The organism is Collimonas sp. OK607 (assembly GCF_900111995.1).
Classification (GTDB): domain Bacteria; phylum Pseudomonadota; class Gammaproteobacteria; order Burkholderiales; family Burkholderiaceae_D; genus Collimonas.
Genome location: NZ_FOKF01000030.1, coordinates 1 through 57,671, shown reverse-complemented (window position 1 = coordinate 57,671; position 57,671 = coordinate 1). Strand labels below are relative to the sequence as shown.

Genomic DNA, 57,671 nt, shown 5'->3' with positions numbered 1-57,671 from the left:
CCCTGGCTGGTAAGACCCCGGCGGTAATCGACGGCCTCACCGGCGATCAACGCTTGTACCTGGGCTGGGCGCAAGTATGGCGCGGCAAGGTGCGCGATGCGCAGGCTATCGTGTATGTAAAAACCGATCCGCACTCGCCGCCACGCTTCCGCGGCAACGGCACACTGAGCAACCAGCCCGGCTTCTACAGTGCATTTGACGTCAAGCCGGGCGACAAGATGTATCTGTCGCCGGAGCAACGCGTTCTTATGTGGTAACAGCAGCACGCATCGCTATAACCGAAAAGCCACCGACATAGTCGGTGGCTTTTTTATTGGACCGTAGGGTGGGCAAGGTTTATTGCCCACGCCGTGCCGCTCCGAAGTCCGCGTGGGCACAACTGCGTGCCCACCCTACTCCAGATAATTGTGCCGGATTCGTTCAACATCGATATCGAGCACCTGACGCAGGTATTGATCCATGCCCCCATACTCTTCATCGATCAACGCAAGCGACGCCTCCATGTAAGGCGCCTCAACGGTCAACAGCGGCGCGATCAGCTCCGGCGCCAGTTCCGCCTTGAAGAGCTTGGCCAACACCTGCGCATTGGCGGTGGCGTTGTACCGGTTCGACTCCAGATAGTTGTCGATGATGGCAGCGCGATCGACACCCAGCGCGGCCATCAGCAAGGCACTGGCAAACCCGGTACGGTCCTTGCCGGCGGTACAGTGATACAGCATGGTGTTGTTCTGCTCCGCGAGTTTCAGGAAGCGCCTGAACTGCGGTTGATAGCGCACCGGGAAGGTGCGATAGAAATCGATCATGAACTGCCGGCCGTTTTCCGGACTACCGCTCTGCAGTAAAGTCAGCATTACCTCCTGTGACAAATTGCCGACCATGACCGGCTCCGCAATCCAGTTGAACGACGAGGCGAATGCCGTCTCTGCCGAATGCTTCTCTGCCTCCGTGCGGAAATCGAGCACGACATCCAGCCGGTAACTCTTGAGCTTGTCGATATCCGCGGCAGACGCCATCCCGGGATTGGCGCCGCGCAGTAATCTTCCCGGCACGATCCGGCGTCCGCCGGCAGCCAGGTAACCGCCCAGATCGCGAATATTCCGGATTGCCTCAAAACTGATATGGCGATCGTCTTGCATGCCCTGCGCTTGCGCATCTGAAGAACTCAGCATGGGCCCGATTTTTCGCTAATGTGCATTGAGATGTCCGGCATTTCAGTTCCTTTTGTAAATTTGACGATGCGCGTCTGCTCCTGATTTTATGTCAGATTCAACTGCGAATTCAGCCCCGCGATCACAGTCAGATGCTACTGCATGGATATTTGAGCAAGTAAATACGTAGTAACACTGATGAAAAAACGCCAACTACTGTCAAAATCACTTCTTCTTTTGTTTTCATACGGCAATAAATCTATAATACGCATGGTTGCAACGCCGTATCGCTGACTTGATGCTCAGCTCGGTGTTGTAACGCCTGATCAACATAAGAAAGTGGCACATGCGACTCCAACGTCATCTTTTATCTTCCGTACTGTCCTTCGCAATCCCTTTGATAATCGGCATCTGCAGCCCGTTCTCAGCCAGTTTTGCGGAATCCGGCGTCACCGACCAGAAAATCGTGCTCGGACAGTCGGCCGCATTCTCCGGCCCCGCCGCACAGTTGGGGATTCAGATGAACGCCGGCGCCAAAGCGTATTTCGACTCTGTCAATGAACAAGGCGGCGTCTATGGACGGCGTATTGAAATCATCAAGGCCGACGACAAATACGAAGCCGACCTGGCCGCAGCCAATACCAAGCGCCTGATTGAAAAGGACGATGTGTTTGCCTTGTTCGGCTATGTCGGCACACCGACCAGCAATGCCGCCTTGCCGATTTTCACACAAGCGGGCGTACCGTTCTTTGCACCGGTCACCGGCGCTCAGTCGCTGCGCGATCCGCTGAATCGCCAGGTCTTCAATATCCGCGCCGGCTACTTCGATGAAACCGAGCATCTCGTGGAAAAGCTGGTTAACGTCGGCATCAAGAATATTGCCGTGTTCTACCAGAACGACGCCTATGGCCGCGCCGGACTGGAAGGCGTGCAGCGTGCCTTGAAGAAGATGAATGTGGAACTGGTCGAGTCCGCCACGGTGGAACGTAACAGTAGCGACGTCAAGCTGGCCGTCAGCAAGATCTTGCCGAAACGCCCTGCCGCGATCATTCAGATCAGCGCCTATACATCGTGCGCCGCTTACATTAAAGAAATGCGGAAAGCCGGCTATACCGGCCAGTTCTACAATGTATCGTTCGTCGGTAGCCAGGCATTGTCCGATGCGCTCGGCAAGGATGGCGAAGGCGTCGTCATTTCGCAGGTAGTGCCGTTTCCCTGGAGTTCATCAATCCCGGTGGTTGCCGAATATACCAAACTGATGGAAAAAAACGGTGTCAAAGAACCTAATTTCTCCAGCCTGGAGGGGTTCATAGCGGCTAAGGTATTCGTCGAAGGTTTGAAACGCGCGGGCAAGGATCTGACGCGCGCAAAACTGGTCAAGGCGCTGGAAACGATCAACGTGAAGAACTACAACGGCGGCGGTTTCGATGTCAATTTCACCGGCAGCAATCACAGCGGCTCGAAATTTGTCGAGATGACCATGATTACCAAGGATAAGAAATTCTTGAATTGACGGTTCGGATCAAACCGGCGTCAATACCGCCTGCCCCGAAAAATGCAACATGGCATTCTGCAGAAACAGGCGGATCGTCTCGGCCACCGATTCGGGCGACCATCCACCCACATGCGGCGTCAGAACCGCATTCGGCAAATCCAGTAATTCAGCCGGCGGCAACGGCTCACTCTCGTAGACATCAAGGCCGGCGCCGGCTACCCGGCCATCGCGCAATGCTTGCGCCAGTGCCGCGGTATCAATCACGCTGCCACGCGCAATATTGACAACAAAGCCCTGCGGCCCCAAAGCGTCCAGCACCGGACGATTGATCATGTGGCGGGTGGTTGCACCACCAGGTGTGGCAACGATCAGGAAATCGGCCCATTGCGCCAACTCCAGCGGCGAAGCGAAATACGCGAACGGCACATCATCGCGCGCAGAACGATTGTGATAGCCGATCGTCATGTCAAAACCCGCGGCGCGGCGCGCAATCTGCTTGCCGATGGTGCCGAGTCCGATAATTCCGAGACGCTTGCCGGATACACTCGGCGGCAAAGGCAAGGCGTCGCGCCAGATGCCTTGACGCAGGGCAACGCCCAGTTGCGGAATGCCGCGTACCGTCGCCAGCAACAAACCCATGGCGTGATCGGCTACACAGGCGTCGTTGGTGCCGGCGCCGTTGGATACAGTAATGCCGCGCTCACGCGCTGCCGCAACATCGATATTCTCGAAACCCGCGCCCAGCGCGCAAACCAGTTCCAGTTTCGGCAAGGCTGCGATTTCCTCGGCGCGCAGTCCGACTGAGCCATTCGTCAGTACGGTCCGTATCACGTCCGCGTGGCTGGCGATGGCGGCACGGCGCTGTTCGGCGGTGGGAGCAAACACGACCTGGAAATCTTGCGAGATGCGTTGCAAATTTTGGTCGGACAAATGATTGAGAACAAGAAGAGTGGGAAGCATGGGGATATAGGCGCAAATAGGCGCAAGAGTGTTTAAGTCAATTCGCGCCAGCGGCGCATTGCCAGCCATGATAGCCGCGAACCAACAGCCCTGCTTGAGCCGAAGTTGCTCGACACCACTTCACTCAACGAGTTAATGCTAATTAACAATCTTTAACAATGATTAATATCATTTCCATCATAAAATTCGGGTTATCTGACAGTGTCTCTCAGAGTGGCTAAATATTCCCACAAAGAAATTTATAGCATCGATAACTAAATAAAAATCCTGTACTCGTCATTGCTCCCGCAATCGCTGCGGGCAGTGACGTTCCCTGCACTTTCGGGGCGTCCGGCCAGGGGTGCCCGGCTCGGGGCGCCCGGCTTCGGGAGCCTCCAGCCGAATCGGCATTGGTAACAAAAACGAAGAGCAAAGTGCCTGTCGAGATGCATCTCGACAGAGCGAAAGTTAACTCGACTAGTCGAGGGTACAAATTGAAAGTCCTCTCTATCTTTGGTACCCGCCCGGAAGCGGTCATCGCCGCCGCGGTTGCGCGACTATACGACGACGATGCAGCCTGGGCGGGAGATCCATCGAAGAATTTGGCGTGGAAAATTTTGATCCGATAGAAACAATGCACCTAGCAGCAAAGATCTTTCAGTAAGCCAGGCAGCCGATCTCATTTCAAGAGGTAGTCTATGTGTTACTCACCTCACGCTCTTTGCAAGACAGCTACGCGTGGCTGGTGCGCCAGCGCATATGTTCGTCGGTCATTTCTTTTATTTTTTCCTCTTGTCGCCGTAACCACAGAGGCGCGATCAGCGCCTCTCGGATTCGACGCCCGCGCGATAGAACTTGATTTGATGACGGCAATCCTGGGATGCATCATATTTTTGCTGGTCATCTACACGATTCGGCATTACCTGTTCACCCTTAACCGCCTGTTTGGACGGCAACGCCAGCCCTATCTGGATATCGAACAAGCGTCGTGGCCGCAAGTAGTTGTGTGCGTTGCCGCCCACAATGAAGAGCGGGTAATTGCAGATGCATTGAATGCCTTGCTCGAGGTCGACTATCCTCGCGACAAGCTGGTCATCATGCCGATGAACGATCGCTCTACAGACGGCACGCGCGGAATCATCGATCGCATCGCCGCTGCCCACCCCGATCGTTTCATGCTGTTCCATCGCAGCGCAGGACGCCCCGGAAAAGCCGCCGCCTTGCGCGACGCAACGGAGAAAATCCAGGCCGAAATCATCATTGTCTTTGATGCCGATTACCTACCCGCGCGCGGCTTGATAAAACAACTCGTCGCACCGTTTTTCGACCCTGAAGTCGGCGCCATCATGGGTCGCGTGGTGCCCATCAATGCCGGCGCCAATCTGCTGACCCGCTTGCTGGATCTGGAACGTGCCGGCGGCTATCAGGTTGACCAGGCCGCCCGCATGAATCTGGGCCTGGTGCCACAGTATGGCGGCACCGTCGGTGGCGTCAGGCGCTGCGCGCTGGAGGAAATCGGCGGCTGGAACATCGACATGCTGGCAGAGGACACCGACGTCACCTTTCGCCTGTTGCAAAACGGCTGGAAAACAGTCTATCAAAACCGTTCGGAATGTTATGAAGAAGTCCCTGAGGTCTGGCCGGTCCGGATCAGGCAAATCAGCAGGTGGTCGCGCGGCCACAATCAGGTAATGGGCTGCAACCTGACGGGGCTGCTTAAAAACAACCGGATCAGCTTGCGTGAAAGAATCGACGGCGCGCTCCTGCTGTGCGTATTCATCATGCCGCCATTGTTGCTCGTCGGCTGGACATTGACCGTCATCCAGTTTTTCATGACGTCGCACCAATGGCTGTTCGGCTGGCTGGCGTTGAGCGGCATGGTCGCTTACGGTGCATTTGGCACCAACGCCGCTTTTTTCGAAATAGCGGCCGCCACTTACCTGGATGGCAATCGCAATCGTATCCGCCTGTTGCCGTTGAATATATTCGGATTCCTGGTCAGTCTGTTTTCCATCACGCGTGCTGCGATCAGCCAAATTCTGGATTTAATACGGAAACGTGAACTGATATGGCACAAAACAGAACGATTCCGGGTGGCGTCGGCAGCCCTCATCCACGAATCAATCCCGGTGGCCGAAAGCGCCGAGATAAATTCTCCTGTCAAAGTCAGCGCAAAGAGTTCCTGATCATGGCTTTCCCGACGCTACTGCTAATCTGCGTGATCCTGATCGTTTTCGTGCCATATATTCCTGCTGTAAACGAATGGCTGCGCCCTACCGACATCGCTCCGCTGCCGGTGCGCCGGAATGAAATAAATAATTTACGCTATCTCGCGGACAGCTTCCGCTCACGCATTACCACCATGCCAGGTGTCAAATTGCCGGACTTGCAGGACTTGCCAACCGAACGGACCTACAGTATCGGCAACAATATCTGCATCGTGCATCAACGTCTCGGCGATGACGCCGACGCCACCTATCATCCCGAGACCTTGGAGACACTTCGAAAAAACAACGGCATCGTGATTCTCGTACACGATGCGCGTTTACCGCCCGGCAGCCATAACCAGGCCGATCTGTTTGCCGTCGGCGATCTGACGGTTGGCGCCGGAGCAAGCCTGCGCGCCTGCTCTGCGCAGGGCGTCATCTATCTCGGCGCAAATACGGTGGTCCATCGCTGGATAGATGCCCGCTGCATTCGGGTCGGCAACAACGCATCGATTGACGGCCGCATTACCGCAACCAAGGAAATAAACTTTGCCGACGGCAGTCGATTTGTGCGCGCAGGAGCGCCGAGCATGTACTTCGGTGCTTCTGGTGCTTCCGGCGACACCGCTGAGGCCGCGCCTTCAGCACCAGCGATGCGTACGCGCCATGTCCTGGACGACGGCGCCAGGCCTTCCCCGGATGCCAGCCGTAATGGCGACTTTGTAGTGCGAGGAGCATACACAATTCTCTCCGGAACAACGGTATTCGGCAACATCAAGACCTATGGCGACTTGCACCTGGAACCGCGATCCCGCGTTGCCGGCAGCATTATTTCCAACAAAGACATCGTGCTGGAAAAGGGCTGCTCAGTGCGCGGCCCGGTCATCAGTCAAAACGATATCGTGATCGGCCCCGATTGCCGCATTGGCACTCCCGACGCGGCTACCACCATGATCTGCCGTACATTGACCATCGCCGCCGGTTGCATCGTGCATGGCGTGATCACCACACAAGACGGTGCAACGGTGACACCTGGGGAGATACCTGATGCGGCTTGATACAGGGAAGGCAAGGCAGGCGCTGGCGGCAATATTCTGCGTACTCACCGGTACTTTGAGTGTCGGCTATCCCACGCTGGCTACAGCAACAGCTGCGGACCTAGCTCAGCCCACGCAGAGTGCAATCCTGTTTGCCGATTTCATTTTGCCGAATGGTGCTATCACCGTTTTCCCCAAAGGCGATTATGTCGAGCCTTATTTTGCGCTCAAAGCGCTGCTGGCCGCGCATCGTCTGGGCGTCGATGTGACAGATGCGACATCGTCCTTTGCCCATTGGCTGCTGCCATTCCAACAGGCGAACGGCCCCTTCCCGCGGATCTGCCGCAGCGGCGCGAATGACTGGGTCGCCTGCGGGCCAGCCGATGCCGACGATTCCCTCGATGCATTATGGTGCCTGCTGGCGGCGGAAGTTCTGTCAAGAGACAAGGTGCTGGCCGCCAGTTGCGCCCGCTCTCTCGACCACCTGTCAACTCTTTGGCATCCTGCCCAACAAACTTTTCACGCTCTGTCCGGCCGCAGCGCTGCCTATTTTGCCGACAATGTCGAAGTAATAGGCGCACTGAACTACCTGCGTCGTGATCGCTCGGCGGCAGCGCGCTTTGCAGTTCAGCTGGCGGCCCTGCCGAGTAGCGCCAGCATGTTGCAGGGATTGCAGCGCAACTATGGCTACGATCCAGATGGCGCCCTTGAACCGCAACGCGCCAGCGTCCCGCCCACACCCTACGGTTTCTATCCCAATGCCGTGGCGCCGGTTTATCTGTGGCTGTATGGCCTGCGCGCCGGAACCGGCGGGGAACGTTACTGGCACGTATGGATGGAACGTTATAGTCAGAAATGGCTGGCCGGCGAGAGCGACCATTTCCCGTGGGGACTGATCGCCTGGGCCGCTTACCAAACCGGCGATCTGGCAACGGCACGCACCTGGCTAGAAAATTCCGACGCCTGGCGCGCCGGCGGCCGCTGGAACGTTGTCGAGGAAGGTGTTCGCATCGGTTTGACGAATGTGCTGAGGCCCGCACCAAATTCACCGCCGCCGTCCCTGAAATCCAAGGAAATGAAGCCGCCACCATGAGCGCCTTACATCAACGCAAGCTGTCCAGGATAGGCTTGACGCTGTTGGCGGCAGCGATCATTGGCGCTGCCGCAACCTGGATGGTTCGCATCAATCAGATTAGTCCGGCGCAATGGCAAAGCGATGCAATTGCCTTGATCTTGCCGGACACGTTATCTGATGCAAACCGGCTTTTTGCAGCGGCGTGGCTGGATGGCGCCGCAGAAGAAGGGATTCGCCTGGAAACAATTACGGCGTCGGAATTTTCACGGCGCGGACTGCAAGGCGAGCGTCCATTTGCGGGCGTGATTTTACCGGACACCATTCATCGCCAGATCAGCACGGCTTTTGTTAACCAGATAAGCCAGTTCGTAGAAAATGGCGGGGCCTTGATGCTGGTCGGCGATGCCGGCATATTGGACGAAAACGGCTACTATGCCGAGCCGGCGTCGCGCTTCTCCAAGCTAGCAGGGACAGACTACGCGATGTACCAGTCGCAACACGAAAAGATGTCGTTCAACCCGATCATCTCCGGCAGCGCGCAGGTGATGGAAACACTGTACCTGCCGCCTGGCCGCTGGATCGAGACCGGCGGCCAGGCGGTCCTGTCGGGTTACGGCGAGGATACCTTGCGTTATCCGGTCCTGCGCACCGCCAGTTCTTATGCCGGCACAGTGCGCATGCAAGCGGCAGGAAAAACCGTGATTGCCGGTGAACACGCTGTCGGCAAAGGACAGGTTCTTTTCGTCAATCTACCGCTGGGCTATCTGAAGCTACGTACAGACGGCATATTGATGCATGGCTTCTTGCATTATTTTGCACACCGTATCATGGGGCAGCCACAATTGTCTGCAGCGCCGGAAGGAATCGGCGGCCTGGTCTTGAATTGGCACTGCGACGCCAAGATCTGCATACCGGCAATGAATCAGCTGCTCAAGGCCGGCGTATTTACGCGCGGCCCGTTCAGCATCCATGTCACTGCCGGGCCGGATCAGCGCGAATTCGGCGACGGCCTTGGCGTCGACCTGAACAACAACAAGGCATTCCAGGAAATACTGCGCACTTTGGCGGACAAGGGCAATGAAATCGGCAGTCACGGCGGCTGGATACACGACTGGTTTGGCAAACACCTGTCCGGCAGCAATGAACAGCAAATGACCCCTTACCTTGAACAAAATGCCGATGCCATCAAGCGTTTGATCGGACACGACCAAACCGAATATTCCGCGCCTACGGGAAATCAGCCGGTCTGGGTAACCGATTGGCTGGAGGCACAAAATGTGCGGGCCTACTATTTCACCGGCAATATAGGGCAAGGGCCGACCCACACCTATCGCGAAGGCCGCCGGGACCAGCACATCTGGTCATTCCCGGTACAGACCTACGGCCACATCAGTACCATCGAAGAGGCCTACACGGAGCATATCCCGGAAAGTGAAATCAGCAGCTGGTTGACCTCGCTGGTGCGATTTACAGAGAATACCGGGCAGATCAGAATGATTTATTTCCATCCGCCGGGAGCGGTCCTGTATCCCGATGCGATCAACCAGTTGATGCTGGCCGCCGACAAAGCTGAAAAAAAAGGCGTATTTCGCTGGCGCACCATGACATATCTTGCTAACTTCATGACTCGCAGGGAACAGACTGTATGGAATATTTCCAGTGACAACAATGCGGTAGTAATCGATGCTGCCAATACCGCCTCATTGAATCAGTTAACCTGGTTATTTTCTGCATCGCAGTATGCTGAGCCGCGGGTAACCAGAGGCAACGCAAAAATAGAACGCCGTGGCGACAGTTGGGCTGTGATCGCCGGCGACGTACAACAACTTCGCATTTCAACACCGTTGATGAAGAAGGCCCAGCATTGAATACTGCAACTAGTAACGCTGATATCCGGATATCAGCTCGCCACAGGACACTGAGGGCGAAAACGGCGCTGACGGCATTAGGGCTGTCTTTTGGCGCCGTCGCCTATTCTTCCCACGCGGCGACTGGCATCGATGCAGCCATACCATCGTCTGGCTTCCAGCATCCTCGCTTGTTGTCACTGTATGCGGCACCGGCCGAACCAGCCCCGACTGCCGGCAACGCACCGGCTATAGCGCCAGCAACTCTGGGGACTGGCTCACCAGCAGCGGTAGCGGCACCGGTCACCCCCGCTCCCCTGGCCGTTGCACTCGACCAAAATCCCGGTGCCGGGGCATCGGCCGACATCCTCGCAGGCAAAGAGTCGGAATTGGGTCCCGAGCGTGGCGCGCTGGAACTGGTCGGCGGCGACGGCAACATGACGCACGGTTACGGCCATGCCCGTTTGGTAGCGTTGCGCGGCATGATGGTCACGTCCGCAGGTGTAGTGCAGGGAGAATTGACGCAGCAATCCCGCTTCGGATATACCGGAAACTACGGGAACGTCTCGCTTACCCACGATTTCTCCGAAGACTATTACAGTACCGTCGCCGTCGGTACCGGGAACAGTCCCTTGTTTCCAAGCTGGCGTGTCGATACAACCGGTTATCGGAAATTCGGCAGCGAACGGCAGTATGTCGCCGGTATCGGCGCCTACTATGCCAAGGGTAATGAAAGCGCACGCTCCGACCACGGGTTGCTGTTCACCGGCATCGGGTACTTTACGGAATTGGTGATAGAGGGCGGCATACGTTTGAACTGGGCAAACCCAGGCACGATACTGGGCCCCAGCCAATACATAGCCGCGACTTTCGGCAATGACGACCACCGCGCAATCATAGTCCGCTATGAACATGCCAAGGAAACCTACAAGGTATTGCCAGGCGGCCCGGAACTGGTTAATTTCAAGAGCAACACCGCTAGTATCCAATGGCGACAGAGAATCACCCGCGACAGTTTGTTACTAGCGATGCTGGAGTATTACCAAAGCCCGCTCTATGATCGTCTCTCACTTACTCTCGGCTGGCGCTGGAGTTTCAGATGAAACCGAGGAAAAACGCCGCAACCGGATTGCCGGCGGAAGCGCACAGCCACATCGGCGTCAATCCCCGTTTTTCCGGCTTCAGTGGCCAATTGATACAGACTCACCGTGCCTTGCGACGATTGTCTTTCCCGCGCAGCCGATGGGCCGATGTGTTGCTGGTGCCGACTATTATTTTCTTTTGCACCCTGCTCGCATGGCCTTTGATTGCCGAATTGTGGGCGGGAATCATAAGATTCTGGGGCGATGGTCTTGGCGGTGAAATATTGCTTAAAACGGATAAGACATCTTTTCCCGGGATTCAATCTATCCCCTACGCCTACGTTCAAGCGGCCCTTCCGAATCCTTTGCAGTGGTGGGGCGGCATGTTGATTGCAATCACAATCCTGCTTGGCACCAAGTTGCTGCCGGTCCGCATGCTGCCGATGTCTTATGCGTTGCGGGTGCTGGCCATGATCCAGTTGTCCAGCCAATTCTATTTTTACTTCTGGGCGGCAGAGTTTCCGTACCAGTCGGCAACCTCCATTTCCGCTTTATCGCAGGCGTCGTTGGTGCTGATTTTGCTCACGCCATGGATATATGGATTGCTTTACAACATTTTCGATTTCGGCATTCCGCGCAAGATCCTGCTATCGCTGATGGCGGTGATTTACCTGATTGTGTTGACGCCCTTTCAATACACGTTCGCGGCTTGGGTAATGCTACGGTATTCGCTGCTCTGGCATCCAGTCATCTACCTGCTTGGATCAAGCTTGATCCAGTTCGGCGCATTGGTCGGCTTCTATTCCTGGGCCATGAGCTGGAAGCGGCGCGAATAGTATTTCACTTCGGTATTTCACTTCAATGCTTCACTTCGATCCGTCGCTACGGCACATTCGCCCTGGGCCTGTGCAGGGAAAATACCGCCGCGGCGAAGCCAAGCTTATACTGTGCGCAATCGAATAACGTTTATCAACCAGGATATCAATAGTGAAAAAAACCGGAATGGCAAAGAGCGACGCCAAAAAATTGATGGGAAAGATGGCAGCCCCAGGCGCTTCCGCTTTTGGCGGCAGTGACACAACAGTGGTCGACCGCCGCGAGCAGCGTAAGCGCGACCAGGCAGCGGGACTGGTGCCGTTTGCGGTCAAACTGAACGGCGACCTGGTGCAACAGTTGCAAACCCTGGCAAAAGAGCGTGAGCTAGATCTCAATCAATTGGTGGCCGAGCTGCTGACCAAGGGCCTCGCAGGCTAATGGTGTAAGAACAATGCGTATAGATGCGCACATCGGGGGTGCGCATCTTGAGCAGGAGTCGAAACAACCGAAACGATAGCTGCTTTCCTGTTCTTCGTTATATATCGTAAAATATATCGAAATAAAACCCCATCCCCTCAAGCTAAACAAAGCCACCCCATGCCACCATTCTTCAACCGCATAGTGCTGGCACTCGCCATGCTGAGCGCCGCCACGCCTGCACTGGCCCAAGATCCAATCAAGGTATTTGCCGCCGGCAGCCTGACCGGCCCGCTAACCGTGCTGGCAAAACAGTTCAGCGCCAGCACCGGAGAATCGGTTGAGACAGTATTCGGTCCTTCCGGCCTGTTGCTGGAGCGCTTAGAACAAGGCGAACGGGCAGATGTTTTTGCCTCGGCGAACATGGCGCATCCGCAACAGCTGGCACGCGAAGGCAAGGCGATTCCAGCGTTAGTGTTTGCGCGCAATAGCGTGTGCGTCGTGGCGCGGCCGGAGCTGGGATTAAGCACGCAAAACCTTCTGAACAAACTGCTGGATCCGAGCGTCAAGTTCGGCACCTCGACGCCCCAGGCAGATCCCGGCGGCGACTACGCCTGGCAGTTTTTTGCCAAAGCCGGCGCAATCCGGCCAGGCGCTAAAGAATTGCTCGAAGCCAAAGCACAACAACTGGTCGGCGGCCGCCACAGTCCGGCAATCCCGGCGGGCCGCGACGCCGTAAAGTATTTTCTTGAACAAAAACAAGTTGATGCCTTTATCGGTTATTGCAGCTCGCGTCAAACCGTTGCCGACACCACGCTCACTAAAGTTGTGCCGCCTGCAGAGCTCGCCATTGCGGCCGATTTCGGCCTGACCGTGCTGAACAAACCGGCGGGATCGCATGATGCCGCCTATCGTTTTGCTCTGTTCCTGCTTAGTCCTGAGGCACAGAAAACCCTCGCAGCTTACGGCTTTTCCCCGCTCTAGCCTTCGCTCGCAGCCAGCTAGAAAATAGCCGAAAATCAGCCCGACGCCGGTTGTCGATTAAAATACCGATCCAGCAGGAGTTGCCTGGCCATCAAGATTTAATCTTATGGCACGGTATTTCTCCTGCTTCCCGATACGGTAAATTGATGAACACTCCAACAGCAAACGAAGAAGGCGTCGGTACGGCAAACGGGCAAGCGATCGCCAAGGAAGCGATTGACGCGGCGGAAAAGCATCTGCGCGATATCCTTTCCATGGCAATCCGGCACGCGCCGCCGCATGCTGCCGTGGTTGTATCGGACACACGCTGCGAGCTCGCTATCGCGCTTACCGAAGCCTACCGGCGCTGCCTGCCGGATGCGACATTCATCGACTTCGATGCAGTCACGCCGGATGCCGTGCTCGCCGCTTTTGCGGGGCTTGAGGCGAACGACCTGGTTGTGCTGATTCAATCGACCAACTTTCGCCTGGAGGCGTTCCGCATCCGGGTCGAACTGTTCAAACGTGCGCTCAAGGTGATAGAACATCCGCATCTTTCGCGCATGCCGGGGGCGCAAGCGCTCTACTACATCGAGTCGCTGGCGTATGACCCCGGCTACTACCGCGGCGTCGGCTATGCGCTGAAAGCGCGGATTGACAACGCCCGTGCGGGCGTCGTCGACAGCGGCGGCGAGCGCCTGGTGTTTGCGTCTCCGTTCGAACCGGCCAAACTGAACATTGGCGACTACAGCGAGATGAACAACGTCGGCGGCCAGTTTCCCATCGGTGAAGTGTTCACCGAAGCGCAAGACCTGGAAGCGGTGAACGGACGCGTACGTATCTTTGTTTTTGGCGACACCTCATTCCGGGTCAACCAGCCGGCGCATCCCATCACCTTGGTGATTACCAAAGGCCGCGTCACCGACGTGCTGGATTCCACTCCCGATTTCGACCAGGTACTAGCCAAGATCCGCGCCGACGAAGGTGAAGTATGGCTACGGGAGCTGGGTTTCGGCATGAATCGCGCGTTTTCGCGGGACCGGATGGTCAGCGATATCGGCACCTACGAACGCATGTGCGGCATCCACCTGTCGCTCGGCGCCAAACACGGCGTCTACAACAAGGCCAATATCAAGCGCGCTAGCGCCAGATATCACATCGATGTTTTTGCGGTAACCGAAGCGGTCTACCTGGATGACGAACTGGTCTATCGCAACGGCGCCTGGCAGATCTGAACCAAGGCCAGGCGCGGCCGTCTGGCAAACCGGTTAGTACCGCCTACGACGGCATGTACAGAGGATAGAGAATATTTTCTTCGCGCGTGATGCGGTCGACCAGCACCTTGCCGAGGTTATCGAATTCAGCTTTGAACGACGAGCGCGCATCCGGCGACGCCAGCCAATCCTTGCCTTGATATTTGTCGAAAAAATCAAAGGCGATGCGGCCTATTCCATCCATTTCTTTTTTATATGAGCGATAGACTTCGAGCAGATTCTGCTCCTCCGCCAGACTGCGCCGCATATACGAATACAACTTGACGCCCTCGGTCAGCAGATGGCCGTACATCGCCATGCGCATTTCGCGCAATGAGGTTGGCACAGCATCCCAGGTGCCGGCGCTCATCTTGTTCGCCACCGAGGAATACATCAACAGCAGGGCCGCATGATCGCCCTTAAGCTGGGGAATCAGCTTTTCGTCGTATTGAATCTGATTGTTAACGCTTTTCGCCGGCTGCAGCAGTTCTGCGCGCTCCATTAGCGGCACGGCTCTTTTGGGCGGCGGCTGGGGGCTGACTGAATTTCTAACAACTTCGCGCGCCTCCTCGTCTTGCTTGCTGGTTGCGGGTTTGTTGAAAATCGATTTCAGCCACATTTTTACTCTCCCCAGTTCCCATGTAAAAGATGCATTTGCCGTTTTTTATAATTGCCTACCCATAACAATAGTACATTAAATTCCACGCGGAAATAAATTTCTCAAATGTAATTTTTTTAATACTTTTCACGGCTTGACTGTCCAAACCAGACAGTTGCATCCGGCCTGGACAGTCGGCTACAAGACCGTCATCAGGAAGAACGTTGCTGCAAAGCGATCAGGAGGCTGTCCCACAGTTGGTGCCGCTCGTCGATGGCACGGATACCGGCCTCCAGCACCTCGCGCATCTGGGCTGGATCGTTACCGCTAATCTCATCGATCATGCGCTGCGCGGCGGGGCCGTGATCGCCTGAGTCGACCTCGATATGCCGTTCCAGATAGAAGGTAAGTTCGGGCACTGTCGCCGGATCTATGCACCAGGTCTTGAGCAAGGCCTGGAACATATCGGGGATGACATTTTCCCGCCCGTAGAAAAAACTGCCCACCACCTGATGGGTCTGGTCGTCCTTGCACGTGGTGATGGTGGAAGTCACGAAGCGCTGGATCGCCGGTAACGCTTCCGCCCGGTTCAAGGCGGTGGCAAGCGTGTCGCCTTTCTTGATCATGGTTAAAAACTGACTGATCTGGCGGGTCGAGGCGCCTATCTCCTGCATCGCCGACAGATAAAGATCAAAATGTGTCATGGCGCCCTTGGGCGTCAGATCCGACTCTTCTCCCAGCACTATCTCGTTGATCAAACGTGCTGCATGCGGATTGGCGGGCGGATACCACGGGACCGAAGTCGTAGTCAGATCCGCTTGCAGACGCTTGACCAGCGACATGAAATCCCAAACCGCAAAAACATGCCACTCCATGAACAGGCGGAGGTCTGCCTCGGTTCTTATAGCGGAAAACACCGCATGACTGGTCAATGAATTGTGCTTGTCTTTGAGGATAAGTTGCAGTGATTCGACGGTTGTTGTCATGTCATCTCCACGTTAAGTTACACACATATGTGTGCAAAACGACAATGACATAATTGTTTCTACATGGCAATATAATATGATTATATACACTAAACCAGTATGGCGAACCAGGCCGAGCCGTCCGGATGCGGTCAAGCTGATATTTTTCCGTGCTGATTCAAATCGAGATTTCCCGAGGCAGACGCATGCGACCTCGCGGCTCTGCCATCCGTTCTCCGCATATGGAAATGCAAATGGCGGCTATTAAGCCTTCATGATGGGTTGGCTACATCAATACCCTAAGCTGTATTCACCGAACTCATCATCCTTTCAAATGACGAGCAGTCCAGCTACCCGGGTTCGGGCTGGCGAGTCAAAACATAACACGAGACACCCTGATGACGGTCGAGTCACGGCCGCTTCAAGGACATATAAGGAGCAGCTCGATCATGATGGAACAACAACTCCAGCCCCAGCCTGTCGTGGGCCTGGGAGATCCTATCGCCGTCGGCGAAGGCAAACTCGATCAATACTTTCAGATCACCGCCCGCGGCAGTACCACGCGTCGTGAAGTGGTGGCTGGCATCACCACTTTCCTGGCGATGGTCTATTCCGTTTTCGTCGTGCCTGGCATGTTGGGCAAGGCTGGCTTCGACGTCAGCGCCGTGTTCGTTGCGGTTTGCCTGACGACCGCTTTCGGCTCGCTGCTGATGGGCCTGTGGGCACGTTTGCCGATCGCAGTAGGATGCGCGATTTCTCTGACTGCTTTCACTGCTTTCGGCCTGGTGCTCGGCAAAGGCTTGTCGCCCTCCGTCGCCCTTGGCGCGGTATTCCTGATGGGCCTGGTGTTCACTGCTATTTCCGTGACTGGCATCCGTTCCTGGATTCTGCAAAACCTGCCGTCCGGCGTTGCGCACGGCACCGGCGTCGGTATCGGTTTGTTCCTGCTGCTGATCGCCTCCAGCGAAGTCGGGATGGTGGTAAAGAATGCCGGTCCCGGATTACCGGTAGCACTCGGCCACATTACCGCGTTCCCGGTAGTGATGAGCATTCTCGGCCTGGCAGCGATCTTCGGTCTTGAGCGACGCCGCGTACCTGGCGGCATCCTGCTGGTAGTCGTCGCCTTGTCCATCATCGGTTTGATCTTCGACCCTGCCGTCAAATTTACCGGTGTGTTTGCGATGCCGGCACTGAGCTCCCCAGGCCACGCTTCATTGATCGGCTCGATGGATATCAAGGGCGCGCTGAGCATGACGGTGTTGCCAAGTGTGCTGGCGCTGGTGATGACAGCAGTGTTCGATGCCACCGGCACGATTCGCGCTGTTGCCGGTCAAGCTGGCCAGGTTAATGAAAAAGGCTATATTCACAACGGCGGCAAAGCACTGACAGCCGACTCGCTCAGTTCCATTTTTGCCGGTCTGGTCGGTGGCGCACCTGCTGCTGCATACATTGAATCGACGGTAGGTACAGCCGCCGGCGCCCGTACCGGCCTGACGGCAGTCGTAGTCGGTCTGCTGTTTCTCGCGGTCATCTTCTTTTCGCCGCTGGCTGGCCTGGTGCCTTCCTATGCGACAGCACCTGCGCTGATGTATGTCGGTTTGCTGATGCTGGGCAGTGTGAGCCGGATGCACATGGATGATACGGTCGATGCCCTGTCTGGTTTGCTGTGCGCAGTATTCATTGTGCTGACATGCAATATCGTAACGGGCATCATGCTTGGTTTCTGCACGCTGGTAATCGGTCGTATCGTCTCCGGCGAGTTCCGCAAACTGAACGTGGGCACGGTCGCCATTGCTATCGCACTGGCAGCTTTCTACGCTGGCGGCTGGGCGATCTAAGGTCATACAATTTTCAGAGTAACTTCGACTTTTCGGGTCTCCTTGAATTGTCGATTTATGGCAGCGCCTCCGGGCGCTGCTTTTTTTTGGGTTATCGACTCTCTTTCGGCCACCAGCAAAGACTCTCCGCAGCAGATCTGCCAGAGTGGCAACCAGACCCAAAATTCCTCCGTATGAATTTAAACACAGTCCAAAATATTAGTCCGACAATATTCCAATACGGAAATCTTATCTGCTACGATACGGCGGACTAAATTCGGCGGCAAGGCGATATTCACCGACCGGAAACATCGCAATTCAAAAATATAAAATTCAAAAAAACAGGGGGAAGTAGATGAATAAGTGTTTCTTGATCAGGATCGCCGCGGCGGTAGCAATCATTGCATCGTCACTTCTTAGCGGCTGCGCGTCTATCGTCAGCGGCACTACGCAGTTGGTGACGGTCGAAGCCCGCAATCAGGGGCAACTGGTCAACGGCGCCACTTGCAAGCTGCAGAACGCCAAAGGCGTTTTTTATGTCACTTCGCCGGGCACAGTGAGTGTCCACAGATCACGCGATGATCTGATAGTGCAATGCGAAAAAGAAAATATCAAACCCGGCCTGGTGAATATTAAATCGAGCGTTAAGGGAATGACGTTCGGTAATATTTTGGTCGGCGGTCTCATTGGCGTCGCCGTCGATCAAAGTTCCGGCGCTGCCTTTGATTATCCAGCCGCCATCATGGTCTTGATGGGAGAGAACGGTACAAACCGAATCCCGGCAACGGCGCCCACTAACTCCCCGCCTGGCCCGGTTGCTCCACCTGCCGCAAATATCCAGGCTACTCCTGGCAGCTATGTCGAACGTCAGCTGACAGGTGAGGAAATGCGCATCCATTTTACGACTCTGGGCACTGTATCGGGCCACAACCCAGCCGGCTCAAAAATGCTGTACGAAATCGATCAGAGCGGTGGCCTGGAGGTTCGCAATCTCGACAAGGGTGGCGGAACGATGGGTTCTTATGAAATCAAGGAAGCGGAGAACAAGATTTGTATCGGGATTTATGGCGGCAGCAATTGGCGAGGAATGCAGGACTGCTATCGCTTGTACCAAGTTGGCGCCGACATGTTCGCAATGAGATCGACCACCGACAAATACTTCTTTACCTATATAAAACCCCAATATGCGGGTGAAAATAAACCCTTCGCTACCCAGCCGGTTACCGCGCCCTCCATCGCGCAAGAGAATGCTGCACCAGCCGCAACGGAATTTGCCAACAACAAGCTTGCTGTATCTTTGCCAACCGCAAATACTGCGCCGCCGGTTCAAGTCGCCTCAACGTCCAAGTTACCGGTGGATAAAATCGGTCAGTATTCGTATCAAAGTGAACACATCGCCAGGGCGCAATCATGCGCCACGACCCCACACGCCATCCTCAACGCCAAAGGCCCGGGATTCGAGTCATACACGGTCTCTTGCGATAACGGTGATTCGCTTGCCATGCGCTGTGATTTCGGACAATGCCGGGTTCTTCGCTAAATGCGGTGATTAGCTCGACATTGTTGATGCCTGCTGTCCAGCCGCTTAATTCGGTGCGGCAACCAACACATTGACGGTATTCGGCAACAGCGGCGGACGTGGACGAGGCGTCGCTGCTGTGGGCGCCGGTGTCTTGCCGAAACTACCGCTCACCAGATAGACAAGATGCGTGTCCGGGTCCAGCGCTAATGTCCGCGCTCCTTTTTGCGTGACAAGGTTGGCCTTTACCGTATATTTATCCGCTGTATCCTGATGCACCACTGTCAACGTACCACCACCGTTGGAAACAAATACGAGTCCGGAATCAGGATCAAACGCAGCAGCGTCCGGCCCCTCCCCGATAGCCACGGTGGTGACGACCTTTCCCGACAAGGAATCGACAACCATCATTTTCTTGTTGCCGCATACGGAAAACAATCTGTGATGCTTGTCATCGATCGCCAGCCCGCTCGGTCCATCGCATCCAGCCATTTGCCAGTGCTTCACAATCTTTGAAGATTGCGCATCAATGACGCCAATTTCGTTCTTGTCTTCCACATTAAAAAAGATATGCCCCTGGCTGTCGCTGACAGCGAACTCGGGATGGCCGGAAATGGGTAGCGTATCGATGACCTTGCGCGTAACAGCATCGATTATCGACACGCTTTGGCCTCGCCGGTTGAAGCTGTAGACCCGCTGTAACCGGGGATAATAAAGTATCGAATCGGGACCGGCGCCGGTCGTCTTCAAGATATCAATCGGCTTAAGGCTATCGAGCTCGAAAACGGTTATCGTGTCTGACCGGCCATTACTGGTAAATCCAAGATTCAAGTCCTGCGCGATCGCCACGCCGTGAACGCCAGCGGTATCGGCTATGTTCGCAACCATTTTCCCTGACTTGGTATCGAGCACCTGAACATGATCAGAACGGCTGACAAACAGGTGATCCCGTTTGCTGTCGACAGCGAGGTAATCCCATCCTTCAGCTCCTGTGACGGGAAAACGCGCCACTATCTTGTAGTTATCTGATGTGGCGGCCTGAACCGCAGGAACCAGCGCGACCTGCATTAACATGAGGGCGCCGATCGTAACGATAGTCGACCTGCTGAGGCTGAAGTTTTTCATGTACTCAATAATTGGTTAGATGAATGTCCGGTGACGGGCGCTATTTTTTACATATAAGCCGGACCCAGACTAATCAAGAATAGTTAGCGCACAATTAGGAACTCAGTGAGTTTGATATGACACCAAGGTTGCTCTGTTTATGGCGTCAGCACCCATAGCGAAAGCTTGCCAAACAGCAGCCTCCATTTCAGCGCGGGATCAATGCCTGAACTCTTATCTACAGCGCTTTTGTGTACAGCGCGCAAGGCACCCCGAACAAAAGAGGCAGATCTTTTATTTGCTCGAACCCTAACTCAAAATACAAACGCTGAGCGGCTTTCATGACCGCGGTAGTATGTAACGCAAGGACTGGCGCATCATCGCGCTTCGCTCTTGCGATGCACTCTTCCAGCAATTGTTTGCCCAAACCAAGTCCACGATGTCCAGGTGCCACGGAAAGCATGCGAACCATCGGCCAATCAGGCTGGAAAAAATTGGGCTTAGGTTGATGTGCGCCGACATAACCGACTGCCCCGACGATCTGGCCGTTCAATTCGGCCACGATAATTTCGCTTTGATCGGCATGTTCCGTCAACGATCCGAGCCTGGCTGCAAGCTGGTCTCCCTGCGGCATCAGATCGATCAATTCTGCCCAGGCTCCACGGACCACAGCATCAACCGCATCTCTCTCGTTCGGATTAAAATTCCTGATCTGTATTTCCGACGTCACGTTTTCTCCATAAATCATCTGATCATTTCGCAATGCAGGCACATCAAATTCCAACTTTGTGCGCCGTGAATATCAGGCGCAGTCCGAGAGCCGCGATTGCACCGGCAGCAGCGCGATCAACCCATACTTTGACTTTCAAATAATATTCGCGTGGACGCCTGCTGGAAAAACACAGCGCGACAATCGTGTACCACCCTGCTTCAATCGCAAAGACCATTGGTGGCAGCACCAGGTAACACCACAGCGGCGGATGCTGCGGCAGCAATGCGGCAAAGATACTGCCGTAGAAGATGGCTGTCTTCGGATTGCTCAGCTGTGTACTGAGCCCCATCAGGAAAGATTTCCGTACGTTTGTCCGCTCTTCAGACGCGCCGCTATCGACTGTGAGCCGGGCGGATGCACCGCGCCAGATTTTGGAGGCGATATAAACCAGGTACATCCCGCCGGCAACTTTCAGGCTGACATACAGCCAGGTGACAGATGCCAGCAACGAATACAATCCGATTAACGCAATTCCACTGAAGAATACTCCGCCCACTCCCATGCCGAGAGCGGTCGCCAGGCCATCACGACGCGACAGGCCGATGGAATTTCGGGCAACCATGACAAAGCTTGGTCCCGGGCTCATCGCGCCAATCAATAGCGCGGCAAGGATGGCGGTAATTGCGGCTAGCGGGCTCATGGGCGGCTCCATATGATGATGAAATTGCTGCGCATAAGAATAGCATGTTCATATGGACCGCCTTAGGCAGCTGCGCTTAATGCGGCCCCACCCCATGCACCAGCAGAGAGATCGCATGCCGGGCAATTGCCCCGGCATCAACCGGACGGCCCTCCGGGCCGATCTGCCGCGTCATGATTGCCGCGAGTGGCAGAATCGTCAACCCCATCAGCGACATGAATATCAGCGATGGTTCCAGATCGGGATTGAGCAACCCTTCGCATTGCCATCGCTTGATGCATTGAAGCGCCGCCTTCTGGTCTTCATCGCCGACACGTTCGTGCATCCGTTGCTTGATCAGGCCGTCATGCGTGATTATTCCGCGCAACCATAGCGGCGCAAACCACGGATAAGTTGTTGTGATATCGACAAACCGTCGCGTCAGTTCCGTGATGGCCGCCACAGGATCGTTCGGGTGGGCCTGGAACACGCCGCCCAATGCCGCTTTTACCGGGAGAAAACGTTCCTCGACCAGCACGTCAATCAACTGATCGCGGCTAGTGAAATAGTAATTCACCATGGCCGGCGTCACCTTGGCTTCGCGCGCAATAGAAGCGAGCGTCGTATCGGCGATGCCTTGCCGCGCAAACAAAACCAGCGCCGTGTCGAGCAGACGGTTGCGTTGCTCAGGCCCGCGCGCGCTGCCTGTCGGTCGCCCTGGCCGCTTTGCCGTAGCGTTCGGTTTCACCGCTGCCTCCGACACAATCGTTGCATGCTCAGTGGATTTGCTTTTTACCATCTTCGTTTCGACAATTTGACTATGCAAGGAATTTCACATATATTAAACGATCATTTAATTAAATTCAACCCGATTCAACCCGATTCAACCCGATTCCCACTCAATTTTCCTCTTATGAACGCTGACAATCCTGCGCTTATTGAAAACGCCGGCACCATAGACGATCACGCGCAAAATCATCCGCCGATTCGCCTCATTTTTTCGGCGCTGCTGCTTGTGATGTTGCTCGCGGCCCTCGACCAGACGATCGTGTCGACCGCATTGCCGACGATTGTCAGCGACCTGGGCGGTCTTGAAAGCCTGTCATGGGTAGTTACCTCCTACCTGCTGGCATCGACCATCGTCGTACCGCTCTATGGAAAATTCGGCGATCTGTTCGGCCGCAAGATCGTCTTGCAGGCGGCAATCGTGCTATTCCTTCTCGGCTCAGCCCTGTGCGGGGTCGCGCAGAACATGACGCAGTTGGTGATCCTGCGTGCAATACAGGGACTTGGCGGCGGCGGCTTGATGGTGGTGACGATGGCCGCAATCGGCGACATCATTCCGCCTGCCGACCGCGGCCGTTATCAAGGCATGTTTGGCGGCGTGTTCGGGCTGGCGACAGTGGTCGGCCCACTCATCGGCGGCTTTCTGGTCGAGCATTTGTCCTGGCGCTGGATCTTCTATATCAATCTGCCGCTCGGCATCATCGCGCTGCTAGTGATCGGCACCGCATTCAAGCCGCACATCGTGCGCGTGAAGCACCAGATCGACTATATGGGGGCGGCATTTCTTGCGTCAGCGTTAACTTGCATCATCCTGTTTACCAGCCAAGGCGGTACGATCCTGCCGTGGTCGTCGCCACAGCTATGGTTCACGCTGGCGCTCGGCCTCTTGTCGATCGGCGGCTTCATCTATGAAGAACGCCTCGCGGCTGAACCAATCATACCGCTCGAACTCTTCCGCCAGCGTACCTTCGTGTTGAGCAGCCTGATCGGGTTCATTGTGGGAATGTCGTTGTTCGGGTCGGTAACCTTCCTCCCGCTCTATCTTCAGGTCGTCAAGAATTCGACGCCATCGGAAGCGGGCATGCAATTGCTGCCGCTGATGGGCGGCTTGCTAACCACATCGATCATCGGTGGGCAGATCATCAGCAAGATCGGCAGATACCGCTACTTTCCGATCGTGGGCACATTCCTGGCCTGTATCGGGATGCTCCTGCTCGCGTCCATGGATAACACCACGCCGATCCACGTAATGTACTTATACATGGGCCTGCTCGGCGCCGGGCTCGGAATGGTGATGCAGGTGCTTGTGCTTGCGGTGCAAAACAGCGTGCCCTTCAAACACATGGGTGTTGCGACATCCGGGGCAATGATGTTCCGTTCGATCGGCGGTTCGATCGGCGTTGCCGCGTTCGGTGCGTTGTTCACGCAGGGATTGCACACGCGGCTTGCCGCGCTCATTCCAGCCGGCACAGAACTGCCGCAGACATTCGGACCCGCGACGGTACATCATCTCCCTGCTGCCCTGCGTGACGACTATCTGCAAGCGTTTGGCGGAGCACTGAGCACCGTCTATATCATCGCGGGATGCCTGATCGCGCTGGCGTTTGCGCTGGCATGGCTGTTCGAGGATATCCCGTTGCTGAAAAAAGCCAGATCGTAAGATCTCATTTCATTTAAACCGGACATCCTCAAAACCGACGGTAAACCTATTTCATTTAGAATGTCGCCCACTCACCGTCGGCGGCCGTGGCGACTGCAGCTACTTTCGTCACACGCTTCAACGGCTTCACGTTCGTCGCCGCCGATTGCCTGATGTTGCGCGGCGCGATGGCGATACGGCTAGCCGTCGCCGCGGCCGGAGACGACCGGCTGATCGTCTTTAAAGGCGCGCTGCCAGACATCGACATCTCGCCAGTATTGAATACGCTGACCACATTCACCAGATTGGCTGCCTGGTCTTGCAGAGATGCGGCAGCGGCAGCGGCCTCTTCTACCAGCGCGGCATTCTGCTGCGTGACCTGATCCATCTGCATGATCGCCTGGTTCACCTGCTCGATCCCTGCTGTCTGTTCCTCGCTCGCCGCGGCAATCTCGCTCATGATGTCGGTCACCCGTTTGACGCTATCGACAATCTCACCCATGGTGGTCCCGGCCTGGTCAACCAGCTTGACCCCGACATCGACTTTTTCAACCGAGTCGCCAATCAAGGTTTTAATCTCTTTAGCGGCCGCAGCGGAGCGCTGCGCCAGGCTGCGCACCTCACTGGCAACGACCGCGAAACCACGTCCCTGTTCGCCGGCGCGCGCCGCTTCCACCGCTGCGTTCAGCGCCAGGATATTGGTCTGGAACGCGATACTGTCAATGACGCCGATAATGTCGACGATCTTCTTGGCCGATGTATTGATAGAACCCATTGTCTCGACCACCTGGGACACGACGCCGCCACCCTTGATCGCGACACCGGATGCGGAAACAGCCAGTTGATTGGCTTGCCGCGCATTATCGGCATTCTGTTTCACGGTACTGGTCAATTGTTCCATTGACGCTGCGGTTTCTTCCAGCGAACTAGCTTGTTGTTCGGTACGTGCCGACAGATCTTGATTACCAGATGCAATCTGACTCGATGCGGTCGCGATAGTATCGGTACCGGTGCGCACGTCACCGACGACGGTCAGCAGGCTGTCGTTCATGTCTTTCAACGCCTGCATCAACTGTCCGGTTTCATCAGTGGTCTTCACTTCGATGTGGCTGCTCAGATCGCCGGAGGCGACGGTTTGCGCAACTTTGATTGCCTCACCCAGTGGCCGCGTGATGGAGCGTGAGATCAGGAACGCACACACCGCCCCCAATGCAATCATCAACACACCTAACAACACCATGAGATTGAAGCTGCGATCATATAACTGAGCAACCTCGCGTCCTGTCTGGTCGATGCTCTTTCTTTGCAAAGAAAGAAGTTCATCTAGCTGGCCTTTGTAGTTTTTCGAATCTGGTAAAAATACATCATTGTAAATACGTGATGATTCTTCGCCGTTACCGTCTTGCTTGGCTTTCATCGCCAACACTTTGGACTGTTGGTATTTTTCGCGTAGAACCTTGATCGACTTGTATAGTTCTTTTTCTGCATCTGAAGTCAATAGCGGCTCAAGCGTTTTTTGGAGTTCACTCCCTTTTTTGACGCTGGCGTCGATATCTTCCGCAAATGTCGTCGCTAATGATCCGTCCGTACTTTTAACGATAAACGACGTGCGTACGATAGCGGAAGTAGTGAGAACGCCCCAGTCCGATACCAGCCGTTCCTTTACCAAAGGCTTTTCCATCATTTGTTCCGTCGCCATTGCAACCTGGCGCAGGTTTGATATCCCGATGACGGTCGAAACAACAGAAAGAGCAAGGACAATGGCGAATCCGATTCCCATCCGCGTACCGACTTTGAGATTAGCAATTTTCATTTCTATTTCTTCTGTAAGAGTGCGATTAATAAAGTTCAAAGAAGCCTTTTTTGCAAGTTGCGAGCGTTTCAATCAAATCATCTCCGTACCTGCTGTCATGTCGTCTTTGCCAATCAAGATCAGCGTGCCGCGATGCATTGAATAACATCGTCCACGTCTTCGTTAACGGCAAAAGTTATGGTTTATTTAGAGCACGCTGCGACGATTGAGGAAGAGTTGAGACAGCATCACCGACATCTTGATTAAAAATATTTTCCTTTTTAGCAACAAGATGTTTGATAGACTTCACTTTAATCGAGCTGTAACCCACAAACATAACCATCTATATGCGTGCTTTCAAATCGTTGTTCACAGCATTCGCCTGTTATCTGCTTCTGGCCGCTCAACTTGTCCGGGCCGAAGAACCACGGAAAACCTATCACTCGTTTTGCGGCAAAGGCCGTTTCGGCATTTTCAGCGAAGCTGGCAAAGTATTGATCGCACCTCAATACGATCAGACCGACATCTATCTGGAACGCGGCGTGATTCGCGTAAAAAACCATGGCAAGGTGGGTACGGTCGACTTGCAAGGGAAAACCTTACTTCCGGCTGTGTTCGATATGATTAGCCCATCAACCGCGGGGCTATGGCCGGCCCGGATTGGCAACGTCTACTTTTATCTGAATGAAAAGGGTGAACCTGCTTTCGATTTTACGGCAGCCTACGCTCCCGATTTTCGATTTGGTTTTGCTGCGGTTCCCCTGCTTGACGATCGCCAAATATTAATTGACCGCAGCGGTGAAACCCTATTCGAGGTTAAGAGTCGAAACGACCTTTTATTGGTGTTGTCGCCGCAGGTCGCCGTCTACATGACAGACAGCGGTAGCGGATGGATTGATCTTGCCTCTCGCAAGGTGCATCCCAGCCAGCCCGGCTTTCTGGAGTTGGCAAACGGTGCCCTCGTTGCACAGGTTGAGTACGGCCCGTTGCAACGCACGGCCAATCTGTTGGATCGCCAGAACCGGAAAACACGCACGATAGACGGTTACATCGCGATTACCAAGGATCGCAAGATCTTGGTACAAGATGGCATTACGTTCCGATTGCTGGAGATGACATCTCGCGAAATTATCGATCCAGGACATACCAGTGGAATCGACGGCCAGAAGCACGCCGCGTTCACCTTTTGGCATGACGGCAAACAAGGCTTGGTTAACGATCAAGGCCGGATCATCCTGCCACCGCTCTACGACAATATTTCCGTTTGGTCGAACGGCACGACCATGATTACCCGGAATGGCCGCGTGGGATTGGTAAATGATCTTGGCAAAGTGATCGTCCCGCCTGTCCATGAGGCAGTCGAGTGGCTGAAGGACGGCAGGATTCCAGTCAAATCGGCGGAGCGCTGGGGGTTTATCGATGAAAGTGGAAAAACCGTCATACCCTTTGAGTACGAAGCGATCCACGGATTCGACGAGGGCATAGCTGAAGTCAAGAAGGGTGATCGATGGTTGAAAATCGATACCAAGGGAAGACTGTTTTTACCACCGGAATATGCACAGGAGTATGCATGGTTTGAAGGCGACGTACTTGCAGTGCCAAAAGAGCGAGACGGTTGTAAAGACTACTTCGACCGGAGCGGCAAGGCAGTCTTCAAATCTGTGATTGACCAGGACGGAACTGAACGATTTATCGACGTGCTCCGCAACAAGACGATCTGGTCTTCAAGGGAAATGCCATAGTTGAAAAGCCAGACGCGGGCATGATCGCCGATCGCGATATGGCGAATGCCGCCCGCTCTGCAAACTAAAATATCGAAGCATTGGCTTGTGCAAGAGCTCTATCCGGTTCTACTCAGAACCGGCACATTCCCTCACAACGCGTATCGCTCATCGCTTCGACAATACCTTCAAGACCATTATGAAATTCTTCCGGCGCATTGGGCTGCGCAGATTTAGCGAGCTCCATGATTTTTCGACGAGCTGTCAGCGGCAATATCGTTGCGTTGGATGCCGCAGCTTCACTCGCCGCCTGAAGCATCAGAGAACGATAGGATATTTTGAGCGTAGGGTCGTTACTCATCAACAGGACGCCAAACAAGGAATTCATCGTTCCATTTTGTGCTTGTTTGAGCCCGGCAAGTCGTATATCTGTAAGCTCTTCTGGTTTCAGCGATAGTAAAAATTCGGTTAGCAACGGATTCATTTTTGCACCGCACCGCAAGGAGAAAGGCTGCAACTGCTCCAACTCATCCTGGAAAGTGTGAGCATTTTTTATGACGACTTTCTGCATCTGCAGCGCAGACAGATTTGGATCACCATTCGGATCGATATTATTTTTTAGGTCGAACAGCATATATGACATCACCGCTGCATTCGATTTTCCACAAATATTCATCAACACGCTCAGGTCTTTTAGTTGATAAGGCGCTGAGTCTAAAAATAGCCGACTGTTTGACAGCGTAGAAATCAGGGCCGCCACTTTTTTATCGGACATACGGGGCATACCGCTCTCTGGCGTCGCCAGCGAGCTCAATCTTTGGAGTTCCTCGCTTGCGTTTAAATATGCCGTAGCATCTTGCGCGCATGCGATTGTGGTAACGCTGGCATACGCCCACATCAGTACAGCAGTTTTCATCCAACTTCTCATGTTCTTATTCCATCTATAAAAAAATTCATCAAGTCAGGTTTCCTTCGCTCATGCATGAATTACAGGGTTGTGCAGAGCTGCCGCGCCGACATGGCGCACAAGATATATCGAGCGTTACTATAGAGGACTTCTTGGCGACCTTGGTCGCCAAACCGCCACCTACCTCGATACGGCCGCCGGTTTAACGTGTTTGATCTTCCCCTTCCCAGAGAGCCCGATCGGCTCGAAAATTACAGTCCCATAATTTGGGAATTAAATTTGTATTTATGGGAATTGTGGTCGATGATAAGTTCATGAACAAGATCAATTCATCAGATTTGGAGAGCCCTCTTTCAGCTACTCCAACCAGCGAACGGTCACTAATGGTGCTTTCCGTTATCGCCCGGCATGGCAAGCCGATCACGGTCAAGCAACTTAAAGATGCAACAAAGTTGCCTCAGAGCACGTTATATCGGCATTTGCTTCCCCTTAAGAAATGGGGACTGATACAAGAACAAGATAATCTCTACGCACCAGGCCCATTCAGCGTGCAACTCGCCTGGGGCTTTGATCACACCTCCTATCTGGTCGCCCATGCCCGCCCGGAAATGGAAAAATTGATGATGCGGTGCGGGGAAAGCGTCGGGTTGATGGTCGCCGTCAACAATCAGGTGATGTGTCTCGACATGGTGGAAAGCCAGCACTCCTTGCGTTGCTCGTTTTCAAAGGGACGTTCGCAGCCATTGCTGCGCGGAGCTTCCGCTAAAGCATTGCTGGCGCATTTATCTACACCGATGGCTGATGACGTAATTGCGGGATCATTGCCAGGGCAACCAAAAGAGCAGCAACTCCTGCGCGAAGAATTGGCAAAGATACGTGCTCAAGGATATGCGGTGAGCGAGGGTGAAGTAGACATGGGCGTATGGGGTATCAGTGCTCCCATTTTTAGTAAATCGGATCACATGGTAGGTGCCATTACCTTGATGTCGCCAGCTATCAGAGCCGAAGACAGGCAACAAGAATTGATTGGATTGACGGTCAAGACGGCACTCGTCATCAGTGAGTGCTTAAAACTATATTAGTAAGTATTTTTCAGGAGACAAAAATGAATCATCGCCGCTTTTTCATTGCACTGGCCGTCGCAGTCGGTTTTATGGTGCCAGTACTGGCTAACGCCCAGTCCGCAGGGGTCATTCGGGTTGTAACCGATTCGACTTTCCCGCCCTTCGAGTTTTTCAAAGATGGGAAAAGAACCGGATTCGATATCGAATTGATGGAGACGCTGGCCAAATCGATGGGCAAGAAAATCGAATGGACTGACATCGACTTCAAAGGCCTGATCCCGGGATTGATTTCGAAACGGTTCGACGTCGCCGCCTCGGCAATCTATGTCACCGAAGATCGGCGCAAGGTGGTGGATTTTACCGATCCGTATTACCCCGGTGGCCTGGTTATCGTCGTAAAGAACGGCAACAACACCATACTTAAACCAGCCGATCTGAATGGCAAACATATCGCGGTTCAGGTGGGCACCAAATCGGTGAACTATCTCAAGGAATATTTCCCGCAGGTCGACCGCGTGGAAGTCGAAAAAAACCAGGAGATGTTTAACCTGGTCGAAATTGGACGCGCCGACGCAGCGGTCACCGGAAAACCGGCCGCCCTGGAATATGTGAAAGCGCGGCCCGGCCTGAAAGTTATCGATAAGCCAGTCAGCGTCGAATTGTACGGCTTCGCGGTCAGGAAAGATTTACCTGAAGTAACCCAGGCATTGAACGCTGCGCTGAAGAAAGCAAAACTCGATGGCAGCTACGACAAACTAGTCAAAAAATGGCTTGATTCGTCTGCGAAATAATCGCGGCCGACCATCACAATAATGATGTTGAACGAGGAGAAATACAATTGAGCCTTGATTTTTTACCAGTCCTCGCCGGCTGGACCGATTTGGCACATGGCGCGTTAGTCACGGTAGAAATTACCTCGGCGTCGCTGCTGATGGGGTGCGTGCTTGGGCTGCTGGTTGGCATGGGTCGGCTTGACCCAAGCAAACGGGTACGCTACGGACTTTGCACAACCTACGTAACCTTTATTCGAGGAACACCGCTGCTGGTGCAATTATTTCTTCTGTTTTTTGGCCTGCCCGAACTGAACATCCTGCTGCCAGCTTTTGTATGCGGCATTCTAGGACTGGGAATTTATTCCGGCGCCTACGTCTCGGAAATTGTCAGGGGTGCGATTCAATCGATTGAGAAGGGACAGATGGAAGCTGCGCGTTCGCTCGGCATGTCCGCTGGAACAGCCATGCGCACCATCATTCTGCCGCAGGCGGTGGTGCGGATGATTCCTCCTTTGGGTAATGAATTCATCGCATTGATCAAGAATTCCGCACTGGTTTCCTTGTTGACTATCGCCGACCTGATGCACGAAGGCCAAAAAATCATCAGTGTTTCGTATCGGTCGCTTGAAGTGTATTTAGCTATCGCTCTGGTGTACCTGGTATTGACCAGCCTGACCAGCATGGCGTTGCAAAGAATAGAGCGTCACTTGAGAGCCGGAGGAGCAGTGCAATGAAATCCATCATCAAATTAAATGGACTTGGAAAATCGTTTTCAGGTAACCGCATCCTGCACGGCATCGACCTGGAAGTCCATCCGTCGCAAGTGATCGTCATCATCGGCCCCAGCGGCTCCGGAAAAAGCACACTGTTACGTTGCTGTAACGGCTTGGAAGTTGCTGAAGAAGGCGATATCGAAATTTGTGAAAAAAAGCTGCTGACCGATGGCCGCATGTTGTCCGATCATGATTTGAACCATTTGCGAGAACAAGTCGGTATGGTGTTTCAATCGTTTAACCTGTTCCCGCATTTATCGGTATTGGGTAACGTCACCGTCGGACCGCGCAAGATCCAAGGCATGGATAAGCAAAGCGCTGAAACCCTGGCGCGTGAACTGTTGGCTAAAGTCGGACTTGCGCACAAGGCAGACGCGATGCCCGCCACTCTGTCCGGCGGACAAAAACAACGGGTCGCTATCGCGCGTGCACTGGCGATGAAACCGCAAGTCATGCTGTTCGACGAGCCGACTTCCGCGCTAGATCCGGAACTTGTCGGCGAAGTGCTGCAAGTCATGAAGGCCCTGGCCAACGAAGGCATGACAATGCTGGTCGTCACGCATGAAATGGGATTTGCGAGAGAAGTCGCGGATATTGTCGTAGTGATGGATCACGGCCGCATCGTAGAATCGGGGCCGCCAGACCAGATTTTCGTCAACCCGCGCGAAGACCGCACCCGCAGCTTCCTGCAGGCGGTATTGTCCCGGAATCAGCAAAGCAGCGCCGCATGATAGATCAATCCATTTGGGCCGGCCGGCAAGATGCCGACAGCGCAGGCGACACACGTCGTCTGCATCAGGTCGTCATGCCGTTTAATGCCTCATCCGAAAACAACGCTACCTTGATCGGCTTTTCCTGCGATGAAGGAGTGCTTCGCAATCATGGACGCATCGGTGCCGCACAAGGCCCCGATGCGATCCGGCGCATGCTGGCTAATCTTCCGGCGCATGGCATTGAGTGCCTGTTCGATGCCGGCAACATCAGTTGCGTTGACGGGGAACTGGAGCAAGCACAGCTGCGGCTGGCCGATCGCGTCAAGCAGGCGCTTTCGCAGCGCGTATTCCCTTTGGTATTGGGTGGCGGGCACGAGGTCGCGTACGGCACCTTCCTGGGCATCGCGGGCCATCTGGATCAAACGTTGCGCACTGAACGGTTGCTTATCATTAATTTTGACGCACATTTCGATTTGCGAGAATCCGATCAGGCGAGTTCGGGCACCCCATTTAAACAAATGTCCGAATGGTGTCGTCAGGCCGGCGTTGAGTTCAACTATCTTTGCTATGGCATCAGCCAGTTGGGCAACACACCCGCACTATTTTCCCGCGCCCGGGAACTGGGTGTGCATTTCAAATTGGATAGCGAAATCGCTTATGGCAACCTGGCCGATTTCGGACGAGAACTGCAGGAGCAGCTCGCAACTGCGACCCTTGTCTACCTGACGATTGACCTGGATGTCTTACCTGCCGAGAAAGCGCCAGGAGTGTCCGCGCCTGCGGCCTTGGGCATGCAACTCGAAAAAGTGGAATACCTGATGCGGATCGCCAAGGATTCCGGCAAGCTGATCGCCGCTGACATTGCGGAATGCAATCCAACCTATGATCGCGACGGGCTCACCGCGAAAGTGGCAGCGCGCCTGGCACATGCTTTACTTCAACCTGGTTGAGTTCACATTTTCGCCTGAAACGTGTGCATAACGCCGTCCCAGGCAATTGATAACCGGAGCAGATCAGAATTGCTGATTGTAATATCGAAAGCAGCCCAAGCCGTCATGCCGTGGAAGAACGGCGGCGGCATTACACGAGAGATAATTCGTTGTCCGGCCAATAGCTCTCTCGACAACTTCGAGTGGCGCATCAGCGTGGCAACTGTCAGTACTGCCGGCCGGTTTTCGATTTTTCCTGGAGTTGACCGATCGCTGGCTCTCACTGAAGGTGGAGAGTTATTGATCAGCCACGACGCCAGGCAATTTACGTTGACACCTGAAGCCCCCATCTTTGAGTTTGCCGGCGAAGAGACGGTAGGCTCATCCCTGCTCGCCGGGGCTGTCACCGATTTCAACGTGATGACCCGGCGACGCCTTCACACCCATAAGCTTCACCGTTTCGCGTTTGCCGGCACCTTGTGCGCTCCTCATCTTGGCCATACCAGCCTGCTATACATCGTTAAAGGCGCACCGCACATCCTGCTTCCGAAATCAGGTGTCGTGCAATTAGCCCCGGGGGATGCAGTTCTGCTAACGGCTCCCGATCAGGAACTCACGCTTGATGCCACGGAGGCAGAAGTTATGGTGACCAATATATTTGACGTCTCGAACTGATGATTCGCATTGATTTCTTTAATGCGCTCAACACGTCGAAAACGTTGTTATTTGGCACCATTCGAAGCCGTTACGGGCAATAACGCAGATTCCGTAGTGCCAAGACCCAATCTTTCCAGATGGACAGGTTGGGTATGTTACCTTGCCTGACTCGGGCATTCTTTCGTTTTCCGCCTTTTACGATCAGCCAGGTATAGACTGGGGGGCAGGAAGAAGAATATGTTCAGCACACACGATCCCAACCAGAACCACCTCCTGGCAGCGTTACTTGACGCAGAATTCGATCGCCTGGCACCGCATCTCGAATTAATCCCGATGCGGCTGGGCGACCTGCTCTACGATTCCGGCGGCAAGCTGCAGTACGTCTATTTTCCAACCACATCGATTGTCTCGCTGCACTACATCCTGGAAAACGGCGGCTCGTCCGAAATTGCCGGAGTTGGCAACGAGGGAATATTAGGGATTTCTCTTTTCATGGGCGGCGATACCACCCCCAGCCGCGCCGTGGTGCAGACCGGTGGCCATGGCTATCGCCTCAAATCGCACATATTGATGGAAGAGTTCAATCGTGCCGGACCGGTGATGCGTCTGCTGCTGCGCTACACCCAGGCTCTGATCACACAAATGAGCCAGACCGCCGTGTGCAATCGCCATCATTCGCTGGACCAGCAATTGTGTCGCTGGCTCCTGCTGACACTGGATCGCCTGCCCACGAACGAATTGACGATGACGCAGGAATTGATTGCCAATATGCTGGGCGTGCGGCGCGAGGGAGTCACCGAGGCGGCAGGTAAGTTGCAGAGCCGCGGCATTATCAGTTATCGGCGCGGCCATATCACTGTGCTGGACCGCGCGGGCCTGACCAGCAACGTCTGCGAGTGCTATGACGTCGTCAAGAAAGAATTTGCCCGCTTGTTGTCCGATGTACACCAGCGCCAAGGCAAGCCGGCGCCCTGACATTACAGATTCAGAATTACCTTGTTTGAGCCGAGGCTAGCGCTCAGTTGTAGGTCCACCAGAATCTGAATTTATGCCCACCATAGAAAACACGTCTGCCGCACAGGCACCACAAGCTATACAGCAACCATTGCTGAAAGCGGGTGCTCTGCAAGATGCCATTTTCAACAGCGCCAATTTCTCCTGCATCGCCACCGACGCCCAAGGCGTGATCCAGATTTTCAACGTCGGCGCTGAACGCATGCTCGGCTACAAGGCAGAGGACGTGGTAGACAAAATCACGCCGGCGGGCATTTCGGATGCGCAGGAATTGATCGCGCGTGCGGCTTCCCTGAGCCTTGAGCTGGACACCCAGATCACGCCGGGCTTTGAAGCGCTGGTGTTCAAGGCCTCGCGCGGCATTGAAGATATCTATGAGCTGACCTATATCCGCAAGGACGGCAGTCGCTTTCCGGCGATGGTGTCAGTCACCGCGCTGCGCGATGCGCAAGAGAAAGTGATCGGCTACCTCTTGATAGGCACCGATAACACGGCGCGCAAACAAGTCGAAGCGGAACAGGCGCTACTCGATCAGCGTCTGCGCGACCAGCAGTTCTACACACGCTCATTGATCGAATCGAATATCGACGCCTTGATGACGACCGATCCGCGCGGCATCATCAGCGACGTCAACCAGCAGATGGAAGCCTTGACCGGCTGCACGCGCGAGGAATTGATCGGAGCGCCATTCAAGAATTATTTTACCGACCCCGAGCGTGCCGAGGCTGCCATCACCCGCGTCCTGCACGAAGGCAAGGTGACCAATTACGAGTTGACCGCCCACGCCAGGAACGGCACGGAAACGGTAGTCTCGTACAACGCAACCACCTTCCATAACCGCGACAACAAGTTGCAAGGCGTCTTCGCGGCAGCCCGCGACGTCACCGATCGCAAGCAATTCGAAACCAAGCTACAAGAAAATAACGTCGAACTGGAAAATGCAAAAGCGGCTGCGGAAAAGGCCAATTTGGCGAAATCGGATTTCTTGTCCAGCATGAGCCATGAATTACGCACTCCGCTTAATGCAGTGCTCGGATTCGCGCAGTTGATGGCATCCGATACACCGCCGCCGTCACAGACGCAGAAGCCGTCGATCGACCAGATTTTGCAAGCCGGATGGTATCTGCTGCGTCTGATCAATGAAATTCTCGATCTGGCGATGGTCGAGTCGGGCAAAGTGACGTTGTCGCAAGAGTCGATGTCGCTGACCGAGGTAATACAGGATTGCCAGGCAATGATCGAGCCGCAGGCGCAAAAACGGGGGGTGCAGATGACCTTCCCGCTTCTTGACGATCTATTTTATGTTCATGCCGATCGGACCAGGGTCAAGCAAGTGATGGTCAACCTGCTGTCGAATGCGATTAAATACAATCAGGTGGATGGCAAGGTGATTGTCAAATGCGCGATGAGCGGTAAAGACCGGGTCCGCGTAAGCGTTACAGATACCGGGGCCGGCCTGGCGCCGGAACAGCTGGCGCAACTATTCCAGCCGTTCAACAGGCTCGGGCAAGAGAGCAGTATCGAAGAAGGTACCGGCATCGGCCTGGTGGTCACCAAACAACTGGTCGAGTTGATGGGCGGTGTCATCGGCGTTGAAAGCAACGTCGGTGTCGGCAGCGTATTCTGGGTCGAATTGCCCGCATCGAGCGCGCCGGAACTAGTGTTTGACGACATCGACAAAAACCATGCACATCAACTGGATCATGTTACGGCGCATGCGTTGCAGTCCCAACGCACGCTGCTCTATGTCGAGGACAATCCGGCAAATCTGGTCCTGGTCGAGCAATTGATTGCGCGGCGCGGCGATTTGAAATTATTGACGGCTATCAATGGCCATCTGGGTATCCAGATGGCGCGCGTTCATCAGCCGGACGTGATTTTGATGGACATAAATTTACCCGGCATCAGCGGTTACGGCGCCTTGAGAATTTTGCAGGCAGATTCGGCAACGGCGCACATTCCGATCATGGCGCTGTCGGCCAACGCCGTCCCGCGCGATATTCAGAAGGGTATGGATGCCGGTTTCTTCCGCTATCTGACAAAACCAATCGATGTCATCGAATTTATGGACGCTCTCGACGTTGCATTGCGCCATGCAGAACAAATTGGCTTGCCGAGCGGTGCCTAGGCAGTAACGAAATGCCACTTGATTTAGTTGTAGGTGAACGATTTTTTTGGGAATAACGTAATGCTTGAAGCATCCGAAATTCTAAAGGCCAGCATCTTGATCGTCGATGATCAGGAAGCTAACGTGCTGCTGTTGGAGCAAATGCTGCGCAAGGCTGGTTACGAACGCATCACATCGACGATGGATCCACGTACAGTCTGTCCTTTGCATCTGGAACATCGCTACGACTTGATTTTGCTCGATTTGCAAATGCCGGATATGGATGGTTTCCAGGTTATGGAAGGCTTGAAGGAAATCGAAACGACGGGCTATTTGCCGGTGTTGGTCATCACGGCGCAACCGGCTCACAAACTGCGTGCGCTGCAAGCTGGCGCCAAAGATTTTGTCAGCAAACCATTTGACTTGATTGAAGTGCAGACACGCATCCACAACATGCTGGAAGTTCGGCTGCTGTATCAGAAACTTGAAAATTACAACAAGATACTGGAACAGACAGTGCTGGAACGCACGGCCGAATTGCGCGAGAGCGAAGCGCGCTTCAAGAGTTTGACGGAACTGTCATCGGACTGGTATTGGGAACAGGATTCGCAGGGAACATTTACCAAAGTGTCCGGCCCGGTCTTTGAAATGCTCGGAATCGACGCAGACAACACCCCTGGCGCCACCGGCATCGCAGCGACCGGGCGATGGAATGAAGCAGAACGTGCGCAACTGAACGACAACATTACAAACCGGCGTCCATTCCTCGATTTTGTCTACAGTCGCACCAATGCCGACGGCACCCTGCAATATCTTCAAGTCAGCGGTGAGCCGATGTTCGATTCAACCAGCCTTTTTATCGGCTATCGCGGAATCGGCATGGACGTCACCGACCGCATGCGTCGCGATCAGGAAGAAAAACATCTGCGCAGCGACACGGATAAAATCGATGGCAGTGCCGACTAGCGCGATTCTCATCTTAGCGATACGATCACCGTAACTGTAGTTGTTTGTAATAACTAACTAACAACGCTGGTCGATGTCGTAACATTGGCACCGCCTCGCCCTCCGAAAAAAACAACCGCTACCCTACTACCTGTCACCGTATGTCTTCGCTGCTCGCTTCATCCGTGCCATTGCACAACGCAATCTCAATATCATCCCGACATATCAAAAGGATCATTTCCGGCTTGATCGTGATTGCCGTGGCGATCGGCGCTACAGGTTGCGCTATTCAACCAGTTCCCATGTCGCCTCAAACTGCCGAGCGATTGAAATCTCAAGCGCCGATCCGCTTCCTGCTGACTTTCGACGATGGCCCTGCCCGTCCAAGGACTGACAATCCGACATTGTCCATACTGGATACGCTCGCGCACAATCAGCTACAACCCGGCATCAAAGCCCTCTTTTTTGTGCAAACCCGGTCGTCTGGTGCCGGTGAGACAGACTTTGGGCGAAACATAATGCGGCGTGAAATTGATGAAGGTCACTTGCTTGGCTTTCATAGCGCCACGCCACACCATGCAAACCATCGTTTCCTCAAACCCGAAATATTCGAGCAATCGCTAACCGTCGGCATTGCCGACATTACTGCCATCCAGGGAAGCGCACCGACACTGGTTCGGCCGCCGTTCTGGAACTACGACAAGCGTACTTTTGACGCTTACCAACAGCACGGCATGCACATTTTACTGACGGATTTGAGCGCCAACGATGGCAAGATATATGGCTTCAAGGCCAGCCCGACCAGACGCTCCAACATGCTGCATCTGTTGACTGATGTGCGCGAGCGGATTGCCGCAGGCGAGTTGCCGACGGTTGATGGAAGTATCCCGGTGGTGGTCACTTTTCACGATATAAATAGTTACACCGCCGATCACATGGCGGAATATTTGCAAATACTGATGGATTGCGCACGTGCGGTCCAACTGCCGACTGCAGCCAAGCCGTTTTACGACGACAAGGCCGCGCTGGAGCGTGCGGCACTGGCAAGAAGCATGCGTGACAGTGCGCAAGTTGTACGTCTGCCGGGGTTCTGGAACTGGCTGTGGGAAAAAATGTAATAAATGTCAGTGACGGCCGAACAACGCACCTATGCGCTGCGTATAGGCCGCGACGTTTTCCTCCGATGTAGCATCGACGCTGCGCAGGAATGCCTGCGCCCTGGCAGCGTAATCGGTCGCTTGCCGGTCGTGCGTCAGGACAGCCTCGGCCAGCGCCCTGGCGCCGTCGGCGACATCAAAATCGCGGTAGTAGTATCCCACCTGGCTCAGGTAGGGCGAATTGTGCACCAGCGGGTAACTGCCATATAGCGCATCGTAGAAAAGGTAATTGAGGCCGTTTTCCCACTGATGGGAAATGACGATGTCGGTATGCTCGGCGGCGAAGGCGCAAAACGGAAAGCGATGATCGGCCGTGGCCTTGCCGTCTTTGACCATTTCAAGGCCAAGGGCGAGGTGCTTGAACGCGCTGTTCTCCTTGATCTGGAAGGTGTTGGTCATGAAGACGTGAGCCAGCAAATCGGGGTGCGCGATATAAAACTGATTGGCCGCCAGCATCGGTATCAAAGTGCTTTTCACGACATTGATATTCGGCTCGAAAATTGCCACTCGCTTGGCGGCTCCGTGGTTTCGGTAACCCCATTTTTGCCGCAATTCAGGATTTTCCGCCAGCGCGGCTTCGATGAAATAAGGCGCCCAGATATGCGGTAGCACAAACACCGGGGCCTTATAGATGCTTTCCCAATAGCTCTTGCAGGTATGGACATGCTGGGGATTGGTCCACAGCTCGTCAAACGTGACCCGATGGGGATTGGGCTGCCACTGGTCGCGTCCGAAGGTCATGGTCTCGACAGCGATCACGTAGTCGTTGCCAAAGCGGAACGACACCGCCTTGCCGTTGCGCTGGCGTACATGCGCAACCTGTTCCGGCGACACGAAACCGTTCATCTCTACCAGCAGATCTGTCTTGTCCAGGACGCTCGATATGGGCCGTAGCGCGCGCTGCAGGTCTCCCATCAACAGGCCGGCAGGATAGGTCTTGATGCCGTCGCTGTGCACCAGCCAGACCTGATCGACCAGCGGCGACTTCCTCAGCAGCTGGTACAGGAAAAAACAATTCTGGTTGGCACCGTTGTACCAGATCGATTGCTGCGGATCGTCACTGATGTTCAGAGTGATGGCGACGTTTATCTTCATGATCTCAGATTCCGGTATTAGGAGAATTTTCCGACTGCGGCGACAGGCAGAACGTCTTTAGAGACTATCAATCACTTCACGGAAAAATTGACCGTGGTGCACTTTTTCTGCCTCGGTCAAAAAGCGCTTCTTGAGCTTGACGCGCATCGCATCGACGGCACGAGGCTGGCGGACGATTTCTTCTTGCGACTTGCCTTGGGCTGCAAGTTCGTCGCCGTAGGGCGACAAAAGATAGACCAGACTCACAGTATCGAAGCGGCACTCCCGCCAGTTGAGGTACCAGCACCAGTCGGTGTAATAAAGCCACGAGCGCTCGTTAAAGGCGCGCACATGGGTCGGGTCCTGCCAGGCGCCATATGACAGATCATAGGGAACCTCGACCTCCAGAATACCTCCGTCACACAACAAATCGAGGCAAGTGCGCATGCATTGCGTAAGGTTTTGAATGTGTTCAAATACGTGCTCGGACAAGATGTAATCGAACGACTCCTTAGCCAGCTTGATCTTGCCGAAGCGCCAGCTGTCGAATACCTGTTGGTGATCGAGAGAATGATTCAGGTCGAAAATCAGGTCGGCTCCGCGCTCAGGCATGATGTCCAGATTCAGACAATCGTATTTCCAGGTCTTGCCCGAGCCGATATTGAGCTTTTTCGGGGGTGAGAGGTCCGACTTGACGGCCAGGAAGCCGATCGGCTCACGTTCCAGATAATTGTCGACCGCCGCCTGCAGGCTGGTCAGCCAATCGCGCCCGCGAATGGCGCTGTATGCCCGGTTGGCCAGTTCTTCGCGGCGGACAGGGTCTGCGCACAGCTCGACACATAATGCGGGCAAAGCGTCGATGGGCGCGCCGGCCAAGCCGGCCAGCATATCGTTCTCGGCGTAAGTGTCGGGGCGGATTTCCGATACAACAGCCTTGCGGTTAGCGTACAGAAAGCTCAGGCGCACATCTTCCAGCACGTGAACTTCGTCGTAATAAGGCATATTGAGCACCAATTTCGCCCGCCCGATGTATTCGTCGCGTTGCTCGCGACTCCATGAGTCGACGGTGTCGGGAAATACCACGCGCAATCCCGCCGCCACGAGCTTGTCCAGGACGGCGCGGCGCCTCGGCGACAGGCTCCCATAAAACAGCACGTCGATGTCTTGCTGCTGGTGCTTTACCCGCTCCCATATCGGGCTGTAGCCGATCGGGACGTGCTGCATATCGGCGATGCCATACTGAGGCAGAAGGGACATATTGCGGCGGCTGTAATCCCAGTTGGGGAGTTGTCGCATCAAATGAAAATTGGTTGCCGTCACGACCTGGGGATGGGTGGAACCTACCTGCTCCAGATTGATATTGATCCCGCGCGCCATGCCATGTTTGCGATACTCCGACAGCGGCAGCGCAAACCCGGCGAAAAGCAAGTTGATCCGATCCGGGGAGACTACGCTTAGCCCGTAACTTGTCTCGTAGCCCAAACTTTGCAAACCCCATTGATAGGCTTCGCCGATATCGTCGAGGAACCGACTCATCAGGCATATATGAAACTGTGGGTGACTCATCGCACGACTGGCTCCTGATTAAAAATTATCGCGCTCTGAATGATGAATTCCAAGACGCTCTCTTTTCTGCTGTCCCACACGGAAACTCATTGGCGACAAACCAGACCGAGCGCAACTGCACCGGACCGTCGCCACTATACATGAGCTGCATTGATGGGCTTGGCACTAGTTTTCCCCCTCAAGTACATTTATTCGTTTTTGCACGCGGCTGATCCACTGATCTATGTAATCACGCAAAATGCGCCGATTCTCACCGTAGAGCGAAACGGCTTCCGAGCGCATCTGCAAGAGGCTTTTTTCGGCCGTCAGCAAAGCATTTGCGTCGTTTAAATGTACATCGCCAAATTGAATTTCAAGGACCGGAACCAGGTTTGATATGGCGTTTTCGTCCAGGGAAGGATAAAGCGCCCGAAGCAGCATGGCCCGAGTGCTTCTACTTGACTGGCGTACTGCTTCCACCTGATGACTGGCATTGGCATTGTGAATCCGGTATCGGACCAGCGTTTCCGGCAAATTGCGGAATTTTGCCCCCGCCAGCATTGCATCTGACCAGAACCGGAGATCGCGTGCACTTGGCAAAGACGTGTTCCACCATATTCCTCTCTGTATAAACCAGTCGCGGCGCCAAATTACGCTGGTTGTTACGAAATGACCGCCACCAACCAGAAGAGCGCACTTGATGTCACCATCAGCTAGAAATAAATTAGTCGTCGACTCTCCATCGCGTCCGAAGACTTGAGTTTGGGCGCCAACCAGTATCAGATCCGGATCGCTCTCCAGCGCTGCTACCTGAAGAAACAGACGATCGGGTAAAGAGATATCGTCGGCGTCCATCCGGGCGATGTACTTCCCTTTTGCAATCTGTATCCCGACGTTGGTGGCGGCGGCTTCACCTCGATTGCGGGATAAATGACAGACGACTATATTTTTGAAATTTTCATATTGTTTCAGTAAAGCCGATGTCTCATCGGTTGATCCGTCATTTACTACAATGATTTCAATGTCCGTAAAGGATTGATTAAGCAAGGACTGCAGGCACTCCTGCAAAAATGTATACCGGAACAATTATGGAAACCATCGGCGAGTGCGGGCATTGGCTATTCATTAGTGTCTACATTCTTAGTCTGGCAAACAAAATTACAGCGCACACTTGTGTTTTGGCATAGCGCAATTATCGATACCTGTAATAAACGATCATACTTCAGATAAAGCAGCCATCACATTTTCCACCCCAACGGTGTAACCAGAAGCTGCTGATGTGATTGTGTGATGGCTGCTCCGATTGACAGTGGCCAGGCGCTTGTCCGTTCACGGCTGCGCCATACCCTTGCCTCCCAAGCTACCAGGTCATCTCCCGCGACGCGTGACCAGCCAACTTTCCAGCGCTATGTGCGCGGCCGCACGGATCTGGCCAAAAATCAAGCCTATAACGAGCTACGGCACGATCCGCAATCAGACTCTAACTTATCGGGAAGTATATGAACAAATTCAACAGTTACGGCAAGTGCCTGACATGGCTCATGACATTGCTGCTGTGCTGCCTGGCGGCGGGATGCGGAGGGGGTGGAGATAGCAACGGACACGCCCCGGTCCCGGGCGGATCTGATTTAACACCGCAGACGAGCCGGCCCGCGGTGACGTTCACCGATCCCGCCGCTGGTGCTGCTGGTATCGCGATCAACACCAAGATCCTTGCCAGCTTCAGCAAGGCGATGACCCCGGCATCGATCAATGCAACGACTTTTACGCTAGCGGCTCCTGGCGCAGCTGCAGTAGCGGGAAGCGTGATGTTAAATCCCACAGGTAACAGCGCAACCTTCACGCCAACAGGCAATCTCGCAGCGAACACTCAGTTTACCGCCACGATTACTACCGCGGCTCTGGATGCAGGAGGCGTTGCGCTAGCCAGCAACTTCGTATGGACCTTTACGACCGGGGCTAGCGCTGACACCACATCTCCCACAGTGGTTTCGACCAACCCGGCTGATGCCGCCTCAGGCGTATGCACCAACAAATCTATCAACGCCACCTTCAACAAAGCGATCGATCCATTAACCGTCAGCACCGCAACCTTTACGGTGACAGGATCTGGCGCAGCGGCTATCGCAGGAACCGCAGCCTACAACCCGGCGATCAACATTGCGACCTTTACGCCTGCCGCCAGCCTTGCAGCTAGCGCCACATATACAGCCACGATTCACGGAGGATCCGGCGGCCTCAAAGATCTCGCGGGCAATGCACTGGCCAGCGACAAGATATGGACTTTTACAACCGGCACCACCAACTGTGGGCCGACAGGGCCGGTAGCACTTGGCGCAGCCGCCCCTTTCGGCAATCTGGGAGGTTCCGCCGGCGCCACCAATGCCGGAACGCTTACAGTGGTCAACGGAGATATCGGAAGCACATCGACGACGACTTCAGCACTGACCGGATTCCACGATCTGGCGGGAGATATTTATACGGAAACCGGATCCAATAAAGGCGCAGTGAACGGTAAGATCTACACTTGCACCGTCTCTACCCTTGGACCGACATCTGCTGCAATCAATGTCCAGTCATGCGCAATCGCAACCCAGGCCAGAAGCGACGCCCAGACCGCCTTTAACAACCTGTCTCCTGCTGCGTTGCCTGGCGGGACGGATCCTGGCGCCGGACAACTAGGCGGTCTCACTCTCTTCCCTGGCACCTATCAAGCGGCAGGAGGCTCATTCCAGATAACGGGGTCGGATCTTACCTTGGATGCACAGGGCGATGCGAATGCCGTCTGGGTTTTCCAGACTGCGAGTACGCTCACCGTGGGCGGTCCGGGAGCGCCGCGTAGCGTCATCCTGATCAACGGCGCGCAAGCCAAGAACGTATTTTGGCAGGTCGGCACGTCTGCCACGATTAACGGAGCGGGCGGCGGCACCATGGTAGGAACCATCCTCGCTTCATCTGCAGTTTCGTTCTCTACTGTCGGTAACGTACAAACGGTGGTATTGAACGGCAGGGCAGTCGGGCTGAATGCTTCCGTGACAATGACCAACACCATCATTAACGTGCCGGCGCCTTAAAAGCAGAAATCTCAAAGATCGGCTGAGTCATTTCGGCCGATCTTTGGCCCCGAATCAATTTTTCAGGAGTAAAAAATGAAGAAATATCTCACCGTTGCCGCAGGAATAATGGCAGGCGCCACACTGATGATACTTACGGCCCCGGCCATGGCAGGAGGCGTCGACGTTGGTGTAAGTATTGGGCTCCCGGGCGTCTATGTACAGCCTCGTCCGGTGTATGTGCAGCCAGAAGCGGTTTATGTGCAAACGCGCCCGGTCTATATTCAGCCGGAACATGAACAAGAATGGCGGGAGCGCCAGCTGCGGGCGCACCGGTGGCAAGAAGAGCGTGGACACGATCGCCGCGAGCATGATGACCAGGGCCGCCGCGGCCATGACCATGACCGCAATGAACAGCATGGCCACGACAACTGATTTTTATTGACCCTGACTACATGAGCGTTGACATGAGAACATTCATACATTTGTATCGCTATTATCGGCGAGGCGGTTACCATATAGTTCCAGCGATGAAACGAGCTAGTCGCGTCTGGAACCATGGATTTTAATCTGCAAAGGTAGAGGCGAAGAATGAAATTATCATCAACCATCGTAGTGCTATCGATTGTCGGGTTGTTGGCATTCACAAATCCCAAACTAGACAGCTACGAGCAGTACATTCATCAGGTAATCACTCAGGAAGCCAATAAACGGGATGACGTAACCCGAACACTGGGAACGTTATTTGGCGGAGTGGCTAGCAGCCTGATCACTAGCAGCACGGTGAGAAATAACTATGTTCTGTTCAGCACTTACGACTCGAACCTGGGGACTCGACATCTGAAATTTGTAGGCATCCTTGGCAATTTCTTTCAATTAACGTCCAAAAATTCGCAGGAAGCAAACCCAAATTAAACGGATCGCGAAAGCTTTCGGCATGTACTTCTGTGAATCGATCCGCCCCTGATCAACAAAACTCAGGGACGGATCCAGAAAAGCATTTTACGTTCTCTTTATTCAACTGGTAATACGCGCTGGCAGCCTCGGTTAAAGCTCTTCCAATTCGCCGTTTGCGACCATTTTTTTATGCGCGCTGTTGCTTGCCACAACTCCGATCCGGCCCTGCTTAGCGCGTCGTTGAGTTTCCGCCTGGGTGAACGATCCACGTGGTTGAGCGGCAATCGACACTGCGCCTACCCCATGCTCGCCATTGAGTTTGAACACCCTGACCACTTGCGCCAGATTATCAGCCTGCTCTTGCAGTGACAAGGTCGCGGCCGCAGCTTCTTCCACCAATGCCGCATTCTGCTGCGTCACCGTGTCCATCTCGCCAATGGCCTGATTAATCTGCTCGATGCCAGCTTCCTGCTCTCGGCTGGCAGAGGTGATCTCGCCCATGATGTCGGTTACCCGCTTGACGCTGGCGACGATCTCGCTCATGGTGCTGCCGGCCTGATTGACCAAGGTGCTGCCAACGTCGACTTTCTCGACCGAATCGTCAATCAGGAGCTTGATTTCTTTAGCTGCACCGGCAGAACGCTGCGCCAGGTTGCGCACTTCCGTCGCCACCACGGCAAAGCCGCGCCCCTGTTCGCCCGCACGGGCCGCTTCGACCGCCGCATTCAGCGCAAGGATGTTGGTTTGGAAAGCGATGCCGTCGATCACGCCGATGATGTCGACGATCTTCCGCGAAGAATCCTTGATTGAACTCATGGTGTCAACTACCTGAGATACGACCTCCCCTCCCTTGACCGCCACCTCCGATGCGGATACCGCCAACCGGTTAGCTTGATGTGCATTATCTGCATTTTGCTTAACTATGGAGGTCATTTCCTCCATCGAGGATGCGGTTTCCTCCAGCGAACTCGCCTGCTGCTCGGTGCGCGAAGAGAGATCCTGGTTGCCACTAGCGATCTGCGCCGATGCGGTGGCGATGGTATCGGTACCGTTACGCACCTGGCCGATAATGTTTTCCAGACTACCGTTCATATCCTTCAGCGCCCCCAACAATTGTCCTGTTTCATCCGTCGAGTTCACCACGATGGTACTGGTAAGGTCGCCGTCCGCAACCTTGCGTGCGATGATGACGGCTCCGCTCAACGGTCGCGTAATGCTGCGCGTCGCCAGCACGCCGACGAGTATGCCAATCAGAGTGGCTGCAATCGAGAGTACCAATACGATCATGCGTGTTTCATTGGCTTGCAGTTCCGACGCTTTGCCGGATTCCTCCATCAGCCCGGATTGAAATTTGGCCAGTTTGTCGAGAGTATCCTGATAGCTCAGTTGCACCGGACTCAAGTCGTCGAACAGGAGGTTCTTTGCTTCCTCCCTCTTATCGTCCGTCACAAGTTTGAGGAAGTTGGTTCTTGCGGCGATAAATTTTTGTCTGATTTCCGTGAGTGCCTTGAGAAGCTCACGGCCATTTTTGGTCGTGATGGTTTTGTCCAGTTTATCAATCGACTCGGTGATGACTTTGGAATTTTTCTCGATACCTGAAAACTCCTTCTTCAGGCTATCAGGATTCGTCACTAGAAGGATATTACGCAGGGATTGCGCGGTTTCATTCAGCTCATCCTTGATCATATGGATGAGAACCGTTTTTGGATAACGGTCCGTATTTGTCAAATCGATATTTTCGCTCAACCCGCCGACACGAACATAGGAAAGGGTCGCTAGCACTAACAGCAATGTGATGACGGCACTAAAACCCAGGAATAATTTCTGACCAATTTTCAGATTTCGGAGATTCATTCTATTTTCCTTAGTTAATGAAGCGATTTCATGCATCTGTAATCTGTATTTCGATGATGCCGACCCAGTTGTCGGCACCTGCTGATCAATGTCAATCAGATACAGAAGGCGTTCATCCAGACCGACGGACTGCCAGGCTCTATTAGTCATTCAATACACAAGATCTTGAACCGGAACATTCCCGCCAAGTACACGCTTCAAGCGATCTGCCAATTCATAGCGCCTGATGGAAATGTTGTTGCCGGGTGTACGTCTTTGAGTAGAAATAGAAACGCATTACCCACCAATTTTTGTGCGACACATGCATTAACGGCAACATCTGCAAAAACTTTAAGGTGAAGGGAAGGTTCATATGATGTTTTTTTGATTCCGAAATTGCCCCTGAACCACCAAACTTCTTGGCGGACTCGCTTATTTCTATTCGACAAATGCTGATGACAATGATTGAGGATTGCTTGAGATATCAAGAGCCGGATCGCGATTGCTTCCGGCATATGCTTCACTTAAAACAAATGTTAATTTACTGAGATGGACCCGACACCACCAATAGGATCAGACTAACGTTTCATCCAATTTACGTGTGGAGGTCTGTCATGGATATCGACATTCTCGGAATTGATTTAGCCTGTGTCATGATCGTGTTGACTAAGACGGATTATGGCAACACAATAAAAACCAAATGCCAATCCCGTATCTGAGACGACTGACCGGCAAAGTGCGTACCCAGCAGGCCAACCGCCATCTGGCGTGCTTCCTGTCGTTTATTGCAGGCGCGATCAATGCTGGCGGCTTCCTGGCCGTGGGACAATATACATCGCATATGTCCGGAATTATTTCGGCAATGGCAGATCACCTCGCGCTTGGCTCGATTAGCCTGATGGTGGCTGGTTTTGCTTCACTTGTGCTCTTCACGTTTGGCGCCGCCTGCTCTGCAGTCTGCATTAATTGGGCTAGAAAGCGGAATCTGCATGGAGAATATGCATTACCGCTGATGCTGGAAGCCGTTTTGCTACTATTGTTCGGCCTGCTGGGCGGCAATCTGGAAAATCACCAATGGTTGTTGGCTCCAGCTACGGTGTTACTGTTGTGCTTCATCATGGGGCTGCAAAATGCCATCATTACCAAAATCTCGAAAGCGGAAATTCGCACCACCCATATGACCGGCATGGTCACCGATATCGGCATAGAACTGGGCAAAATGTTCTATTGGAACAGCGGCAGACATGACCTCAAATATGCGGTCCACGCCGACCTGCTCAAAATACGTTTGCTGGGAACCCTGGTTTTATTGTTCTTTAGCGGTGGCTTTGTTGGCGCACTGGGTTTTAAAAATATAGGATTTATCTCAACGGTACCGCTGGCCGCAACGTTGATGGCTTTAGCGATTGTGCCGATTGCAGATGATTTGCGACATGTGCTGCGCAATATCTTGGGACGATGAAGTTAAGTCGCAAAGAATTTGTAAACAAGCGATCACACTTCGGATAAATCGGGCATCACATTCCCCATCCCCTCAAACATCTTTCAAGTTTGCAAACCCGCGTAAAAGGCACCTATCGCGGGTGTAGTTCAATGGTGGAACGAAAGCTTCCCAATCTCATCTGTTTTTCCATATGTGGCGCGGCTTTACAGCCGATTTCCGCTCCGCAAATATCCAAATTTTTTCGTCCTCCGTCCCCGCAATTGCGCGGGTTCAAATATTTTTCGGAGCGATTTACGCGCTGTCTTCCACCTAATAAAGCCGCCGATTTTGGCATCGGATAACGTCATGTCATCCCATTAAAAATGCAGTTGGCACTGTCAAAACTACCAGCTAGACATCTGGCAACAAAAATCTATAATCATATTTGTGCACCGCACAATGCGCCATTTGAATCCATAGCACTCTGCAAACAACGGCTAGTCTTTAACCACCTTTCGTCGTCCTATTCGTCCTATTAATGTCGTCTGTTTTTATAACCCCGACTCCTTGGAGAAGCCATGTCTACCGTCGCAGAACAATTTTCAGCCGCCACTAAAGCCAATTTTGAAGCGAATCTGGCCCTGTTCACCGATTTCACTACAAAAGCATTTGCTGGCGTGGAAAAATTGATCGACCTCAACCTGAGTGCTGCCAAAGCTTCTCTGGCAGAGTCGACCGCCACAACCCAGAAACTGTTTGCCGCGAAAGACCCGCAAGAATTTTTCACACTGAGCGCGGCCCTGGCCCAACCGAACGCGGAAAAAGCCATTGCTTACGGTCGTCATTTCGCCAGCATCGCTTCCGGCACACAAGCTGAGCTGGCCAAGACAGCAGAAGCGCAAGTTGCAGAAACCAAGCGTAAAGTCATCGAGTTCGTTGACCAGGCATCGAAAAACGTGCCACCAGGCGCAGAAGGCGCAGTTGCTTTCGTCAAATCGGCAATCGGCAGCGCCAACACCGGTTACGAACAGTTCGCCAAAAACACCAGGCAAGCTGTTGAAACTCTGGAAACCAACGTTAACAACGCTGTCGACCAATTGTCCCAGGCTGCTACCAAGACTGCAGCTCGTTCGACCAAGAAGTAATCTGTAAGGGGGGAGTGATGTCCTGATTCCAGACGGGTGTTCGATTCCCTTCCCACCATTCCCCCGATTGCCACAGAGCCGGTAAACGCCAGGAATGATAAAAATTGCAAACAAAAGGATCTTGACTTTGTTTTGTTGTCAGCAAAGGTGATTTTAGAAAAAATGATTTTCAGCAAGTTTTTCGTCGTACTATATCTGTATTGAGCATTATCATTTACGCCTGAGTGCGCCTTTGGAGCCGGGACCGGCCCTGTGTTTAGGACTAAGTTCAGGCAAAAATCGGAGGCGCACATGAGTGGCATCATTGTTGCAGACGAAACATCCGGGGCCATCCGACTCGTGACCAAGGTCTATGCGAGCCTGCTCCTGGCATGTTTTGCGCTACTTCCAGCCTATCTGATTGCCTATCTGTTCTTTTTTCAGGATCCCACCCTCAAATTCGAAGATCATGCGTTCCATGTCATTGCGATCGCGGCAGCCACCCTGGAAGGGCTGTTTGTGACCTACGTAACGTGGCGCTGCTACCGGTCATCCGGAGAACCGCTACTTCGCTGGATGACGCTAGGTTTTCTCGGTTTTGTGTTGATCTATGCACTGCATGGCGCGTTCACAGGACTCGCACACCACAACCTCTGGCTATTCCTGCTGTATGGCCCTGCCTCGCGCTTGGTCATGGCAATCTTACTGTTCGTCGCGCTACTGTCTTACCACCGTCCGTCTGACGCTGCGGACCAACGCATACAGCCCCGGCCGTGGTTGATGTGGGTAGGGTTGTTCGTACTGGTGGATCTGGCAGTGGCATACGTCGCGAATTCGACCATCGCCGGTCATCTTGCGGTGCGTCTGTCGATGGAAGGTGGAGCTCTCGTTTTTTCCGTATTGAATGTGACGGTGCTCCTGCAGCGCCGAATCCGTTCGCCGCTCATGACGATTTTCGCCATCTCGGTAACGGCGTTCGCACTGGCCTCTCTCGCGTTCATCCTAGGGCGACCGTGGAATCATATGTGGTGGCTCGCGCATGCGATCTTCGCCGCCGGATTTTTCTTGTTGAGCTATGGGGTAGTGCAAGCATTCCTCACCACGCGATCATTCTCGACGATATACAGCCAGGAGGAAATGATGGCGAGGCTCGCCGCAGCAATGGCGCGAACTGAGAACGCACTACGCGAACTTGAGCGCACCAATCGAACGCTCGAGCGCCTGGCGGCGACCGACCCGCTGACGGGCGCGGACAATCGACGGCGGTTCACCGAGCAGGTCGAAGCCGAGATGGCCCGGATTCATCGCGGTGGTGAACCGTTTTCCGTTCTGGCACTCGATCTGGATAATTTCAAGGCCATCAACGACCGCTACGGCCATCAGGCTGGTGATGACATCCTGAAGGGATTCGTGCAGAGATGCCTCGATGCGATCCGGCCGTATGACGGAGTCGCCCGAGTGGGGGGAGAAGAGTTCATGGTGCTGTTGCCGCGGACTGTTCTCGAAGCTGCGCGTGATATCGCCGAGCGCCTCCGAGCATCCATTGCAAGTAGTTCATTTGAGAGCGGCCGGCAGCGACAAATCCCGGTCACGGTAAGTATCGGCGTATCACAATTCGGCCGCGACGGCGACACCATAGACGCGATCGTAAGCGCAGCCGACGAGCGACTATACGACGCTAAACACCAAGGGCGCAATCGCGTAGTCACAGCTATCCAAATTGGCAACCAGCCCCTCTTGTCCTGATCACTATTTTTAAGTCGCTAAAAGCGCTGACACCGACATACCGCATCGATTCAAATAGTAATAAAGGTGAAAATCTTCAATTTCGCTGCAGACGGTGTAATTTGAAAATCACGTTCCATGAAAAACGTTTCCTTTGTTGAGCAAGATGATTCTTTTAAAATAAAAGGAGAAATCAATGGATATCGATTTCGGCTGGCCATTGCCACCGCACTTGGAGTTGGCCCCCGCACCTCGCACAACGCATAATGGCAATACGCCATGCATCGTAACCTTGAACGATGGCCATCGGCATGCAGGCAATCTGCTGGGCTTTGATCAAGAGGCCTCATTTCTCGAATTTCGTCCTGAGCACACCGTCGACAATCTTCGTATTAGTTTTTCCAAACTCAGAAGCATCCGCTTAACGTCGCCGATAGAACTGAAGAAAATGGCATTGCCTTTGACGGTAGAAGCGCAAAAAAACCCAGCCATCCCAGTCAAACAAAGATGCGTAATTTTTTTTAAAGATGGCGAACGTTTGGTATCTGAAACAGTCGGCCACGTACCTCGTGAAATCGGGCTTTTTTTATTCCTGATCAGTGCAGGCAACAGCGTTTTGCGCTGGTTCATTCCAACGCAAACAATTGCCAGTTATCAGATTGGCGACAAGCTAGGAAAGATGCTGATAGATGAGAATATTGTGCCGGCCGACGCGATTGAAGCGGGGCTGGAAAAACAGAGCCGACTGCGGGAATCCAAGCTGGGAGACTACTTGCAACTAGAGCATCTGGTCACAGAAAAACAAGTGGAAATGGCGCTGCAAAAGCAAAAATCAATGCCCCGTCTTAAACTTGGAGAAGCGTTGATTCAGGAAAATCTGATCACCAATGAGCAGCTGGCGCAAGCGCTAAAGAGACAGGAGGAAGATAGGAAGTTGCACTTAGGTGAAATTCTTATTGACATGGGTTTTGTCACTAAAGAAAGCATAAAGAGGATATTGGCGCAAAAGCTAGGTATTCCTTTTGTTACGTTACCTAAATTTCAGTTTGACTTGGAGTTGACCAAGATCGTACCTGTCGACATCGTACGCAAATATTCTGTGATGCCGCTATACCGAACCCAGTCGCGCATGGTGGTCGCAATGGAAGATCCCCTGTCATCGGAAGCTTTGAAGGCATTAGCGTTTTGTAGCAAACTCTCGATCGACCCCGTCATGGCGTCTGAGATTGACCTGGTCACTATCATTGCAAAATTTTTTGGCGGGCAAGGGGAACGTCAGGATATCGCTGAATTTGTTTCCAAATTAGACGGCGGTAGCGGCATCGAAGCAAGCCAGGCCGCAAACGAAGTGATTACAGAATCAGACAACACCATGGTTCGCCTAGTCAACAAGATTATCCTTGATGCCTATGAACAAGGCGCATCCGATATCCACATCGAAGTCATGAAAGGAAATGAACCCACTCAGGTCCGCTTTCGTAAGGACGGGATCATGGTCGCTTACTCCGACATTCCGGCGAACTACCGCAACGCCTTGATTTCCCGCCTTAAAATCATGAGCCGTCTCGACATTTCGGAGAAGCGGCGTTCGCAGGACGGGAAGATGAATTTTGAGCAGTTTGGCCCTGCAAAAATTGAGCTTCGCGTCGTCACCATGCCGACTACCGAAGGCCTGGAAGACATCGTGATGCGGATACTTGCCGCGCCCAAGGCTTTATCCCTGGATGCATTGGGCTTGTCCCCCGCGGTACTGGAAGGACTCAAAAAACTCGCCCTCAAACCACATGGGCTGTTATTCGTTTGCGGCCCGACAGGGTCAGGCAAGACGACAACGTTGCATTCTTTGCTCAGTTATATCAATACCCCCGAGCGCAAAATATGGACGGTCGAGGATCCCATAGAAATTACCCAGAAAGGTCTGCGGCAAGTTCAGGTTCACGCAAAAATCGATTTAACTTTTGCCGCTGTATTGCGCAGCTTTTTGCGCGCAGATCCTGATGTCATTATGGTGGGAGAAACAAGGGATCCAGAAACGGCCAAGACGGTCATTGAGGCTTCACTTACCGGTCATCTGGTATTTTCGACCTTGCATACCAACAGTGCTGTCGAAAGTGTCGTCAGGTTATTGGATCTTGGCCTGGACCCGTTCAATTTTGCAGACGCATTGCTAGGGGTGCTCGGACAACGACTCACACGTAGATTGTGCACAGCCTGCCGCCAACGTTATTCTGCGACAGCTGAGCAAGTCCAAATGCTTGCCTATGAATATTGTTTGGAAACTGAACTGCGAGCAGACGAAATAGTAGCGCATTGGAAAAAGCAATATGGTCACGACGGCAACACGCTCACTTTATGCAAGGCGGTAGGCTGCGAAAAATGCGATAAGAGCGGTTACAAAGGAAGATTAGGGGTGCATGAGCTGCTGCTTAACACGTCCGCCATTAAGAAAAAAATTCATGCGAGAGCGAATGTACCGGAGATCTTACAAACCGCCATCGGTGAAGGCATGCGCACCTTAAAACAAGATGGGATCGACAAAATATTTCAGGGCTTAACTGACTGGGAGCAAGTAAGAATGCTCTAAGGCGGCCGGCCGTAGATCGATTAAACATCCGCCTCCTGCTCAGGAGACGGATGGATTTCACTCAAAACGATCAGGAATCATTTACCTTCTCCAGCTGTATCGGTTGCTTGGCAGCTGGCGCTTCCGTCTTGTCAAAATACTGCTTCAAGGCCATGATCTCGCGCGACACCTCCTCAGGAAAACCTTTGCGCGTCCCTCTTTGATCCAGCAAGAGTTCGGCAAATAGTCTCTCGCAGGCAGTACGCCTCAGCCAAATTTCGGCAAATTGGTTAGCGATACGCGGATAATGCTTAATTAACCATAGCGGCCAAATTTCTGTAGGCAACGATAACAACCAGTTATATGTCTGCTCCTGCAAATTCAAATCGGCAGGTCCCAGCATGCGACGCAAGTGCTCCCAGTTTTTTTCTTGCCTGTTACGCAACGCCTCATCAAGTACGGCTTTTGCTTCCGAAACTGAAACTTTTTCGAATGGGATTGAGTCCATAACGCTTCCAAAAAAAGGAGAGCCGAATTTATCGCGCGTCAACCAACATATAAGTGTTACGCATGTCAATTGAAGCGTTCGGCCCCAGTTGAAAGATTCCCTGTGGAATTTATTTTACACACTATTAAAGCGTTGTACATCGACTGCTATTACAAAGACAAAGCAGCATCGGGCATTTTGTGGCTTGTAAGTGATTACTCGGTGCGATGTATCCCGAAAACTCCAGATTCAGTCAATTAAATAAAAAATAACTTTTGGCATTGATCCAATTAGGTCTATGATTAACAATAGTTTCCATGCGAAAACTATTTTAGTCGCATTGACTTTTGCAAGGGCACAAAGTGTTCAAATTTTGCGATAGAAAAAGAATTCCGCTACGGCTTCAAGCGCTTTTATCCGCGCCAGAGCTTCTTCCTCAACCCTCGGACTGGACCAGGGCCAAGGGGGCAGTTCGCTGTCATTGCACGTCATTGACGCCTTTTCATATCCAATGCTGTGCCTCTGCATCAGCTAATACGGCGACGGAATTTGTGCTGAACTAACGACATGGATTTCATCGTGTTTTGGTAAACAGGCGATGTGAAAAGTAAGCGTCTGCTTAGCGCCGTCTGTACTACCTGATCCGATGCCTGCATGATTGAATTGGGTGCACAAATTGAATGTGCCCACAATTTCAATTATGGACACAAAAATTCAACCAGTCATTTCGTCCCCAAAGCGCGGCCCGTACCGTCGGCACACAGTCGAATTTAAGCGTGCCGTTGTTGCGCGCTCGTTGGCGATCGGCACGTCGGTCTCACGTGTGGCTCGCGAGTACAACGTGAACGCCAACCAAGTCTTCGCCTGGCGCAAGCAGTTTGGTGAAGTGCCGCACAACGTCGCTGCCGACGGAGCTTGCCAACTGCTACCGATCACGGTGACCGAATCGGCGCCGCTATCTTGCGATAGCGCTGAGAGCGCAATGCCCGCTGCCGGTGTGATCGTGCTTAACGTGGGACGGGTGCAACTGCGCCTGGAAGGCAGCGTTGACGCGACGACGCTAGCCCAGGTGCTGGGGCGCCTGCTACCGTGATCGGCCTGCCGGCGGGCACGCGCATCTGGCTGGCGGCCGGCGTCACGGACATGCGTTGCGGCTTCAATGGTCTGGCCGCCAAAGCCCAAACGGCTTTGCAGGAAGATCCGTTCAGCGGGCATGTGTTCGTGTTCCGGGGCCGGCGCGGCGACATCATCAAATTGCTCTGGTGGACCGGTGACGGTTTGTGCCTGCTGGCTAAACGGCTTGAGCGCGGCCGCTTCGTCTGGCCGCAGGCCGTCGACGGCGTGGTGTCGCTGACCCAGGCCCAGCTGTCGATGCTGCTTGAAGGCATAGACTGGCGCCGCCCTGAGCGCACTTGGCGGCCATCGTCGGCCTTGTAAACGTTGCGAGGCTCGCGTAAACTTGGCGCATGCTCAGCTCAGCCGACCTGCCCAACGACATCGATGCCTTGAAGGCGTTGTTGCTCGCCAGCGAGCGCTTGTTGCAAGAACGTGACGATCAACTGGCCGGCCTGACCGAGCAACTCAATACGCGCGCCGTCGAGATCGAGCACCTCAAGTTGCAGATCGCCAAGCTGCGGCGTATGCAGTTCGGTCGCAAGTCCGAGAAACTTGACCATCAGATCGAGCAACTGGAACTGCAACTCGAAGACCTGCAGGCCGACGAAGGCGAAGCGGGGCGCGAGATGCCGGCCGCCGACCAGGCACCGCGCAAGAAGTCGGTGCGCCGCCCCTTGCCTGACCATCTGCCGCGCGACGAGAAGATCTATGCACCGCCAGCTGATGCCTGCCCGGCCTGCGGCGGCGGTTTGCGCCAGCTCGGCTGCGACGTGGCCGAGCAGCTTGAGTTCGTGCCGGCAAGCTTCCGCGTGATCCGCCATGTACGCCCCAAGCTGGCCTGCTCCTGCTGCGACGCGATCGTGCAGGCGCCAGCGCCCAGCCGGCCAATCGAACGAGGCATCGCCGGCCCGGGCCTGCTGGCGCACATCCTGGTGGCCAAGTTCGCCGACCACTTGCCGTTGTATCGCCAGTCGGTGATCTATGCACGCGAAGGTGTTGAGCTTGATCGCGCCTTGCTGGCCAGCTGGGTCGGTGCCGCCAGTGCGCTGTTGCGCCCGTTGGTCGATGCAATCCGGCGCCACGTGCTGGCAGCGTCCAAGCTGCATGCCGACGACACCCCGATCCCGGTGCTCGCGCCCGGCAACGGCAAGACCAAGACGGCACGTCTGTGGACCTATGTGCGCGATGACCGGCCCGCTGGTGATACCACGCCGCCGGCGGTGTGGTTTGCTTATACGCCGGATCGTAAAGGCATCCATCCGCAAACCCACCTGGCAAAGTTCGAAGGCGTGCTGCAGGCTGACGCGTATGCGGGCTTCAACGCGCTGTTTGAAGGCGGCACCATCCGCGAAGCGGCATGCTGGGCGCATGCGCGGCGCAAGTTCTACGATCTGCACGCGGCCAGGCCAACGGCCTTGACTACCGAGGCGCTGCGCCGGGTCGCAGAGCTGTATGTGATCGAGGCCGAGATCCGGGGCAAGCCGCCCGATGAACGAAGACATATCCGCCAAGCCCGATCACGCCCGCTGGTCGATAACTTCGAACACTGGCTGCGTGCCACGTTAGAGACACTGTCGCGCAAGTCCGACACGGCAGCGGCGATCCTGTATGCCCTCAAGCTGTGGCCGGCGCTGGTGCGCTACTGCGACGATGGCACCATCGAGATCGACAACTCTGCTGCCGAGCGCGCCTTGCGCGGCGTGGCGATCGGCCGTCGCAACTACCTATTTGCCGGTGCCGACAGCGGCGGCGAGCGCGCTGCCGCCATCTACTCGTTGATTGGCACTGCCAAACTCAATGGTGTCGACCCCGAGGCTTGGTTGCGCCATGTGCTGGCCCATATCGCTGACCATCCGGTCAACCGTGTTGAAGACTTCCTGCCATGGAACTGCGCGACGCTAGTGCCATCTAGTTCCAACCACTCGAGAAGCACATAATTCCCACACAATCTGCTTTGCGATAATGCGAACATTTCCTACACAATCTGCTTTACTGAAAAGCAGATTGTGTAGGAAAAAAAACAAACACAACTGACCCGTTAACATAAATTTCGACGCAAATTTGGATATGCCATTCATGCATGCCAAAACAGGTGAAAATCACGATTCGGCTTCGCGTCGTTACTCTCAATCATCCTAAACTCAGCAGGCCTTGTCCACACGGTACAGGGAAGACGCTTAC

General features: G+C 54.0%; 50 protein-coding genes and 1 pseudogene (1 of these 51 running past the window's edge). 35 read left to right on the top strand and 16 right to left on the bottom strand.

What is annotated here, in order from left to right; translation table 11 throughout:
- A protein-coding gene (locus tag BM029_RS18680; RefSeq protein WP_092438602.1) for a M13 family metallopeptidase crosses the window boundary here: on the top strand, positions 1–257 show its end. 1,819 nt of this gene lie to the left of the window's left edge; only the last 257 of its 2,076 coding nucleotides appear in the window; its start codon lies off the left edge, out of view; its stop codon occupies positions 255–257.
- 135 nt (positions 258–392) lie between these two features.
- Here BM029_RS18680 and BM029_RS18675 read toward each other — a convergent pair whose 3' ends face one another.
- On the bottom strand, positions 393–1,169 hold the full coding sequence (locus BM029_RS18675) for a tyrosine-protein phosphatase (protein WP_244545122.1): 777 nt from the start codon (positions 1,167–1,169) through the stop codon (positions 393–395).
- 325 nt (positions 1,170–1,494) lie between these two features.
- Between BM029_RS18675 and BM029_RS18670 the strand changes: the two genes are divergently transcribed.
- Positions 1,495–2,661 (top strand): ABC transporter substrate-binding protein, encoded by a 1,167-nt coding sequence (locus tag BM029_RS18670; RefSeq protein WP_092438570.1) that lies wholly within the window; start codon positions 1,495–1,497, stop codon positions 2,659–2,661.
- 9 nt (positions 2,662–2,670) lie between these two features.
- Here BM029_RS18670 and BM029_RS18665 read toward each other — a convergent pair whose 3' ends face one another.
- Entirely contained in the window at positions 2,671–3,603 is a 933-nt protein-coding gene (locus BM029_RS18665; RefSeq protein ID WP_092438598.1) for a 2-hydroxyacid dehydrogenase, read from the bottom strand.
- An 842-nt stretch (positions 3,604–4,445) separates the two neighbouring features.
- On the opposite strand from BM029_RS18665, the gene BM029_RS18655 reads away from it, so the two are divergent.
- The 9 genes from BM029_RS18655 (at position 4,446) to BM029_RS18615 (ending at position 14,261) form a co-directional block, all read left to right on the top strand.
- Positions 4,446–5,768 carry a glycosyltransferase family 2 protein gene (locus BM029_RS18655; RefSeq protein WP_092438566.1) on the top strand — a complete coding sequence of 441 codons (1,323 nt, stop codon included), beginning with the start codon at positions 4,446–4,448 and terminating at the stop codon, positions 5,766–5,768.
- 2 nt (positions 5,769–5,770) lie between these two features.
- Positions 5,771–6,847 carry a bactofilin family protein gene (locus tag BM029_RS18650; protein WP_092438564.1) on the top strand — a complete coding sequence of 359 codons (1,077 nt, stop codon included), beginning with the start codon at positions 5,771–5,773 and terminating at the stop codon, positions 6,845–6,847.
- On the top strand, positions 6,837–7,919 hold the full coding sequence (locus BM029_RS18645) for a hypothetical protein (RefSeq protein WP_244545121.1): 1,083 nt from the start codon (positions 6,837–6,839) through the stop codon (positions 7,917–7,919). Before BM029_RS18650 ends, BM029_RS18645 begins: the two co-directional genes overlap by 11 nt.
- Positions 7,916–9,769, top strand: a complete 1,854-nt coding sequence (locus BM029_RS18640; RefSeq protein WP_092438562.1) for a polysaccharide deacetylase family protein — start codon at positions 7,916–7,918, stop codon at positions 9,767–9,769. The genes BM029_RS18645 and BM029_RS18640 overlap by 4 nt, the downstream gene beginning before the upstream one ends.
- Positions 9,766–10,851: a YaiO family outer membrane beta-barrel protein gene (locus BM029_RS18635; protein WP_092438560.1), complete on the top strand. Its 1,086-nt coding sequence runs from the start codon at positions 9,766–9,768 to the stop codon at positions 10,849–10,851. Before BM029_RS18640 ends, BM029_RS18635 begins: the two co-directional genes overlap by 4 nt.
- Positions 10,848–11,666: a hypothetical protein gene (locus tag BM029_RS18630; protein WP_211482510.1), complete on the top strand. Its 819-nt coding sequence runs from the start codon at positions 10,848–10,850 to the stop codon at positions 11,664–11,666. The genes BM029_RS18635 and BM029_RS18630 overlap by 4 nt, the downstream gene beginning before the upstream one ends.
- A 151-nt stretch (positions 11,667–11,817) precedes the next feature.
- The gene (locus tag BM029_RS18625) at positions 11,818–12,084 is read left to right on the top strand and encodes a hypothetical protein (RefSeq protein WP_092438558.1); all 267 of its coding nucleotides are present in this window, start codon (positions 11,818–11,820) and stop codon (positions 12,082–12,084) included.
- A gap of 159 nt (positions 12,085–12,243) precedes the next feature.
- The gene (gene modA / locus BM029_RS18620) at positions 12,244–13,047 is read left to right on the top strand and encodes a molybdate ABC transporter substrate-binding protein (protein ID WP_092438556.1); all 804 of its coding nucleotides are present in this window, start codon (positions 12,244–12,246) and stop codon (positions 13,045–13,047) included.
- Between the two features lie 146 nt (positions 13,048–13,193).
- Positions 13,194–14,261 carry a M29 family metallopeptidase gene (locus BM029_RS18615; RefSeq protein WP_092438554.1) on the top strand — a complete coding sequence of 356 codons (1,068 nt, stop codon included), beginning with the start codon at positions 13,194–13,196 and terminating at the stop codon, positions 14,259–14,261.
- A 43-nt stretch (positions 14,262–14,304) separates the two neighbouring features.
- On the opposite strand, the gene BM029_RS18610 is transcribed toward BM029_RS18615, so the two are convergent.
- Together BM029_RS18610 and BM029_RS18605 are read right to left on the bottom strand one after the other, a co-directional pair.
- On the bottom strand, positions 14,305–14,898 hold the full coding sequence (locus BM029_RS18610; RefSeq protein ID WP_092438553.1) for a hemerythrin domain-containing protein: 594 nt from the start codon (positions 14,896–14,898) through the stop codon (positions 14,305–14,307).
- Between the two features lie 191 nt (positions 14,899–15,089).
- Complete coding sequence (locus tag BM029_RS18605; protein WP_092438551.1) at positions 15,090–15,863, bottom strand: DUF3050 domain-containing protein; 774 nt, start codon at positions 15,861–15,863, stop codon at positions 15,090–15,092.
- A gap of 431 nt (positions 15,864–16,294) precedes the next feature.
- Here BM029_RS18605 and BM029_RS18600 point away from each other — a divergent pair, with 431 nt between their 5' ends.
- Together BM029_RS18600 and BM029_RS18595 are read left to right on the top strand one after the other, a co-directional pair.
- The gene (locus BM029_RS18600; protein WP_092438594.1) at positions 16,295–17,680 is read left to right on the top strand and encodes an NCS2 family permease; all 1,386 of its coding nucleotides are present in this window, start codon (positions 16,295–16,297) and stop codon (positions 17,678–17,680) included.
- A gap of 568 nt (positions 17,681–18,248) precedes the next feature.
- Positions 18,249–19,199: a hypothetical protein gene (locus BM029_RS18595; protein WP_139217284.1), complete on the top strand. Its 951-nt coding sequence runs from the start codon at positions 18,249–18,251 to the stop codon at positions 19,197–19,199.
- Between the two features lie 45 nt (positions 19,200–19,244).
- Here BM029_RS18595 and BM029_RS18590 read toward each other — a convergent pair whose 3' ends face one another.
- The 4 genes from BM029_RS18590 to BM029_RS18575 all read right to left on the bottom strand — a co-directional run bounded on the left by BM029_RS18590 (position 19,245) and on the right by BM029_RS18575 (position 22,472).
- A complete protein-coding gene (locus BM029_RS18590; RefSeq protein WP_092438547.1) occupies positions 19,245–20,303 on the bottom strand; it encodes a YncE family protein in 1,059 nt (352 codons plus the stop codon).
- Positions 20,304–20,520: 217 nt separating this feature from the next.
- A complete protein-coding gene (locus BM029_RS18585; protein ID WP_139217283.1) occupies positions 20,521–21,066 on the bottom strand; it encodes a GNAT family N-acetyltransferase in 546 nt (181 codons plus the stop codon).
- Complete coding sequence (locus tag BM029_RS18580; protein ID WP_092438543.1) at positions 21,056–21,694, bottom strand: LysE family translocator; 639 nt, start codon at positions 21,692–21,694, stop codon at positions 21,056–21,058. Before BM029_RS18580 ends, BM029_RS18585 begins: the two co-directional genes overlap by 11 nt.
- Positions 21,695–21,770: 76 nt before the next feature.
- The gene (locus BM029_RS18575) at positions 21,771–22,472 is read right to left on the bottom strand and encodes a TetR/AcrR family transcriptional regulator (protein WP_092438542.1); all 702 of its coding nucleotides are present in this window, start codon (positions 22,470–22,472) and stop codon (positions 21,771–21,773) included.
- Positions 22,473–22,586: 114 nt separating this feature from the next.
- Here BM029_RS18575 and BM029_RS18570 point away from each other — a divergent pair, with 114 nt between their 5' ends.
- Complete coding sequence (locus BM029_RS18570; protein WP_092438540.1) at positions 22,587–24,119, top strand: MDR family MFS transporter; 1,533 nt, start codon at positions 22,587–22,589, stop codon at positions 24,117–24,119.
- A gap of 55 nt (positions 24,120–24,174) precedes the next feature.
- Here BM029_RS18570 and BM029_RS18565 read toward each other — a convergent pair whose 3' ends face one another.
- A complete protein-coding gene (locus BM029_RS18565) occupies positions 24,175–25,911 on the bottom strand; it encodes a methyl-accepting chemotaxis protein (protein ID WP_092438538.1) in 1,737 nt (578 codons plus the stop codon).
- Positions 25,912–26,237: 326 nt separating this feature from the next.
- On the opposite strand from BM029_RS18565, the gene BM029_RS18560 reads away from it, so the two are divergent.
- Positions 26,238–27,632 (top strand): WG repeat-containing protein, encoded by a 1,395-nt coding sequence (locus BM029_RS18560; RefSeq protein WP_092438536.1) that lies wholly within the window; start codon positions 26,238–26,240, stop codon positions 27,630–27,632.
- Positions 27,633–27,744: 112 nt separating this feature from the next.
- Here the strand turns inward: BM029_RS18560 and BM029_RS18555 are convergent, their stop codons facing one another.
- Entirely contained in the window at positions 27,745–28,527 is a 783-nt protein-coding gene (locus BM029_RS18555) for a hypothetical protein (RefSeq protein WP_092438534.1), read from the bottom strand.
- 305 nt (positions 28,528–28,832) lie between these two features.
- On the opposite strand from BM029_RS18555, the gene BM029_RS18550 reads away from it, so the two are divergent.
- The 10 genes from BM029_RS18550 (at position 28,833) to BM029_RS18505 (ending at position 38,611) form a co-directional block, all read left to right on the top strand.
- Complete coding sequence (locus BM029_RS18550) at positions 28,833–29,600, top strand: IclR family transcriptional regulator (RefSeq protein ID WP_092438592.1); 768 nt, start codon at positions 28,833–28,835, stop codon at positions 29,598–29,600.
- A gap of 23 nt (positions 29,601–29,623) precedes the next feature.
- Entirely contained in the window at positions 29,624–30,373 is a 750-nt protein-coding gene (locus BM029_RS18545; RefSeq protein WP_092438532.1) for a transporter substrate-binding domain-containing protein, read from the top strand.
- 47 nt (positions 30,374–30,420) lie between these two features.
- On the top strand, positions 30,421–31,089 hold the full coding sequence (locus BM029_RS18540; protein ID WP_092438530.1) for an amino acid ABC transporter permease: 669 nt from the start codon (positions 30,421–30,423) through the stop codon (positions 31,087–31,089).
- Positions 31,086–31,859, top strand: a complete 774-nt coding sequence (locus BM029_RS18535) for an amino acid ABC transporter ATP-binding protein (protein WP_092416995.1) — start codon at positions 31,086–31,088, stop codon at positions 31,857–31,859. Before BM029_RS18540 ends, BM029_RS18535 begins: the two co-directional genes overlap by 4 nt.
- Positions 31,856–32,791, top strand: coding sequence for a formimidoylglutamase (gene hutG, locus BM029_RS18530; RefSeq protein ID WP_170851136.1), 936 nt, complete (start codon positions 31,856–31,858; stop codon positions 32,789–32,791). Before BM029_RS18535 ends, hutG begins: the two co-directional genes overlap by 4 nt.
- Positions 32,792–32,860: 69 nt before the next feature.
- Positions 32,861–33,445, top strand: a complete 585-nt coding sequence (locus tag BM029_RS18525; RefSeq protein WP_092438528.1) for a HutD/Ves family protein — start codon at positions 32,861–32,863, stop codon at positions 33,443–33,445.
- 219 nt (positions 33,446–33,664) lie between these two features.
- Entirely contained in the window at positions 33,665–34,402 is a 738-nt protein-coding gene (locus tag BM029_RS18520; RefSeq protein WP_092438526.1) for a Crp/Fnr family transcriptional regulator, read from the top strand.
- A 73-nt stretch (positions 34,403–34,475) separates the two neighbouring features.
- Positions 34,476–36,569 (top strand): PAS domain-containing hybrid sensor histidine kinase/response regulator, encoded by a 2,094-nt coding sequence (locus tag BM029_RS18515; protein ID WP_092438523.1) that lies wholly within the window; start codon positions 34,476–34,478, stop codon positions 36,567–36,569.
- Between the two features lie 60 nt (positions 36,570–36,629).
- Positions 36,630–37,514: a response regulator gene (locus BM029_RS18510; RefSeq protein ID WP_092438521.1), complete on the top strand. Its 885-nt coding sequence runs from the start codon at positions 36,630–36,632 to the stop codon at positions 37,512–37,514.
- A 281-nt stretch (positions 37,515–37,795) separates the two neighbouring features.
- Entirely contained in the window at positions 37,796–38,611 is an 816-nt protein-coding gene (locus BM029_RS18505; protein ID WP_244545120.1) for a polysaccharide deacetylase family protein, read from the top strand.
- Positions 38,612–38,617: 6 nt separating this feature from the next.
- Here the strand turns inward: BM029_RS18505 and BM029_RS18500 are convergent, their stop codons facing one another.
- From BM029_RS18500 to BM029_RS18490, 3 genes are all read right to left on the bottom strand, one after another.
- Complete coding sequence (locus tag BM029_RS18500) at positions 38,618–39,745, bottom strand: DUF2827 family protein (RefSeq protein ID WP_092438519.1); 1,128 nt, start codon at positions 39,743–39,745, stop codon at positions 38,618–38,620.
- Between the two features lie 57 nt (positions 39,746–39,802).
- Entirely contained in the window at positions 39,803–41,290 is a 1,488-nt protein-coding gene (locus tag BM029_RS18495) for a methyltransferase domain-containing protein (protein ID WP_092438517.1), read from the bottom strand.
- A gap of 165 nt (positions 41,291–41,455) precedes the next feature.
- Positions 41,456–42,337 (bottom strand): glycosyltransferase family 2 protein, encoded by an 882-nt coding sequence (locus tag BM029_RS18490; RefSeq protein ID WP_256381616.1) that lies wholly within the window; start codon positions 42,335–42,337, stop codon positions 41,456–41,458.
- A 431-nt stretch (positions 42,338–42,768) separates the two neighbouring features.
- Between BM029_RS18490 and BM029_RS18485 the strand changes: the two genes are divergently transcribed.
- The 3 genes from BM029_RS18485 to BM029_RS26650 all read left to right on the top strand — a co-directional run bounded on the left by BM029_RS18485 (position 42,769) and on the right by BM029_RS26650 (position 45,237).
- Positions 42,769–44,343, top strand: coding sequence for an ice-binding family protein (locus BM029_RS18485; RefSeq protein ID WP_092438513.1), 1,575 nt, complete (start codon positions 42,769–42,771; stop codon positions 44,341–44,343).
- Between the two features lie 75 nt (positions 44,344–44,418).
- Positions 44,419–44,757, top strand: coding sequence for a PXPV repeat protein (locus BM029_RS18480; protein ID WP_092438511.1), 339 nt, complete (start codon positions 44,419–44,421; stop codon positions 44,755–44,757).
- A 156-nt stretch (positions 44,758–44,913) separates the two neighbouring features.
- Entirely contained in the window at positions 44,914–45,237 is a 324-nt protein-coding gene (locus BM029_RS26650) for a DUF4359 domain-containing protein (RefSeq protein ID WP_092438509.1), read from the top strand.
- A gap of 132 nt (positions 45,238–45,369) precedes the next feature.
- Here the strand turns inward: BM029_RS26650 and BM029_RS18470 are convergent, their stop codons facing one another.
- A complete protein-coding gene (locus BM029_RS18470; protein ID WP_092438507.1) occupies positions 45,370–47,073 on the bottom strand; it encodes a methyl-accepting chemotaxis protein in 1,704 nt (567 codons plus the stop codon).
- Positions 47,074–47,270: 197 nt separating this feature from the next.
- A complete protein-coding gene (locus BM029_RS25700; RefSeq protein WP_139217282.1) occupies positions 47,271–47,567 on the bottom strand; it encodes a hypothetical protein in 297 nt (98 codons plus the stop codon).
- Between the two features lie 185 nt (positions 47,568–47,752).
- Between BM029_RS25700 and BM029_RS18465 the strand changes: the two are divergent.
- From BM029_RS18465 to BM029_RS18450, 4 genes and pseudogenes are all read left to right on the top strand, one after another.
- Positions 47,753–48,484 (top strand): annotated as a pseudogene (locus tag BM029_RS18465) (YoaK family protein); the annotation flags it as partial.
- A 569-nt stretch (positions 48,485–49,053) separates the two neighbouring features.
- Positions 49,054–49,620: a phasin family protein gene (locus BM029_RS18460; protein ID WP_092438503.1), complete on the top strand. Its 567-nt coding sequence runs from the start codon at positions 49,054–49,056 to the stop codon at positions 49,618–49,620.
- A 291-nt stretch (positions 49,621–49,911) separates the two neighbouring features.
- Positions 49,912–51,345, top strand: a complete 1,434-nt coding sequence (locus BM029_RS18455; protein ID WP_092438501.1) for a GGDEF domain-containing protein — start codon at positions 49,912–49,914, stop codon at positions 51,343–51,345.
- Positions 51,346–51,520: 175 nt separating this feature from the next.
- Positions 51,521–53,908, top strand: coding sequence for a GspE/PulE family protein (locus BM029_RS18450; protein ID WP_092438499.1), 2,388 nt, complete (start codon positions 51,521–51,523; stop codon positions 53,906–53,908).
- A gap of 70 nt (positions 53,909–53,978) precedes the next feature.
- On the opposite strand, the gene BM029_RS18445 is transcribed toward BM029_RS18450, so the two are convergent.
- Positions 53,979–54,395 (bottom strand): hypothetical protein, encoded by a 417-nt coding sequence (locus BM029_RS18445; RefSeq protein WP_092438497.1) that lies wholly within the window; start codon positions 54,393–54,395, stop codon positions 53,979–53,981.
- A gap of 679 nt (positions 54,396–55,074) precedes the next feature.
- Here BM029_RS18445 and BM029_RS26475 point away from each other — a divergent pair.
- Genes BM029_RS26475 through BM029_RS18430 form a run of 3 tightly spaced genes read left to right on the top strand, consistent with a single transcriptional unit; the run spans position 55,075 to position 57,427 of the window.
- A complete protein-coding gene (locus BM029_RS26475) occupies positions 55,075–55,467 on the top strand; it encodes an IS66-like element accessory protein TnpA (RefSeq protein ID WP_092436101.1) in 393 nt (130 codons plus the stop codon).
- Complete coding sequence (gene tnpB / locus BM029_RS18435) at positions 55,464–55,811, top strand: IS66 family insertion sequence element accessory protein TnpB (RefSeq protein WP_092436103.1); 348 nt, start codon at positions 55,464–55,466, stop codon at positions 55,809–55,811. The genes BM029_RS26475 and tnpB overlap by 4 nt, the downstream gene beginning before the upstream one ends.
- A gap of 29 nt (positions 55,812–55,840) precedes the next feature.
- Positions 55,841–57,427: an IS66 family transposase gene (locus tag BM029_RS18430; protein WP_092436105.1), complete on the top strand. Its 1,587-nt coding sequence runs from the start codon at positions 55,841–55,843 to the stop codon at positions 57,425–57,427.
- The last annotated feature ends 244 nt before the right edge of the window (positions 57,428–57,671 follow it).

What these genes read in the sequence shown, in the direction of transcription:
- BM029_RS18675 (WP_244545122.1), bottom strand. Translation starts at nt 1,169, where the DNA reads ATGCTGAGTTCTTCAGATGCGCAAGCGCAGGGCATGCAAGACGATCGC.
- BM029_RS18670 (WP_092438570.1), top strand. Translation starts at nt 1,495, where the DNA reads ATGCGACTCCAACGTCATCTTTTATCTTCCGTACTGTCCTTCGCAATC.
- BM029_RS18665 (WP_092438598.1), bottom strand. Translation starts at nt 3,603, where the DNA reads ATGCTTCCCACTCTTCTTGTTCTCAATCATTTGTCCGACCAAAATTTG.
- BM029_RS18655 (WP_092438566.1), top strand. Translation starts at nt 4,446, where the DNA reads ATGACGGCAATCCTGGGATGCATCATATTTTTGCTGGTCATCTACACG.
- BM029_RS18650 (WP_092438564.1), top strand. Translation starts at nt 5,771, where the DNA reads ATGGCTTTCCCGACGCTACTGCTAATCTGCGTGATCCTGATCGTTTTC.
- BM029_RS18645 (WP_244545121.1), top strand. Translation starts at nt 6,837, where the DNA reads ATGCGGCTTGATACAGGGAAGGCAAGGCAGGCGCTGGCGGCAATATTC.
- BM029_RS18640 (WP_092438562.1), top strand. Translation starts at nt 7,916, where the DNA reads ATGAGCGCCTTACATCAACGCAAGCTGTCCAGGATAGGCTTGACGCTG.
- BM029_RS18630 (WP_211482510.1), top strand. Translation starts at nt 10,848, where the DNA reads ATGAAACCGAGGAAAAACGCCGCAACCGGATTGCCGGCGGAAGCGCAC.
- modA (WP_092438556.1), top strand. Translation starts at nt 12,244, where the DNA reads ATGCCACCATTCTTCAACCGCATAGTGCTGGCACTCGCCATGCTGAGC.
- BM029_RS18615 (WP_092438554.1), top strand. Translation starts at nt 13,194, where the DNA reads ATGAACACTCCAACAGCAAACGAAGAAGGCGTCGGTACGGCAAACGGG.
- BM029_RS18610 (WP_092438553.1), bottom strand. Translation starts at nt 14,898, where the DNA reads ATGTGGCTGAAATCGATTTTCAACAAACCCGCAACCAGCAAGCAAGAC.
- BM029_RS18605 (WP_092438551.1), bottom strand. Translation starts at nt 15,863, where the DNA reads ATGACAACAACCGTCGAATCACTGCAACTTATCCTCAAAGACAAGCAC.
- BM029_RS18600 (WP_092438594.1), top strand. Translation starts at nt 16,295, where the DNA reads ATGGAACAACAACTCCAGCCCCAGCCTGTCGTGGGCCTGGGAGATCCT.
- BM029_RS18590 (WP_092438547.1), bottom strand. Translation starts at nt 20,303, where the DNA reads ATGAAAAACTTCAGCCTCAGCAGGTCGACTATCGTTACGATCGGCGCC.
- BM029_RS18580 (WP_092438543.1), bottom strand. Translation starts at nt 21,694, where the DNA reads ATGAGCCCGCTAGCCGCAATTACCGCCATCCTTGCCGCGCTATTGATT.
- BM029_RS18575 (WP_092438542.1), bottom strand. Translation starts at nt 22,472, where the DNA reads ATGGTAAAAAGCAAATCCACTGAGCATGCAACGATTGTGTCGGAGGCA.
- BM029_RS18570 (WP_092438540.1), top strand. Translation starts at nt 22,587, where the DNA reads ATGAACGCTGACAATCCTGCGCTTATTGAAAACGCCGGCACCATAGAC.
- BM029_RS18565 (WP_092438538.1), bottom strand. Translation starts at nt 25,911, where the DNA reads ATGAAAATTGCTAATCTCAAAGTCGGTACGCGGATGGGAATCGGATTC.
- BM029_RS18560 (WP_092438536.1), top strand. Translation starts at nt 26,238, where the DNA reads ATGCGTGCTTTCAAATCGTTGTTCACAGCATTCGCCTGTTATCTGCTT.
- BM029_RS18555 (WP_092438534.1), bottom strand. Translation starts at nt 28,527, where the DNA reads ATGAAAACTGCTGTACTGATGTGGGCGTATGCCAGCGTTACCACAATC.
- BM029_RS18550 (WP_092438592.1), top strand. Translation starts at nt 28,833, where the DNA reads ATGAACAAGATCAATTCATCAGATTTGGAGAGCCCTCTTTCAGCTACT.
- BM029_RS18545 (WP_092438532.1), top strand. Translation starts at nt 29,624, where the DNA reads ATGAATCATCGCCGCTTTTTCATTGCACTGGCCGTCGCAGTCGGTTTT.
- BM029_RS18535 (WP_092416995.1), top strand. Translation starts at nt 31,086, where the DNA reads ATGAAATCCATCATCAAATTAAATGGACTTGGAAAATCGTTTTCAGGT.
- hutG (WP_170851136.1), top strand. Translation starts at nt 31,856, where the DNA reads ATGATAGATCAATCCATTTGGGCCGGCCGGCAAGATGCCGACAGCGCA.
- BM029_RS18520 (WP_092438526.1), top strand. Translation starts at nt 33,665, where the DNA reads ATGTTCAGCACACACGATCCCAACCAGAACCACCTCCTGGCAGCGTTA.
- BM029_RS18515 (WP_092438523.1), top strand. Translation starts at nt 34,476, where the DNA reads ATGCCCACCATAGAAAACACGTCTGCCGCACAGGCACCACAAGCTATA.
- BM029_RS18510 (WP_092438521.1), top strand. Translation starts at nt 36,630, where the DNA reads ATGCTTGAAGCATCCGAAATTCTAAAGGCCAGCATCTTGATCGTCGAT.
- BM029_RS18505 (WP_244545120.1), top strand. Translation starts at nt 37,796, where the DNA reads ATGTCGCCTCAAACTGCCGAGCGATTGAAATCTCAAGCGCCGATCCGC.
- BM029_RS18500 (WP_092438519.1), bottom strand. Translation starts at nt 39,745, where the DNA reads ATGAAGATAAACGTCGCCATCACTCTGAACATCAGTGACGATCCGCAG.
- BM029_RS18495 (WP_092438517.1), bottom strand. Translation starts at nt 41,290, where the DNA reads ATGAGTCACCCACAGTTTCATATATGCCTGATGAGTCGGTTCCTCGAC.
- BM029_RS18485 (WP_092438513.1), top strand. Translation starts at nt 42,769, where the DNA reads ATGAACAAATTCAACAGTTACGGCAAGTGCCTGACATGGCTCATGACA.
- BM029_RS18480 (WP_092438511.1), top strand. Translation starts at nt 44,419, where the DNA reads ATGAAGAAATATCTCACCGTTGCCGCAGGAATAATGGCAGGCGCCACA.
- BM029_RS26650 (WP_092438509.1), top strand. Translation starts at nt 44,914, where the DNA reads ATGAAATTATCATCAACCATCGTAGTGCTATCGATTGTCGGGTTGTTG.
- BM029_RS18470 (WP_092438507.1), bottom strand. Translation starts at nt 47,073, where the DNA reads ATGAATCTCCGAAATCTGAAAATTGGTCAGAAATTATTCCTGGGTTTT.
- BM029_RS25700 (WP_139217282.1), bottom strand. Translation starts at nt 47,567, where the DNA reads ATGCCGGAAGCAATCGCGATCCGGCTCTTGATATCTCAAGCAATCCTC.
- BM029_RS18460 (WP_092438503.1), top strand. Translation starts at nt 49,054, where the DNA reads ATGTCTACCGTCGCAGAACAATTTTCAGCCGCCACTAAAGCCAATTTT.
- BM029_RS18455 (WP_092438501.1), top strand. Translation starts at nt 49,912, where the DNA reads ATGAGTGGCATCATTGTTGCAGACGAAACATCCGGGGCCATCCGACTC.
- BM029_RS18450 (WP_092438499.1), top strand. Translation starts at nt 51,521, where the DNA reads ATGGATATCGATTTCGGCTGGCCATTGCCACCGCACTTGGAGTTGGCC.
- BM029_RS18445 (WP_092438497.1), bottom strand. Translation starts at nt 54,395, where the DNA reads ATGGACTCAATCCCATTCGAAAAAGTTTCAGTTTCGGAAGCAAAAGCC.
- BM029_RS26475 (WP_092436101.1), top strand. Translation starts at nt 55,075, where the DNA reads ATGGACACAAAAATTCAACCAGTCATTTCGTCCCCAAAGCGCGGCCCG.
- BM029_RS18430 (WP_092436105.1), top strand. Translation starts at nt 55,841, where the DNA reads ATGCTCAGCTCAGCCGACCTGCCCAACGACATCGATGCCTTGAAGGCG.